This is a genomic window from Allobosea lupini (assembly GCF_900109525.1).
GTDB lineage: Bacteria > Pseudomonadota > Alphaproteobacteria > Rhizobiales > Beijerinckiaceae > Allobosea > Allobosea lupini.
This window is the reverse complement of record NZ_FOAN01000014.1, coordinates 1-55,964: the sequence shown is the minus strand read 5'-3', so window position 1 is coordinate 55,964 and position 55,964 is coordinate 1. Positions and strand designations below refer to the sequence as shown.

Below are 55,964 nucleotides of genomic sequence, written 5' to 3'. Positions count from 1 at the left end.
TGCCTGGCCCCCAGGGCGCTTGAGGTAGAGCACGAGGTCGCGGGCCAGATCGAGCGCGGTCTTGCGGCCGAGATCCTCCTCGACCATTGCGAGCGCCATGTCGATCCCGGTGGAGACGCCGGCCGAGGTCCAGATCCGGCCATTGCTGACGAAGATCGCGTCCGGCATGACCGTCGTCGCCGGATGGGCCGTGCTCAGGCGCTCGGTGTATTCCCAATGCGTCGTCGCCTCGCAGCCGTCGAGCAGGCCGGCGGCGGCGAGGATGAAGGCGCCGAGACAGATCGAGCCGAGGCGGCGGACCTTGCCGCTCTGATCGCGCAGGAAGGCGAGCAGCGCCGCCGAGCCGGCAGCGTCCAGCGCCGAGCGCCCGCCTGAGACCAGCAACGTATCGATTGGCCGGGCCGCAGCCTCGGCGAGGCGGATGCTCGGCAGCGGCACGCCGGCATCGGTCTCGACCGGGCCGCCGTCCTCGGAGGTCAGGATAATCTCATAGACTGCGCTGCCGTCGGCGCGTTTCGCGTCGTTGAAGACCTGCAGAGGGCCGGTGACGTCGAGCAGCTTGGTGCGCGGGAAGAGCATGATGACGACGCGGATCCGCGCCGTGACAGGGATGGCAGGAAACGAGGTCATCTTGTCATTTATGACATCGTCCCCTCATGGCATCCAGTCCCTGCGACGAGAGGGAAAGATGCCATGCTGGAGCTGCGGCCGAACTGCGAACTCTGCGATTGCGACCTGCCGCCAAACTCGCTGGAGGCGCGGATCTGCAGCTATGAATGCACCTACTGTGCGGAGTGCGCCGAGAAGACGCTGGAAAACGTCTGCCCGAGCTGCGGCGGCGGCTTCGTGCAGCGGCCGATCCGGCCGGTTGGCGACTGGGGCGGGCTTGGCCTTGGCCTGGCGAACCGCCCCGCTGGCACGAAGCGCCACCATTCGCAATGGACGCAAGAACAGCGGCGCGAGCGGACCGAGCTGCTTCGCTCCACGCCGCCGCAGGAGCGCTGACGCTCAGCGCCGCTCGAAATCGCGATGGACGTCGTGGGTGACGATCCCCGCGCCATCCGGCGGGATCGTCAGCCAGTCCTTGCGGGTCAGCGTCTGCTTGGTGTCCTCGTAGCCGGAGTGCCAGTGGTCGCTCATTGAGGTGCGCGAGAACTCGTGGTCCTTGGCATGGCTCTCATAGCTCTTCTGCTGGTAGATCAATTGCAGGATGGTGTGCTCGGGGATCAAGGCGAGCTCGTCGCGGAGCTTGCGATCCTCTTCGTTCAGGGCGTCCTCGGGGATGTGGCTGAGAGCCTCATGGGTCTTCTTCTTCCAGCCCTGCAGGGTCTGGAACAGGTCGGTGACCATGCGGGTGCGCGAGGAGTACATGATGTCCTTGTGGCGCCCCATCACGTCCTGCATTGTCCGCGGGATCGGGCCGCGTGAGGAGAACAGGTCGACCTGGAAGATCAGCGAGTTCAGCGTGTCCTCCTGGGCGAGCAGATGCGACAGCGGCGTGTTCGAGACGATGCCGCCATCCCAGTAATGCTCGGTGCCGATCTGGACGGTCGGAAATGCCGGCGGCAGGGCGCCCGAGGCCATGACGTGCTCGGGCGCGATCTCCTCCTGGGTGTTGTCGAAATAGACGAAATTTCCCGAGAGCGCGTTGACGGCGCCGACCGAGAAATGGACCTTCTTGCTGTTGATCAGGTCGAAATCGACCAGCTCGAGCAGGGTCTCGCGGAGCGGTGAGGTGTCATAGAAGCTGGTCGCGTCGGTGGCTCCGGCCGGCGCCAGCCAGGCATTGGTGCGCCGCGGCTCGAAGAAGCCGGGCTGGCCGAGCATGGTGGTCAGGAAGGACGAGGTCGCATTGCGCGCCTGACGGAAGATGTCGCCCTCGGGCGTGAACCACCAGACCTTGCGGTCGGTGATGCGGTCCCAGAACTCCTGCAGCCGTTCGATGCGCCGCTCGCGCGGATTGCCGGCGATGATCGCCGCGTTGATCGCGCCGATCGAGACGCCGGAGACCCAGTCCGGGGCTATATCGGCCTCGTGCAGCGCCTGATAGACCCCGGCCTGGTAGGCGCCGAGCGCGCCGCCGCCCTGGAGCACCAGCGCGACGCGGTCGCAGCGCTCCGGGCGCCAGCCGAGATAGCGGTCGGTGGAGGACGGCGCAAAAGGGGCGTTCATGGCGCGGATTCCGTTCGCTCGATCGTCAGGAAGAGCTGGAGTTGCCCATGTCTGGGGGGCGGGCGGTGACAGGCATGTGACGCGGATGGCACCAGATATCGGTGTCATTGTCCCGTCAGGCAAGCTTCATCGCCCCGTCAGCTTGCTCTTCCACCTCAGCGGCATGGACCTTGCGACGCAGCTTCGCGTCGCAGCCTCGTGGCTGGGGAGATCACGCATGCTCAAAGGCAAGACGGCCGTCGTCACCGGCTCGACCTCCGGCATCGGCCTCGCCATCGCCCGCGCCTATGCGGCGGAGGACGCCAACATCGTCATCAACGGCTTTGGCGCGCCGGAGGCGATCGAGCAGGAGCGCGTTGGCATAGAGGCCGATTTCGGCGTGAAGGCACGCTATTCGCCGGCCGACATGGCCCATGGCGGGGCGATCGCTGCGATGATCGCCGAGGCGGAAGCCGAGTTCGGCGGCGTCGACATCCTCGTCAACAATGCCGGCATCCAGTTCGTCGCAGCCATAGAGGAATTCCCGGTCGAGAAATGGGACGCGATCATCGCGATCAACCTCTCGGCTGCCTTCCATGCCATCCGTGCGGCGCTGCCGGGCATGAAGCAACGCAAATGGGGCCGGATCATCAACACGGCCTCGGCCCATGCGCTGGTCGCCTCGCCGTTCAAATCGGCCTATGTCGCGGCCAAGCATGGCATCGCCGGGCTGACCAAGACGGTCGCGCTGGAAGCGGCGACCTTCGGTATTACCGCCAACGCGATCTGTCCCGGCTATGTCTGGACGCCGCTGGTCGAGAAGCAGATCCCCGAGACCATGGCGGCGCGCAATCTCACCAAGGAGCAGGTCGTCAACGACGTGCTGCTGCACGCGCAGCCGACCAAGCAGTTCGTCACCAGCGAGGAGGTGGCGGCGCTCGCTGTCTTCCTGGCTTCCGATGCGGCAAAGTCGATCACCGGCGTCATCCTGCCGGTCGATGGCGGCTGGACCGCGCAGTGAGGGCATCGCCATGAACCGCCAGCAGATCCTCGACCTGCCCTCGATGCCGCTCGCCGGGCCGAGCTATCCGGCCGGGCCCTATCGCTTCATCGACCGCGAATACATGGTGATCAGCTACGAGACCGATCCGGAGCTGATCCGCCACCACCTGCCCGAGCCGCTGATGCCGACAGCGCAGCCGATCGTGCATTACGAGTGGATCAAAATGCCGGATTCCTCCGGCTTCGGCACCTATACCGAGACCGGCATCGTCATCCCCTGCCTGTTCGGCGAGGAGGAGGTCAGCTTCGTCTCGCAGATGTATCTCGACATCGAGCCGCCGATCTCGGCCGGCCGCGAAATCTGGGGCTTCCCGAAGAAGTACGCCCATCCCAAGCTCGAAGTGGTCAAGGACACCCTGACCGGCACGCTCGAATATGCCGGCCAGCAGGTCGCCATGGGCACGATGGGCTACAAGCACGAAAGCCTCGCCGGCAACGGCGTGAAGACCACCGCGATGCTGACCAAGACGCAGGTCAACCTGAAGATCATCCCCGGCGTCGACGGCGAGCCGGAGATCTGCCAGCTCGTCGCGCTCAACCTCACCGACATCACGGTGAAGGGTTCCTGGATCGGCCCGGGCCGGCTCCACCTGATCCCGCACGTCAACGCGCCGGTCGCCGATCTGCCGGTGCGCAAGGTGCTGGGTGCGCATCACTTCATCGCCGACCTGACGCTGCCCTTCGGCCGCAAGATCCACGACTACATGAAAGGCTGATACTGCGGGTTGCACTCGCGGCCGCGCCGACTATCTTGCCGCGCCGGGGGGCGCGAAGGATCTCAGTGCGCGCATGATTGTCTCCTGGCTGGCGGGCTTGCGCCAGGCCATCAGCTCGAAGCTCACGATCGGCATCGGCGGATTGCTGGCGCTCGCCATCACCTCCGGCCAAAGCCTGCTCGAAGCGCTGGAGCCGCCGGTGCTGCCGGCGCTCGCCGCCGGCACGCCGCTCGATGCCGGCCGGTGGCGCATCGCGCTGCATGAGGCCAGGCTGACGACGCAGTCGCGGCCGGACGGACCGCCTGCGCCCGACGGCGCGCAGTTCCTGGCGCTCGATCTTGACGTCGGCAATCGCAGCTCTGAAACCGACAATACCTTCGCGCGCATCCTCATCGTCGATCCACCGGTCGAGGGGCTGCAGCCCAGTCCGACCTTCTGGCTGATGCGCGACAAGGCCATGCTGAGCGCCTTGCAGCCGGGCTTGCCCGAGCGCGTGCAGGTGATCTGGCGGCTGGCGCCCGGCGCGAAGCCGCCGGAGCGATTGCGCCTCGTCGTCAATGGCGAGACCTTCAAGCCGCGCGACAATCTGCTCGCCGCGCCGGGCTGGTTCAACCGCAAGCCGATCGCGGCTGCCACCCTGCCGGTCGCCCGCGTCGAGGTGAAGCCGTGAGCGGTGCTTTCGCCAAGCTCGGCGCGCTGGTGCTGGCGGCCGTGCTGCTTGTCGGCATGCAGCGCTATACGCCGGGCTATGCCGAGATCACCGGGCCGATCCCGCTTACGGGTAAAATTGGCGAGACGCTGACCGGCCGGACTTTCTCGGTGCGGGCCGATAAGGTGCTGCTCGCCGAGAGACTGCGCTTCAAGGCCTATGGCCGCGAGGTCGAGCGCGATACGGGCGGGGTGTTCGCGCTGGTGATCGCCGCTCTCGAAGCCCAGCCCGCATCAGTCAATGTCGGCAGCGCGATCTGGCGCAGCGCGCAGGGTGCGCGTTTCGTCGCCAGCCCGCGGTTTCAGGGCGCGCCGCGCCTGCTCGGAACGGACCGGCTCGAGCCCGGCCTGCCGCAGCGGGGTCTCGTCATCTTCGAGATCCCGCGCGAATCGGTCGCGGGCGCGACGCTGCTGGTGGCCGCCTCGCGCTGGCCGCGGCTGGATACGCAGGCGGAGATCGCCTTGCCCGCGACGCTGGACACGCCTGCGCCGCTGATCGACCTGAGCGAGCTCGCCTATGAGTGAGGCTGTGGTCTCGCCGAGTGTCTTGCGGATGCGGCGTATCAGTCTTTGGGCGCTGCCGATGGCGCTGGCGCTCGGCATTGTCCTGCAATCCCATGAGAATGCGTGGGAGTGGTGGCGCTCGCGAGAGCTCTTCGCGCGGGAGGTCCCGGCCAGCACCGCAGCGAGCCTTGGCGGCGCCGACTGGAAGCTGATGGGTCTGCGCCGTGTCGCCGAGCGAGCGGATGGCCGGGCCGTCATGCTGCTCGACATGGAAGCGGTGGTGCGCGATCCCGAGGCTTTCGCCGTGCTGCCGTGCCGGCTGGTGCTGGAAGCGCCGGACGGACGGCGCTGGTCGCCGCAATTCCTGACGCCGAGCGAGGTCAATCGCCTGCCGGAGCGGCGTGGTCGGACCATTCCGACCTGCACGCAGGCGCTGGCGAGCAAGCCGACCGCCGGCGTGACACTCAGAGTCAGCGAGGGCTTCGTGCTGCCGGCCGGGATGGACCGGCAAGTCAGGCCGGTGCTCAGCCTGCCGGCCGGGCGGCCGCACTATCTGCGCTTCGAGATTCCGGGCTAGCGCCGCTACGGCTCTGCGCGGCGACGGCGGTCTCCATGACTGCCGCCAGCAGGCAGATGCGCAGGCTCTCGACCAGGATGCCGCCGCGGATTTCGCTGGGGCCGCCGAGCAGGAAGGCGATGGCGTTGGCGATCACCTGCCAACTGTCGAGATCGAGCGGGCCGATCAGGAGAGTAAGGCCGATCCAGAGCCAGGCTGCGGCGAAGCCGATGAAGCGATAGCCGACGACGAGCGCGATCAGCACCGAAAGGCTGGCGCCGAAGGCGAGACGGACGCTGTTGACGACCGGCAGATAGCGCGAGCGATAGCCGCCGATGAAATGCTCGGCGAAGTCGCGAATAGCCTTCGGCGCCGCTTGCCAGCGCGCCAGAGCGGCGGCGGCGCGCCGGTCGCGGGCGAGCGCGGACGGGTCCTTGGCGTCATAGCCATAGACCGTCGCGGCCATCAGCAGCCAGACCAGCGGTAGCAATGCATAGAGGAAGAGGCTCTGCAGGCTGGTGCTGAAAGGCGGTGCAGCGAGGTCGATCGCCTCCGGCGTCGCCGCCTGGGCCTTGCCGATCAGCGACAGCGTCCAGTCCTGGATGTGCCGGAGATAGGGCAGGGCGACGGTCTTGAGCCAGGTCCAGGCCGTGTCCTTCCAGCGGGACAGGGCGTAGAGGCCGACGAAGATCCAATTGGCATCGCAAGCGATCACCAGGAACTGCCAGAAGGGCGAGGGCCGACGGCTCTGGGCGGCTTTGGCGAGCTTGCGCACCAGCCAGGCAAGGCCGATGGCGAGCGCGAGCCAGAGTGAAAGCGGCACGGCGAGGACATCGAGCTTCTCGCCGAAGCCGGCTTCCGACAGCGCCCTGACCGAATAGTCGCGGACGGTGTCGCCGAGAAAGCCCCAGGCGGCGTAGTAGGCGAAGAACGGGACGAGGGCGAGAGCCACGAGCCCGATCACGGCGCGCGCACCGGCCGGCTGCGGTGTGTCGGGCTGCTGGCTCGCGCCGGCGATCTGTAGGGCCGAGACCGCCGGCAGATAGGGCCGCAAGGCGATGAACATCAGCACGGTGACGACGAGCTTGGCGAGGACCAGCAGCGCGAGCATGGCGAAGCCCGCGAGGCTGTTGAGATAGCCGAGCCTCACTGCCAGCGGCAGCAACAGCTCATTGGCAATGGAGCCGAGCGTCGCGAGCAGCAGCAGGACGGGCCAGGCCTGGCGCCAGAGCCGGAGGAAGAGGCGGGCGAGGCCGACGGTCTCTTGCATGGGCTGGGTTGTACAGGCTCATCGCTTCCGAATGAACCCGTCATTCTCGGGCGGAGCGAAGCGCAGACCCGAGAATCTCATGACGAGAAGGCGCTAGCTGGAGGTCCTCCGGCCTGAGATGCTCGGGTCGAGCCCGAGCATGACGCGCTGTGGACCCGCTACCGCCCCCGCTTGGTCTCCAGGCTCTTGCTCCAGCGCGAGAGCGCAAAGCAGATCAGCCAGTAGATGGCGCCGGAGAAGACATAGGCCTCCATGTTCATGCCGACCCAGGCGGGATCGGCGAGCGAGGCCTGGGCGATGCCGAGCAGGTCGAGGATCGAGACCACCAGCACCAGTGTGGTGTTCTTGACCAGCGCGATGAACTCGTTGGTGATCGCCGGCAGCGAGATGCGCAGCGCCTGCGGCAGGATGATGAACCAGGTCGCCTTCCAGTAGGACAGGCCGAGCGCGGTCGCCGCCTCGCGCTGGCCCCTCGGCAGCGCCTGCAGGCCGCCGCGCACGGCTTCGGCCATATAGGCGGCGATGCAGAAGCCGAGGCCGATGACGGCGCGGGCCAGCCGGTCGACGCCGATGCCGGCCGGCATGATCAGCGGCAGCAGCAGCGAGGCCAGGAAGATCACCGCGATGATCGGAACGCCGCGCCAGAACTCGATGAACAGCACCGAGATCAGCTTGACCACCTTGAGCTCGGACTGGCGGCCGAGCGCGAGCAGGATGCCGAGCGGGATCGCGATCAGGCTGGCATAGATCGAGATGAAGACGGTCAGCATCAGCCCGCCCCATTCGCGCGTCTCGATCGGCCTGAGGCCGAAGCCGCCGGCGAGCAGCCAGATTCCGAGCGGTGGCAGGATGACGAGCGCAGCGAGGCCGAGGCCCAGCTTCAGCCGCTTCGGCGCGAAGACGATCGCGGCGCCGGAGAGCGCGAAGAGGATGCCGGCAAGGTTCGGCCGCCAGCGCTCCTCGATGGGATAGAAGCCGTACATGAACTGGCCGAAGCGGGCCTTGATGAAGACCCAGCAGGCGCCGGTGCCGGCGCAGTCGGCGCGGGTCTGGCCGCTCCAGGTCGCGTCGATCAGGGCCCAGCGGATGATCGGCACGGCGATCCAGGCGATCAACGCGGCGAGCAGCAGCGTCACCACGGTGATGGTCGGCGATCCGAACAGGCGCTCGCGCCAGTTGGTCGGGAGGGATGCGGCGGCGCTCATCTGGTCACCAGCGCGATGCGAGCATTGTACCAGTTCATGAAGGCCGAGACCGCGAGGCCGATGACGAGATAGACTGCAAGCGTCATGGCGATGATCTCGATCGCCTGGCCGGTGTTGTTGAGCGCCGAGCCCATGAACAGGCTGACCACGTCGGGATAGGCGATGGCGGCGCCGAAGGACGAGTTCTTGAGAACGTTGAGGTACTGGTTGGTCATCGGCGGCGTCATCACTCGCAGTGCCTGCGGGATGGTGACGAGCCGCAGCGTCGGGCCGGGGCGCAGGCCCAGCGCGCTCGACGCCTCGATCTGGCCGTGCGGCACCGACTGGATGCCGCCGCGCACGATCTCGGCGATGAAGCCGGCGGTGTAGGTGACCAGCGCCGCGAGCAGCGCGACGAATTCGGGGATGACGACGAAGCCGCCGCGATAATTGAAGCCGCGCAGCACGGGAATGTCCCAGCGCGTCGCCAGCGTCGCCCAGGCGAGCGCGAGGGCGGGGATGAGCAGCAGCAGGACGAGACCGACGCGCAGGATCGGCGCGTCCTGTCCGGTCTCCTCCTTGCGTCGCCTGGCCCAGCGCAGGAAGAGCCAGTGCAGCAGGCAGGAGATCGCGATCGCGATGAAGGCGTATTTGAAGTTCGCGCCGGCATCGGGCAGCGGAATGGTCAGGCCGCGATTGTTGAGGAAGGCGACGCCGAAGACCGAGAGGCTCTCACGCGGGGCGGGCAGAGCGGCGATGACGCCGAAATACCAGAACAGCACGAAGAACAAGAGCGGGATATTGCGGACGAACTCGACATAGGCGCCCGCGATCGCCTGGACGAGCCAGATCGAGGAGAGCCTGGCGATGCCGATCAGGAAGCCGAGCGCGGTCGACAGCACCAGCGCGATCACCGTCACCAGCATCGTATTGGCGACGCCGGCCCAGAACAGCGCGAGGATGTTGTCGGACTGGGTGTAGTTGGTCAGGACGAAGGGCACCTCGATGCCCGAGGTGCGCCAGAGGAAGTCGAAGCCCGAGGCGATGCCGGCCTGGACCATGTTCTGCGAGGCGTTGCGGATGAAATAGACCAGCAGCGCCACGAGGCCGATCAACAGCGCCGCCTGGTAGAAGACGTCGCGGACGCGCTTGTCGTTGATGAAGGCGAAGGCTTTGCTCAAGGGGCGGCCGTCCGGCTTGGGGCGTCATTCTCGGGCGCAGCTAAGCTGCGACCCGAGAATCTCCTGACACGAAGGCTGGTTTCCGAGATGGTCGGGTCAAGCCCGACCATCTCGGGAGCATCTCACTGGAACGGCGGGGTGAAGAGCAGGCCGCCCTTGGTCCAGAGCTGGTTCTGGCCGCGCTCGAGCTTCAGCGGCGACTCCATGCCAACGGTACGCTCGAAGCTTTCGCCATAGTTGCCGACCTGCTTGATCGCCTTGTACATCCAGTCGTCAGGCAGGCCCATCATCGCGCCGAAGCCGCCCTCGGCGCCGAGCAGGCGGCGGACCTCGGTGTTCTTCGAGTTGGCCTTCATCTCGTCGACGTTCTTGGAGGTGACGCCGAGCATCTCGGCGGCAATGGTGCCGTTCAGCACCCAGCGCACGATCAGCTGCCAGCGCTCGTCGCCATAGCGGGTGACCGGGCCCTGCGGATCGTTCGAGATCGGCTTGGTCAGGATGACGTGGTCGTCCGGAACCTTGAGCTTGGCGCGCTGGCCTGCGAGGGCGCCGACGCCGGCGGTGTAGGCGTCGCAGCGGCCGCTGTCATAGGCCGTGATCGCGTCGTCGTTCTTCTGGAAGTTGGTGATGGTGACCTTGAGGTTGCGCTCGCGGAACCAGTCGGCGGCGTTCTTCTCCTCGGTCGAGCCGGCGGCGACGCAGACCGAGGCGCCGTCGAGCTCCTCGGCCGACTTCACGTTCGCCTTCTTGCGGACGATGAAGGTCTGGCCCTCGTAGAAGTTGATGCCCTGGAAGTTCAGGCCCAGCGTGGCGTTGCGCGAGAAGGTGATGGTCGAGTTGCGCGAGAGCAGGTCGACCTGGCCCGATTGCAAGATCGGCCAGCGCTGCTGCACCGAGGTCGGCGTGAACTTGACCTTGGTGGCGTCGCCGAGCACGGCGGCGGCGAGCGCCTTGCAGTAATCGACGTCGAGACCGGTCCATTCGCCCTTGTCATTGGCGAAGGAGAAGCCGGGCAGGCCGAGATGCACGCCGCATTCGAGATGGCCACGCGCCTTGATGGCGTCGAGCGTCGGGCTGGGCGCGAGCTGCTGCGCGGAAGCGGCGAGGGTGCCGCCGGCGAGCAGCGCCGCGGCGAGAGCTAAGGTCTTCATGTCCATTCCCCATCCTGTGGCGTCATGACGCCACGTCCGGGCGACTATGCAACAGCCCGATGGGGAAAGGTAAGGGGGGTGGGACGGTTTCCTGCCAATCCCTGACGTAGCCGCCGCAACGCCGGCAATCTACCAGCCGCGCTGGGCCTTGATCGCCCGCTTCTGCGCGTCCTTCTGCTGGCGCCAGTAATCCTTCTGGGCGTCGAGCTGCATGCGCTGCCAGTCGCGGATGCGGTCCTTTCGCGAGGTCGCGTCGCGATAGTCGTTCCAGTCGTAGTGATCATCGTTGACGTCGTCGTCGCCGAGCGCGTCGAAGAACTTGCGCAGGGCCGAGCGGGCAGGCTCGACCGGCAGTGCGGAGGCGACCCCGGAGAGAGGCGCGAAGGCAGGCGCGGCCGAGACACTGGAGCCGACGGCAAGAGCGGCGGCGAACGACAGGAGGGCGATACGGATCGTCATGGTGATGCTCCCCCTCGTCACTGGGCCGAGCGCGCGAAGCTATGCGGCAGCTCGGGGCTGAGCCAGCGCATCTGGCTGATCTTGCCGGCGGCGTCGGTCTCGAAGCGCAGGCGGACAAAGGGCTCGCCGCCGGACATCTCGGCCGGTGCGACGAAGGCGCCGACCGGGGCCAGCCGCGCCTGGAACAGGTAGGGATCGTCCCTGTTCGGCTCGAGCAGGAGCTGCGCCTCGGTCTTCTCCAGCGTCAGGCCGAGCTTCCCGCCAGTGAGCGCGACGGTGGCTTCGCCCAGGATCGGCGAGGCGTAGCTGCCGGAAAAGCCGGCGGCGAGTGGCGAGATCGGGCCGGGTACGAAACCGGCAGCTTCCGCCTGCGCCGCTTCGCGACGGGTCTTCGCGGCGGCGGCTGCGAGGCCGACATTGTCGACGGCGGGATTGCCGAGCACGCGGTCGTAGAACCACATCGCCAGCGCGTCCGGCAGGCCGAGATTTTCGAGATTGGTCAGGATGACGATGCCGGTCTTGCCGTCGGGCAGGAAGCCGGCATGGGCGCCGAAGCCGGCCGTGCCGCCATTGTGCCAGATGATTCGGCCGCGCGGCGTCGCGGTCGCGACCCAGCCGACGGCATAGGAGCTGCGCTCGCTCATGGCGACGCGCGGCGTCCAGGTGACGTCGAGATTGTCCTCGGACACCAGGATCTTGCCCTCGAAATGGCCGCGGCCGAGTTGCAGGCGCAGCCATTTCGCCATGTCGGGGATGTTCGAGTTGAGCGCTCCGGCCGGCCCGAGCGCATAGGGGAACGAGGGATGAAAGGGCACGGCGATGGGCGGCTCGGCGAAACGATGGCCCTGCGCATGGTTGGGCACCGCGGTGATCGCCTCGGCCGTGGCGGTCGTCTCGCCCATGCCGAGCGGGGTCAGCAGGCTGGTCTTCAGCGAGTCGAACCAGGAGGGCGTGCCGTTGACCTTGGCGACGATCTCGCCGCCGACGACATGCGGGATGTTGAGATAGCGGAAATCGGAGCGGAACAGCCCGAGTTGCGGCGCGACCCGCAGCGAGCGGATCAGCGTCTGTCTGTCGTAGCCCAGCATGGTGAGAGCGTCGTTGACGTAAGCCGTCAGGCCCGAGCGCTGGGCGGCGATATCGAGCACGCGGAAATCGCGGGTGACCCAGGGGTCGGCGAGCTGGAATTCGGGGACATGGTCGATGACCGGATCATTCCAGCCGAGCCGGCCGGCATCGACCGCCTGCGCAAGCGTGGTGGTGAAGAAGGCCTTGGTGGTCGAACCGATCTGGAAGATCGTCTCCGGCGTGACCTGCTCCGGCTTGCCCACCGCGCGGACGCCGAAGCCCTTGGCGAAGATCAGCTTGTCCTCGTGGATCACGCCGACGGCGACGCCCGGCACCGAAAAGGCCTTCATGCCCTCGGCGACCTGCTTCTCGAATTCCGGCAGTAGCGCTTCGATCGAGGCTTGCGAGGGCTGCTGCGCTTGCAGCGAGGCATCGGACATGACGGCCAGGCCGACGACGAGCGCGGCCGCGATGATGCGCTTCATGCGGATGTCCCCCGTATCCAAAAGGCCGGCAGATCGAGCCGCCGAAAGCGGGGTCGACCGCCGGCGCGCCAAACTCCCACGCCATGTCCTGCCTTAAGGTAAACTTCATCAGGACATTGTGACGGGATTGGGCCGTTCAGCCCGGCAGGAAGGCGAGCTTCCCGTCCTCGCCCCTGACGGTCTCGATCGCAACGCCATAGAGCGCGGCGAGCCGCTCCGGCGTCATGAGTTCGCGTGCCTTGCCGCTGGCGAGGGCCCGGCCGTCGCGCAGCAGCATCGCCCGGTCGGCATAGCGCAGCGCTTGGTTTGGGTCGTGGGTGGTGAAGAGCACGCCGAGGCCCTCGCCGGCGAGGCGGCGGATCTGGTTCATCACCTTGCCCTGATTGCCGAAATCGAGGCTCGCCGTCGGTTCGTCCAAGATGACGTAGCGCGGCTCCTGCGCCAGCGCGCGGGCAATCATCACAAGCTGACGCTCCCCGCCTGAGATCTCGGTATAGGGGCGCTGCGCCAGATGCGCGATGCCGAGCCGGTCCAGCATCGCCCGTACCACGTCCCGGTCATGGCCCGACGGTGCCGCGAACAGGCTGGAGCGGGCGGTCCGCCCCATCAGAACGACCTCGCTCACGGCGAAGGCGAAGGTGCCGGCATGGACCTGCGGCACATAGGCGAGGGCACGGGCGCGCTCGCCCACAGACATTGCGGCGAGCGGCCTGCCGTCAAGTGTGAGCGTGCCGCCCTTGGCCGGCAGCAGGCCGAGCAGGGTCTTCAGCAGCGTCGTCTTGCCATGGCCGTTGGGGCCGAGCAGGGCCAAGACCTCGCCGCCGGCAAGGTCGAGCGCGATGTCGCGGCCGATCTCGCGCTCGCGATAGCCATAGGCCAGGGCGGAGGCTTCGAGTCTCACGACCAGCCTCCGCGCGCCGAGGCCAGCAGCCAGATGAAGAAGGGCGTGCCGATCACGGCGGTGAGGATGCCGAGCGGCGTTTCGACCGGGGCGGCGATCCGCGCCAGCGTGTCGATGGCGAGCAGGTAGCCGCCGCCGAGCAGCGCTGCCGTCGGCATGAGACGGCCGAAATCGGGACCGACGAGGAAGCGCGCGAGATGCGGCACGACGAGGCCGACCCAGCCGATGATGCCGGCAGCCGCGACGCTCGCCGCCGTCACCAGCGTCGCGGCGGCGACGATGGCGATCCGTAGCGGGCCGGTCGCGAGGCCGAGCGCGCGCGCCTCCTCCTCCGGCAGCGACATCACGTTCATGCGCCAGCGCAGCGCCAGCAGGATGACGGCGCCGATCAGGACCGGGCCGAGCAGAGGGACGAGATCGGGCTTGGCCGTTCCCGCGAGGCTGCCGAGCAGCCAGAAGGTCATGGCCGGGAGCTGGTTGTACGGATCGGCCCAGTACTTCACCAGGCCGATGCCGGCGCCGAGCAGCGAGCCGACGACGACGCCGGTCAGCACCAGCACGAGAACCGGATCGCCGCGCCGGATCGTCGATCCCACTGCGTAGACGGCGCCGACCGCGACCAGCCCGCCTGCGAAGGCGGCTAGCTGGATGCCGAACAGGCCGAGCGAGAGATAGATGCCGATGACCGCGCCGAGCGCCGCGCCCGAGGAAGCCCCGAGAATATCAGGCGAGACCAGCGGATTGCGGAACAGGCCCTGGAAGGCGCAGCCGGCAATGGCGAGCGCCGATCCGCACAGGATCGCCGCGACGATGCGCGGGCCGCGGATGTTCCAGACCACGGTCTCGACCTGGGCCGGAAGGCCGGAGGGCTCGCCGGTGAGAACCGACCAGGCGAGGCGGCCGAGATCGCCGGGAGCGACCGGAAAGCGCCCGAGCGCGAAGGCGGCGAGCACGGCGAGCGCCAGCAGGAGAAGGGCGATCAGATTGCCGCGCAGGGAGGAGGTCATCGGATCAACGGCGTTTCGCCGGCCAAGTGACCACGACATGGTCATCCCGGACAAGCGGCGAAGCCGCGCCGATCCGGGGTCCATTCCGGAACGGTTCAGGCATGGATCCCGGGTCTCCCTCCGGCCGCCCGGGATGACTGAGATGGTGAACCATCACCCCCGCCCGGCCAGCACGCGGTCGAGCTGCGCCTCGCTCGGCGTCACCTGGTAGAACAGCGTGTGGAAGTCGCGGGCGAGCTTGCGGATGTCCTCGGGGAATTGCGCGGGATAGAGCAGCTTTGCCAGCCACCACAGGCCGATCGCCCGGTTGACCGAGGGCGGGAAGTCGACCCAGCCGAAGGGCAGCTTCGGCGAGAGATGGACGCGGCCCTCGCGCACCGCCTTCACGCCGGCCCAGTTCGGATCGCTGCGCACGCTTTCGGAGAAGGCGAGGTCGATGGTGACGATGACGTCGGGGTTCCAGGCCAGCACCTGTTCGAGCGAGACCTGGGCGAGACCGCTGCCCTGCTGTTCGGCGGCAGCGTTGCGCGCTCCGAGGAAGCTCAGGGTCTCGACATTGATCGAGCCGCCGAGCCCGGTCTCCAGCCCACGTGGGCCGCGCGCATAATAGACGCTCGGGCGCTTCTCGGCCGGGATTGCGGCTATGCGGCCGCGGATTGTCGCGAAACTGTCCTCGCACCAGCGCGCCAGCGTCTCGGCGCGTTCGCTGCGGCCGGTAAGCTGGCCGAGAATGCGATAGCTCGCCGGGGTCTCCCCGAAGCGGCCGTCAAGCAGGGCATAGGGGATGCCGGCCTGCTGCTGCACGCGCTCGGCGAGCTCGACATAGGTGCGACCGGTCGAGCCGGAGTCGACGATGAGGTCCGGCCTGGCCTGCAGCACGGCTTCGAGATTGGCGCTGTTGCCACGGCCAGTGATGCGGCCGATTTCGGGCCGGTCGCCGATGCCGGGCAGCAGGAATTCGCGCTCCTCGGGCCGGTTGGCGCGCGGCCAGCCGATCAGCAGGTCGGGCGCGAGCGTGTAGACCAGGATTGCCGCCGGCGGCCCGGCGGGGAAGATGCGCTCAACCTTGCCGGGAATCGTGATCTCGCGACCGGCGCCATCGCGAATGGTCGCGGCGCGGGCGAGGCGCGGGGCCGCGATCGTCGCGCCGAGGCCAGCGAGGACGGCGCGGCGATCAGGGTGCGGCATGGGAGGTTTCCGTCGTGCCGTGCGAATGGCTGCAGCGATGCGGCTTGATGTCGATGAGCGGCGTGCCGTCGAGGCAGTCGAGTCCGCGCACCAGCAGTGTACCTCCTTCGACGCCTTCGAGCTTCACCCGCGACAATGCGATCGGGTTCGGTCGCACCGGCGAGCGCAGCGCGAAAGTTCCGAGCGTATCGCCGCCACGCGGCGTCTGCGTCAGCAGATCGCGCCTGGCTTCGTGCATCCAGTAGAGCAGATCGAGCTCGGCGAAGGTCTCGATGCCCTTGAGCGCCGCCTGCCAATGCGGATCGATCTCGACGCGGCAGAGCGGCCCGTCCTGCCGGCCCTGCCGCGGGCAGTCGTCACGCGTCGCGAAGGGCGTGCGGATGCGGCCGATGAAGACGAGGCGGGCATCGCTCCGCTCGGGCAAGGGTGCTTCGGTTTCGCCGGGCCGGGTCGCGTGCCAGTCCATGATCTCGCTCTTCCCGCTATCCCTCGCGCGGCAGGCCCGGCGCCGTGAAGCCATGCCTTGCCAAAATCGCCTGGCCCTGCGGCGAGAGAATGAACATGGCGAGCCGGTAGCCGCTCTGCGAGGCCCTGTTCAGCACCGTCAGTCCGTAATCGGCGCCGACAGCGAGCTGGTCCGGCAGGCGCAGCATCGCGATCCCCGGCTGCTCCTTCGCAAGCGGCCGGGCATTGGTGCAATAGGCCAGGAAGATGTCGGCCTCGCCGCTCGCCAGCTTGTGACCGTAGACGTTGAGGCCTTCGGGCGCCGGTAGGCAGTCCGGTGCACCGGTGAGCTTCAGGGCCTTGGCTTCGAGCGCGGCCCTGGCGCCGGGCTTCATCGCTTCGGCCCTGGCGAATACGGCGAAGGCATAGTCGCCCGACGGATCGGCCTTTGGCGTCGACGTACCGAGCTTCACCTTCGGATCGAGCATCAGATCGAGCAGAGTGGCGCGCGTCGCCACCAGTCCCGGCCGCAGGAAGGCGCAGAGCTCGTTGCGGGCGAAGAGCACGGCCGGGCCGGCGAGGCCGGCCCGTGCCAGCGCCTGCGGATGCTCCAGATTGGCCGAGGCGAAGACCTCGCCGGCCTCGCCCCCGATGAGCCGGTCCTTGAGCAGGCCGGAGGCGCCGAATTTCCCGGAGATGGGGATCCCCGTCTCGGCCTCGAAGGCGTCGGCGATGTCGAGCAGGGCCCCGCGCAGGCTGCCGGCGGCGTACAGGCTAACCGGGGACGCCGCGACCAAGATCTCACTTCCCTTCGCGCGGCAGGCCGGGCGCGACGAAGCCGTGCCGCGCCAGGATGCGCTGCCCATCCGGCGAGAGAATGAACATCGCCAGCTTGTAGGCGTTCGGCGAAGCGCCGTTCATCACCGTCAGCCCGTAATCCGCCCCGACCAGCAGCTTCTCCGGCAGCCTGACCATGCGGATGCCGGGCTGCTCGCGCGCGATCGGATCGGCATTGGTGCAGTAGCCGAGGAAGAGATCGGCGGCGCCCGTCGCCAGCAGATGGCCGGTGCTGTTGCGATCCGGCGGGGTCGGGGCGCTGTTCGGGCCGCCGACGAGCTGCAGCGCCTTGGCTTCCAGCGTTGCCTTGGCCCCGGGCTTCAGCGCCTCGGCCCTGGCGAAGACCTGCCAGGCATAGTCGCCGGACGGATCGGCCTTTGGCGTCGAGGTGCCGAGCTTGAGCTTGGGATCGAGCATCTGCGTGAGCAGGGTGTTGCTGGTCACGTCGAGCCCGGGACGGGCGAAGGCGCAGGTCTCGTTGCGGACGAAGAGCACGACCGGGCCGGCCTTGCCGTCCTTCGCCAGCGCAAGTGGGTGTTCCATGTTGGCGGAGGCGAAAACCTCGGCCGGTTCGCCCTTGGCGAGAGCCTCGCGCAGCAGGCCGGAGGGGCGGAAGCTGGTCGTGACCGGAATCCGTGCGGAGGCTTCGAAGGCCTTGGAGACCTCGGTCAGAGCATTCTTCAGGCTGCCGGCGGCGTGGAGGAGCACCGGCTTCTGCGCCTGCTGCGCCGGTGCGAGTGCCGGCCACAGGCTGACGAGGGCGGCGAGCGCGAGCCTCCGCATCAGGTTACGCCCCCGCCTGGCCGGCATTGGGGAAGAACAGCTGCTGGCCGTCGATCTTGTAGTCGGCGATCGCTTTCTGGCCTTCCGGGCTGGTCAGCCAGTCGGCGAAGCGCTTGCCGTCGGCGACCTTCACATGCGGGTGCTTGGCCGGGTTCACCGACATCACGCCGTACTGGTTGAACAGGCGCTGGTCACCCTCGACCGAGATGACGAGATCGCCGCGGTTCTTGAACGAGATCCAGGTGGCGCGGTCGGAGAGGACATAGGCGCCCATCGCACCGGAGGTGTTGAGCGCCGCACCCATGCCCTGGCCGATCTCGCGATACCAGGAGCCCTTCTGTGCGGCGATGTCGATGCCCGCGACCTTCCAGAGATTGAGCTCGGCGGCATGGGTGCCGGACTTGTCGCCGCGCGAGACGAAGGGCGCGGCCTTCTCCTGGATCTTCTTCAGCGCGGCGACGATGTCCTTGCTGCCGGCGACGCCGGCGGGATCGCTCTTGGGGCCAATCAGGACGAAGTCGTTGTACATCACCGGGCGGCGCTCGGTCGAAAAGCCCTCCTCGACGAATTTCAGCTCCTGCGCCCTGGCATGGACGAAGACGACGTCGGCATCGCCGCGCCGGCCGGTGTCGAGCGCCTGGCCTGTGCCCTGCGAGATGACGCGGACCTCGATGCCGGTCTTGGCCTTGAAAAGCGGCAGTATGTGGTTGAACAGGCCAGAATCCTGGGTCGAGGTGGTCGAGGCGACCGTGATGAAGCGCTCGCCGGCCGGCGCCGCGGGAGCCTGAGCGAGCGCGATGCCGGTCAGGCCGAGGAAGAGGCCGGCGGCGAGGAGAGAGCGGCGGGGCAAGGCGGTCATCGGGCGTTTCTCCTGTTGTCGTCTTTGTAGGTCACCAGAGCAGTTCGCCGGCAAGGAATGCACGCGCCTCGGCCGAATGGGGGCCGGCGAAGAAATCCTTGGCCAGTGCGTCCTCGACCAGGCGGCCGCGATGCAGAAAGAGCACGCGGTCGGCCAGGCGGCGGGCCTGGCCAAGATCATGGGTCGACATCATCACGGTGATGCCCTCGGCGACGAGGCCAGAGAGCAATTCCTCGATCTGGCGCGTCGCGGCGGGGTCGAGCTGCGAGGTCGGCTCGTCCAGGAAGAGCAGTTCGGGCCGCAGCGCCCAGGCGCGGGCGATGGCGAGCCGCTGCTGCTCGCCGCCGGAGAGCAGGCGGGCCGGCTGGCCGGCGCGTTCCCCAAGGCCGAAACGCTGAAGCGCCTGCGTCACACGTGTCTTGCGCTCGGCGCCATTGCTGCCAGCAGCGGCGAGGGCATGGGTGATGTTGGCCTCGACCGAGCGGCGCAGCATGATCGGTTTCTGGAAGACCATCGCATGGCCTTTCCTCTGTCCCTTGGCGCGGGCTTCGGCTCCGGCGGCCCAGCGCACAGTGCCGCGGCTCGGCGTCAGCAGGCCGTGGCAGAGGCGCAAGGTCAGCGACTTGCCGGCGCCGTTCGGCCCGAGCAGCACGGTCAGCCCGCCGGCCGGAATGACGAAGCTGTTGGGCGCGACCAGCAGCTTGCCGTCGCCGAAGAAGGCGGCGGCCTCGACGGTGAGCGGCAGGATCGAGGATACGCTCAGCATCGCGGCTCAACCCGCATAGCGCGCTCCGATACGGCTGGCGCCGAAGGCTATGGCGTTGATCATGAGCGTCAGCGAGAGCAGGACGAGACCGAGGCCGAGGGCCAGCGGCAGGTCGCCTTTCGAGGTCTCCAGCGTGATTGCCGTCGTCATGGTGCGGGTGTAGCCGGCGATGTTGCCGCCGACGATCAGGACGGCGCCGACCTCGGCGCTGGCCCGGCCGAAACCGGCGAGCAGAGCCGTCGCCAGCGCGAAACGCCCGTCGAAGAGCAGGGTGGGGATGGCGCGCAGGCCGTCCAGGCCGACCGAGCGCAAATGGTCGCGATATTCGCTCCAGAGATCCTCGATCACCTGCCGGGTCAGCGCGATCACGATCGGCAGCACCAGGATCACCTGTGCGATGATCATCGCTGTCGGCGTGAACAGCAGGCCCAGTGGTCCGAGCGGGCCGGAGCGCGAGAGCAGGAGGAAGACGGCGAGGCCGGCGACGACTGGCGGCAGCCCCATCAGCGCATTGAGGCAGACGATGATGGCAGCGCGGCCAGGAAAGCGTGCCAGCGCCAGGGCGGCACCGAGCGGCAGGCCGATCAGCGCCGCGATCAGCACGGCGGTCAGGGTGACGCGCAGCGACAGGAAGACGATGCCGAGAAAGCCCGGATCGAGCCCGACCACCAAGGCAAAAGCCGCCTGAAAGATCGCGCCGACGTCCAAAGCCTGCTCCCCGCGCTCGCCTTGAGATTGCAAGCATTTGCAATTGGTAGAGTTCAATGCGACCAAATGCCAATGTCGTAATCAGCGCAGGCATGTGCAGGTTGATGCAGGATCAGATCTGGCTCACTACCGAGGAAGCGGCCTCATATCTGCGCCTCAAGGAGCGCAAGCTCTACGAGCTGGTCGGGCAGGGTGCTGTGCCTTGCACCAAGGTCTCCGGTAAATGGCTGTTCCCGCGTGGCGGCCTCGATCGCTGGCTCGAGGCCGGGTTGTCGCGGCCGGCCGGGTTCGACACGGTCCCGCCACCGCCGATCGTCGGTGGCAGCCAGGATTCGCTGCTGGAGCTCGCGATCCGCGAATCCGGCTGCGGGCTGGCGCTGCTGGCGGAGGGGTCGCAGGCCGGGCTCGACCGGCTGGTGCGCAGCGAGGTCGCCATCGCGGCGCTGCATCTCCACGCGACGCCGGATGACGACGCCGCCAATCTCGCCGCGATCCGCGCCGAGCCTTCCCTGCACGATGCGGTGGTGATCAATTTCGCCCGGCGTGAGCAGGGGCTGCTCCTTGCACCCGACAATCCGCTCGGGATCGACGGGCTCGGCGCCGCGATCGCCAAGGGCGCCCGCTTCGCCCAGCGCCAGCGCGGCGCCGGCGCGCAATTGCTGCTGCTGAGCTTGCTCGAACGCGCCGGGGTTCCCTCCGGTCGGATGATCGTCGCCGACGGCATCTGCGCCACCGGCCAGGATCTGGCGCTGGCGATCCGTTCCGGACGGGCCGATTGCGGCATCGCGGCGCGCGCAATCGCCATGGCCTTCGGCCTTGCCTTCCTCCCCCTGGTCTGGGAGCACGTCGATCTGGTGATGCGCCGGCGGAGCTATTTCGAGCCGGCGACGCAGAAGCTGCTCGCCTGGATGCGTAGCCCGGACATGGCGGCGCGGGCGAAGGAGTTCGGTGGCTACGACCTCTCGATCAGTGGGAGCGTGCGGCTGAACCGCTGAGCGGACGCTTGCGAAACAAGCTTGCAAATGGGGCGGGCAATTGCAGCGCCTGTTGCACTGGCGCCGGCATAGTCTTCCGGCTGAGTGAAGCAGGCGAGGACAGCCCGTGACGATCGATCTCGACAAGCTCGTGCAGGAGATGACCGGCTGGCGGCGCGATCTGCACGCCCATCCGGAGTTCGGCTTCGAGGAGACGCGCACCAGCGCCTTCGTCGCGGCCAAGCTGCGCGAGTTCGGCCTCGACGATGTCGCGGAGGGTGTCGGCGGCACCGGCGTGGTCGGCACGCTGACGCGCGGCAGCGGCAACCGGGCGATCGCGCTGCGGGCCGATATGGATGCGCTGCGCATAGCCGAGCAAAGCGAGTTTTCCCACCGCTCCGGCAATCCCGGCGTCATGCATGCCTGCGGCCACGATGGCCATACCGCCATGCTGCTGGGCGCCGCGAAGCTGCTGGCGGAGGAAGGTGGCTTCGACGGCACCGTGCGCTTCGTCTTCCAGCCGGCCGAGGAATGGGGGCGCGGCGCGCTCGCCATGCTCGCTGACGGGCTGATGGAGCGCTTTCCGTTCGAGGAGATCTACGGGCTGCACAATGCGCCGAAGCTGCAGGTCGGCAAGTTCCAGACCCGGACCGGCCCGATCATGTCGGCGGAGGACAATTTCGAGATCGTCCTCACCGGCGTCGGCGGCCATGCCGCCCGCCCGCATGTCGGCAACGAGACCTTGGTCGCCGCCTGTGCCCTGGTCACCAGCCTGCAGACGATCGTCTCGCGCCGCCTGAGCCCGGCTGAGATCGCCGTCGTCTCGGTGACGGAGCTGATCACCGACGGCACCCGCAACGCCCTGCCGGGGCAGGCGCGCATCCTCGGCGATGCCCGCAGCTTTCACCCAGAGGTCAGCGCCGATATCGAGGCGCAGATGCGCGTGATCAGCGAAGGCATCGCCCGCGCCTACAATGTCGAGCAGTCGGTGAGCTATACGCGCGAATTCGTGCCGCTGCTCAACCAGCCGGCCCAGACCGAGGCGGCACTGGAGGCGGCGCGGAACGCGCTCGGGCCTGAGAACGTCTCGGTGGTGTCCGAGCCTTTCACCGGCTCGGAAGACTTCGCTCGCTTCCTGGCGCATGTGCCGGGCTGCTTCTCCTTCGTCGGCAATGGCGATAGCGCGCCGTTGCATAACCCGCGCTACGACTTCAACGACGAAGGCCTGATCCACGGTGCGCGTTTCCACGCCGAGATCGTCAGGCGGCGGTTGACGTTGGGGTGAGGCAAACATGAAAGCTCTGGTCATCATCGACATGCAGATGGAGATGCAGCACCGGATCGATGCCGGCAGGGATTGCGTCAATTCCGACGCGCCGGACCGGATCGCCATGCTGTCTGAAGCGTTCCGCAAACGCGGGCAGCCTGTCATCCACATCCGTCATAGCGCGGATGACCCGGCTTCGCCGTTCCATGCCGACGCCGCGGGCCATCAACCCATGCCATGTGCCAAAGCGGTTGAGGGCGAGCCGATCTTCCTGAAGCGGACATCATCCGGGTTCGCCTCGACTGACCTCGAAGCCTATCTGCGTGAGAATGGCATCACGGATCTGCTGGTCACCGGCGGGGTGGCCGGGTACTGCGTCAACTCCACGGTTCGGGCTGGAGCCGATCTCGGCTTCAACATGACCGTGGTAGGCGATGCGGTGATCACCTTCGATCTACCCGGGCTGTCGGCACGCACGATTTTCGACGTGACGATGGCGCATCTCGAATCGGATTTCGCGAAGATCGTCGACTCCGCAGCTGTGCTGGCCGCATGGAATCGCGCCAGCTGATGCCGTTCGCAGCGAGCCTCAGCACGGGCAGCATCAGCCCCGCTCAAACCTCTGCCAGACGCAGACCTTGTGCACGTATTCCCGGTCGCGCTCGGCCTCGCCGAAGGGCGCGACCGGCCAGAGCCAGCTCTCGTCCTCCTTCGGCAGGCCGACGCCGTACATCAGGTCGAGCCGATCATGGATCGCTCCGCCGCGGTCGCGCTCGACCATCTCGACATCGCTGATCAGGCAGACATGGCCCTTGAAGCGGGCGAGGTCGTCGAGATGCCAGGCGATGCAGCGGGCCGGCAGGTTCGCGGGCAGGGTGGCGGCCCGGGCGGGATTGTCCTCGAGCCAGTCGGCAACCGGCCAGGCGAGCTGCGAAAGCAGGTTGGCGGATATGATAAGATCGACGCGGTCATCGGCGACGAGGTCCGCGAGCGGGTCCTGCCGGCCCTCCGCCTCGGCGGCGAGCCAGGCCATGGCGCCGGTGAGGTCCCGGCTGAGCAGGCTGACTTTCAGCTGCCGCCAGAGCCTCAGACGCAGCAGCGGCAGATGAACGATATCGACAAGCACGACCTCGTCGAAGCTGGCGCAGAGCATGCCCAGCGGGATGTCGCGGGCGGGGCCGGAGCCGAGCACCACAACCTTGCGGCGGCGTGGCAGGGAGGCTGCGACCTCGGCGATGATGGCGCGGCAGCGGGCCCGGTGCGGCTCCCAGGCCTTGCGTTGGCGCCGGCCGCGCGACCAGAGCCCGACACTCTCCCGCAGCAGGCCGAATCGGCGCGCAAGCGGCGCGGCCGGCGTCAGAGCTCGCAGCGCCAGCTCGGCGAGCACGATTAGCTGAGTGCCCCGCGCGCCGCCACCGGCCAGACCGCCTCGACATGAGCGTCCGGGCCGCCCAGGCCGCGCACGCAGACATACCAGTCGTGCAGGTTGACGGTCGGGTCGCAATGGCCGGGCACGAGCAGCACCCGGTTCCCGCGATGCGGCACGGCGACGGGATCGCCGGTCAGGATGCCGTGCTCGTCGGAGGGCTTGGTGTAGATCACGCCGTCGCGCTGCCAGGGCACCGGCATCCCTGAATCGACCGCGGCGGCCTTGTGACCGGCGTCGACGATGGCACGATCCGGCACCGGCTTGCTCATCACCCCCGCGAGCACGAACAGCGCGTGCTGGAAGGTGTTGAAGGTCGAGCCGTCAGCCATGCGGTTGCGGGCATAGTCGGCGTCCATGAAGATGTAGGAGCCGCATTGCAATTCGTTCCAGATGCCGGAGCGGCTCTCCAGCTCGTAGGTGCCGGTGCCGGCGCCGCCGACGGTCTCGCAGGCGAGACCGGCCTGGGCGAGGCGCTCGATCGCATTGCGGGTGAGAAGCCCTGCGCGCTCGATCGCCTCACTGCGCTCGTCGACCGAGCGCATGTGCTGGGCCGAGCCGTGATAGGCCTGCACGCCGCGGAAGCGCAGCGTGTTGCTGCGCGCCACCGCTTCGGCGAGCCGGACCGCCGCCTCGCCGGGGGCGACGCCGCAGCGGCGCCCGCCGATGTCGAGCTCGACCAGCACGTCGAGGACGACGTCGTTGCGCGCCGCTGCTTCGGCGGCCTCGCGCACGCCCTCGATATGATCGACGCAGAGCCCGATTCGGGCCTCGCGCGCGAGCTTTGCCAGCCGGTCGAGCTTGGCGGCGCCGGCGATCTCATTGGTGACGAGCACATCGGTGACGCCGCCGGCGACCAGGATCTCCGCCTCGCCGACCTTCTGGCAGCATTGCCCGACCGCACCATGGGCGATCTGGCGCAGGGCGATCTCCGGGCTCTTATGCGTCTTGGCATGGGGGCGCAGGCGTATGCCCGTCGCCTCGGCGAAAGCCGCCATGGTGACGAGGTTCCGCTCGAAAGCGTCGAGATCGATGATCAAAGCGGGCGTATCGATCTCGGCGAAGGACTGTCCGGGCCGGGCCGGCGGGGGAAGGGGCATGGGTTCTCGAATCTGGTGAATCAACTCAAGGCCATGGGACGTCAGGTTCTTGTCCGGAGCAAGACCGGCAGTGGCGCTCGCATGGCGGCCATGTTAGGCCGCGCGCCATGAAGATCGGCCGCGTCACCGACGACACCTTTGCACTCTTCGCCCGAGTCTGGCGCGAGCGCGGGCGGCAATACACGCCGCAACTCATCGCCATCCTCGGTCTCGTCGTGGTCATCGCGGCGACGACGAGCTTCTATCCACTGCTGATCAAGGCGGCCTTCGACGCCTTCGCCGATCCCGTAGGGGCCGAGGCGACCGGCTTCGTACGCCGCATGGAGCGGCTGGTCTCGAAGTCGATCGATTTCGAGATCGGCGTCGTCAACGCCGTCGCCGTCGTCGTGGTGATCGTCACTGCGATCAAGGGCTTCTCGCTGCTGACCCAGACGGTGATGACCAACAGCGTCGTCAGCCGGATCGAGGCCGACATGCAGAGCGCGCTCTACAACCATCTGATCGACGCCGACCTGGCGCAGCTCCAGAGGGAAAACCCGGCCTCGCTCACCCAGCGCTTCACCACCGACTTCACTTTCGTCAAGGAGGCGCTGACCCGGCTGGTCAACATCGCGGTTCGCGACGTGATGACGGCGATCGCGCTGGTCGGCGCCATGCTCTGGATCGACTGGAAGATGACGGCGGTGGTGCTGCTGATCGCGCCTGTCGTCGCCAGGCCGATCGGCCGGATCGGCAAGAAGCTGCGCCGCATGGCGGCCTCGCAGCAGGAGCAGACCGGCCTAATGGCGAGCCTGGTCACCGAGAGCCTGCAGGGTGCGCGCGTCGCCAAGACCGATTCGCTCGAGCCTTATCTGAAGGAGCGCGCGGCCGGTGCCTTCGAGACGATCCGGGCGCTGAAGATGAAGGCGGCCAACGCCCGCGGGCGGCTTGATCCGTTGCTGGAGGTCGCCGGCGGGCTTGCGGTCGCCGGCGTGCTCGCGGCGATCGGCGTGCGCATCACCTCGGGCAGTTCCACCGTCGGCGATTTCACAGGTTATGTCTCGGCGTTGCTGCTGGCGGCCCAGCCGATGCGCTCGCTCGGCAATCTCAACGCCATCGTCCAGGAGGCGGGCGCCTCGCTGAAGCGTTATTACGCGCTGATCGACGAGAAGTCGCTGATCACCGAGCGCCCCGACGCCAAGCCGCTCGCGGTAGGCGGGGGCGCGGTTGCCTTCCGAGACCTGCGCTTCCGCTATCGCGACGACCAGCGCGGGCTCGAAGGCATCGACCTCGTCGCCGAGGCCGGCAAGACCACTGCGCTTGTCGGCCGTTCCGGCTCGGGCAAGTCGACCATGCTGGCGCTGGTGCCGCGGCTCTATGATCCCACCGAGGGCCGGGTCGAAATCGACGGGCAGGACATCCGCGACGTGACCCTGCGCAGCCTGCGCGGCCAGATCGGCGTGGTCAGCCAGGATGTCGTGCTGTTCGACGACACGGTGCGCGCCAATATCGGCTTCGGCCGCCCCGGCGCGAGCGAGGGGGACATCGTCGCCGCGGCCAGGGCGGCGGCGGCGCACGACTTCATCATGGCGATGCCCGACGGCTACGACACGAAGGTCGGCGAGCGCGGTTCGCGGCTTTCCGGCGGCGAACGCCAGCGCCTCGCCATCGCCCGCGCCATCCTCAAGGATGCGCCGATCCTGCTGCTCGACGAGGCGACCAGCGCGCTCGACACCCAGTCGGAGCGATTGGTGCAGGAGGCGCTGGCGGAGCTGATGAAGGGCCGGACGACGCTGGTCATCGCGCATCGGCTGTCGACCGTGCGCGAGGCCGACCAGATTGTCGTGCTCGACGAGGGAAAGGTGGTCGAGACCGGCGACCATGACGGGCTGATCGCGCGCGATGGTGCCTATGCGCGGCTCTACCGGCTGCAGTTTGCCGAGGGCTGAGCGATGCGCCTGGAGACCGAGCGCCTTGTCCTCGACCTGCACGGCGTCGAGCATTTCGAACCGCTCAGGCTGATGTGGGGCGATGCGGCGGTGGTGCACCATATCGGCCAGCCCTCGAGCGCGCAGGAGGCCTGGATGCGGCTGCTGCGTTATCGCGGGCTCTGGCCGCTGCTCGGCTACGGCTATTGGGCGTTGACCGAGAAGGCGAGCGGCCGCTTCGTCGGGGATCTCGGCTTCGCCGATTTCCACCGGGCGATCGAGCCATCGATCCGCGGCATTCCCGAGGCGGGGTGGGTGCTGGCGGGCTGGGCGCATGGACGCGGGTTCGCGAGCGAGGCGCTCACCGCCGCGCTCGGCTGGCTCGACGTGCAAGGCGCATATGACAGCTCGGTCTGCCTGATCGCGCCGGAGAACGAGCCCTCCCTGCGGCTGGCGCGACGCTTCGGCTTCCGGGACGAGCGCCTCGTCAGCTTCTTGGGGCATGACACATTGCTGCTGCGGCGGGCGCGGCCAGCATAGTCCAAAGGGAAGGTGCCGGCTTCCCCACAATCATGCCGGGCATGCGGCTTGAGCCGCCGTTGCTGACAGGAGCCGCCACATTCTGCTGGCAGTGTCGCTGCTCAAAAAACTGACGAGATCTGATTGTGACGACCATGACGACCGCCGCCGTTCCGGCGCGCAAGGCCACCCGCCGCGAATGGCTGGGCCTGATCGCGATCGCCTTCCCCTGCATGATCTATTCGATGGACCTGACGGTGCTGAACCTGGCGGTTCCGACGCTGACGCGCGAACTCAAGCCGACAGCGGGCGAACTGCTCTGGATCATCGACATCTACGGCTTCATGGTCGCCGGCTTCCTGATGACCATGGGCACGCTCGGTGACCGCATCGGCCGACGCAAGCTCCTGCTGATCGGCGCGGCCGCCTTCGGCTTGGCTTCAACGGTCGCCGCCTTCTCGAGCAGCACCGAGATGCTGATCGTGATGCGGGCGCTGCTCGGCATCGCCGGGGCGACGCTGGCGCCCTCGACGCTGTCGCTGATCGCTGTGATGTTCGAGGACGAGACCGAGCGCACCTTCGCGATCTCGATGTGGATCGCCAGCTTCTCGGCCGGCGCCGTGATCGGCCCGCTGATCGGCGGTGCGCTGATCGAGTATTTCTGGTGGGGATCGGTCTTCCTGATCGCGGTGCCGCCGATGCTGATCCTGCTGGTGATCGGGCCGATCCTGCTGCCGGAGTACAAGGCGCCGCAGGCAGGGCGGCTCGACCTCGTCAGCGCGCTGCTCTCGCTGGCGGCGATCCTGCCGGTGATCTACGGGATCAAGCATTTGGCCGAGTTCGGGCTGTCGGGGTCTGCTGTCGCCAGCATCGTCGCAGGGCTGGTGTTCGGCGTGGTGTTCGCCCGCCGGCAGACGCGCCTCGCCGATCCGATGGTCGATCTCGCCTTGTTCGGGATCCCGGCCTTCCGCGCGGCGCTGGCGATCAACCTCGCCGGCATCATGGTGATGTTCGGCAGCTTCATCTTCATGGCGCAGTATCTGCAGTTGGTCGCCGGGCTGACGCCGCTGGAAGCCGGCATCTGGTCGCTGCCTTCGGCAGTCGCCTTCACGCTCGCTTCCTTCGCGGTGACACCGCTGTCGGTGCGCTTCAAGCCCGCGACGCTGATGGCCGGCGGCATGGTGCTCTCCGGCCTCGGTTTCGCCTGGCTCGCCCTCGCGCCTAACCTCGTCCAGATCGTCGCCTCATCGATCCTGTTCTCGATCGGCTTCACGCCGGTGATCGCGCTGACGACCGGTATCGTGGTCGGTTCGGCGCCGCAGGAGCGGGCAGGGGCGGCCTCGGCCATGTCCGAGACCAGCATCGAATTGGGCGGCGCGCTCGGCGTCGCCGTGTTCGGCAGCCTGGGGGCTGCACTTTATCGCCAGAGCATGGCGGGGGTTTCTGTCGCGGGCGTCGACAGCGCCACGCTGGCGCCGGCGCGCTCGACGCTCGGCGGGGCTCTGGCGGCGGCCGAGCAGCTGGCGCCGGACCAGTCGGCGCACCTGCTCCAGGCGGCGCGCGAGGCCTTCATGACAGGCTTCCACGCGGTCGCGCTGATCGCGATCGCCGGCATGGTCTTCTGCATCGCGGTGGCGCTGACGACCTTGCGTGACGCAAAGCCGTCGGCGGCGCATTGAGCGAGGCGACAGCTTGGGGCAATCCCGAGCCTGACGGCTGGATCAGGGCTCGCGCAGCAGCGCCTCGGCCGCGGCGGGGAAGCCGCGGAAGGAGAGCGGCAGCGTGACCTCGCGCTTGCCGGCGTCGAGATAGCGCATCTGGCCGGCCTCGCTGAGGCCGCGCCAGCGCTTGAAGGCGTCGTCGCTCAGTGTCGCCTCGGCGAAGCAGCCGCCGGGCAGGCAGCGCTGGAAGACGGCGAGCGCCTCGTCCTTCTCGGCGACGACCACGCGCAAGCTGACCTTGTCGCCGAGTGCAAGGTTCGGAGGCACCTGGATCACCAGCTTGATCGGCTCGCTCTTGACCGGCCGGCCGATGGCGACCAGAGCGATCGGGCCGCGCTGACCCTGCTGTTCCAGGGTCTGGACGATCTCGCAGACGCGGGCTGCAACACTCTGCTGGCAGCGCAGGATCCAGTCGCCATAGGTCGCGGTGGTGTTGTCGGGCTGGGAGATCGCGCCGGGTGTCGCAGTCGCCTGCGCCTGGACCGGGCGCTGCTGGGCGGGGCGTTGCGCCGGCGCCTGCTGTGCGAAAGCCGCGCCGGAGAGGAGAGCGGCGGAGAAGGCGAGGGCAGTCTGTCGTCTCGGCATGGCTGGAATGGTCCAAAGCGGGCAATCGCCGACTTCAAGACCAGGAGTGACGGCCGCGCAAGTCGCGGTTGTGAACGGCTGTCAAGGATGCCAGCCGCTCTCCTGCGCCGGAGCGTCGTCCTTAACCTCCTGGGCGCGCGCTTCCTCGACCACCGCGAAGACCGCGCGCAGCGCCGCCTCGACACCTTCGCCCGAGGCGGCCGACAGGGCGATCGGCGTGCGCCCGCTGGCGCGCTTCAGGCGGGCGAGCTGTTCCTTGCGCGCCTCCGGCGTCAGCGCGTCGACCTTGGAGAGCGCGACGATCTCCGGCTTCTCGTCGAGGTCGGCGCCATAGGCGGCAAGCTCCTTGCGCACCGTCTTGTAGGCCTTGCCTGCATGCTCGGTCGTGCCCTCGACGAGGTGCAGGAGCACGCGGCAGCGCTCGATATGGCCGAGGAAGCGGTCGCCGAGACCATGGCCCTCATGCGCGCCCTCGATCAGCCCGGGAATGTCGGCGAGCACCATCTCGCGCGCATCGACGCGGACGACGCCAAGGCCGGGGTGCAACGTCGTGAAGGGGTAGTCGGCGATCTTGGGCTTGGCCGCCGTCACCGTGGCGAGGAAGGTCGACTTGCCGGCATTGGGCAGGCCGACGAGGCCGGCATCGGCGATCAGCTTGAGCCGCAGCCAGACCCAGCGTTCCTCGCCTGGCAGGCCGGGGTTGGCGTGGCGCGGCGCCTGGTTGGTCGAGGTCTTGAAATAGGCGTTACCGAAGCCGCCATTGCCGCCCTTGCACAGCACGAAGCGCTGGCCCGGCTCGGTCAGGTCGGCGATCAGCGTCTCGCCGTCCTCGTCGAGGATCTCGGTGCCCGGCGGCACCTTGAGCACGATCGGGGGACCATTGGCGCCGTGCCGGTCCTTGCCCATGCCGTGCTCGCCGATCCTGGCTTTGAAATGCTGCTGGAAGCGGAAGTCGATCAGCGTGTTGAGGCCCTGGACGCATTCGACCACGACGTCGCCGCCGCGCCCGCCATCGCCGCCATTGGGCCCGCCGAACTCGATGAACTTCTCGCGCCGGAACGAGACGCAACCGGCGCCGCCGTCGCCGGCCTTCACATAGATCTTGGCTTGGTCGAGGAATTTCATGAGGGAGTAGGTAGTCGCATGAGCGCGCGAGAGCAATGCGTCGCCCGCCTCTCCGGGCGTCCCGAATCGCACTTCATGCAGAATTATGTTGCAGTGCAGCAACGAATGCCCATCTCGGGGGTTGTCATCCGCCAGCCCCACTCCGCGGCTGACGAAGCAAGGGCCATGACGATGCGAAAGCTCTCCGACACGATCGCCCGCCTATCGGCCTACCGCACCCAGCTTGGGACGGGGGCGGGCCCCGATATGTCCGGCCGCCTCGGCACCTTGCCGGAGTTCGGCAGCAATCCCGGCGCGCTGCTTGCCCGGACCCATCTTCCGCCCGAGCTTCCCGCCGGCGCGCCGCTCGTCGTGGTGCTGCATGGCTGCACCCAGACCGCTTCCGGCTACGATCATGGCTCCGGCTGGTCGACGCTGGCCGATCGCGACGGCTTTGCGCTGCTGTTTCCCGAGCAGCAGCGCGCCAACAATGCCAATCTCTGCTTCAACTGGTTCGAGCCGGGCGATACGCAGCGCGGCAGGGGCGAGGCGCTGTCGATCAGCCAGATGATCGAAACGATGATCACGCGCTACGGCCTCGATCGCGGCCGCGTCTTCATCACCGGCCTGTCGGCGGGCGGGGCCATGGCCGGCGTCATGCTGGCGACCTATCCCGAGCTCTTCGCCGGTGGTGCGATCATTGCAGGTCTGCCCTATGGCGTCGCGGGCACCATTCCCGAAGCCTTCGACCGCATGCGAGCCCATGGGCTCCCGGGAGAGAAAAGGCTGCAGGATCTGGTGCGCTCCGCCTCGCGGCATGATGGGCCCTGGCCGACGATCTCGATCTGGCAGGGCAGCGCCGACCGCACCGTCGCCCCTGCCAATGCCGCAGCGCTGGTCGCGCAATGGCGCGGTGTCCACGACCTGCCTGCCGAGCCGTCCGCGAGCGAATCGGCGGATGGCCAGAGGCGCCGGGTCTGGCGGGACGCCGACGGCCGCGACCTGATCGAGGAGTATAGCATTGCCGGAATGGGCCATGGCACGCCGATCGCCGGCGACGGCATCGGCCGACCGGGGCCGTATATGCTGGCCGCCGGCATTTCCTCGACACAGCGGATCGCCGGGTTCTGGGGGCTGCGGGCCGGTAAGGCAGAGAAAGCCAAGCCGTACGCGAAAACACCGGCCGCTCCGCTCCCGGCGCGCGAGCATGTCATGGCCGCCGGTCCGGCGCGGCCGGAGCCAGAACCGCCGCGCGTGACCGATCAGCCGGCTACGCCGCCTGCAGCCGCTGGCGTGCGCAAGATCATCGAGGATGCGCTGCGCTCAGCCGGCCTGATGCGGTGAAGACGGATTTCGGCCCCGCCCGGGAGGGCGGGACCGATGGGTTCAAGCGAGGCAGGGCTCCTCGCTGAAGCTGTCAGCCTGCTGCTGCTGTTCGGCCGCCGGCAGCGGCGCCCAGCCGGACGCGCTCCAGCTCTTCAGCGCCGCCCAGGTCGAGCGGTCGAGCCGGAACTGCTCGCAGGGGAACAGGCCGCCACGCGCCGGCAGCGACTTCAGGAAGGAACCCTCCTGCCGGAAGCCGCTCTTCTCCAGCACCCGGCGCGAGGCCGGGTTGATGACACGGGTGTCGGCCTCGACCGCATCGATCTCGACCAGCGAGAACATCGTGTCGATCAGCGCCTGCACCGCCTCGGTGGCATAGCCCTTGTTCCAGTGCGGGGTGCCGAGCCAGTAGCCGATGAACGGCCGCCCGGTCGCCTGCTTGTGCGCGCCGATCATGCCGATCAGGTCGTTCGGCTTCTCGCGCGGGGTGATCGCCAGCACGAGATGATCGCCGAGCGCATTGCCCTTGCGCGTCGCGAAGATGAAGGGATCGACTGCCTGGGTCGGATATGGATGGGGAATCGAGGCGGTCATCTCGGCCACGGCCTTCTCGCCGGCGAGGCGCAGGATGGCGGTGGCATCGGCGATCCGCGGCCAACGCAGCCACAGCCGCCGGGTCTCGAGCCGGAAGACGTCGTCTCTCGTCAATTCGGGGAACATCTTGGTCTCTCCGTCGGCGCAAACGAAAGGGGGAGCTGGGCTTTGGTCCCATCTCCCCCTCGCTTGACCTTCGGGAAACCCGCTTGGGGCTCTTATTCCCTTGATCCGTCCGGTTCGATGGAACCGGCGGATCGAGAACATTCCCTATCCGCCGTTTATTCTGCGGCCTCTTGGGCCGGGACTACGTTCACGAAAGCTCGGCCGAGCTTCGTCGTGAATCGGACGCGACCGTTCGACGTGGCAAAGAGCGTATGGTCTTTGCCCATGCCGACGTTCACGCCGGCGTGCCATTTGGTGCCGCGCTGACGAATGATGATGTTGCCGGCCACGACCGCCTGGTCGCCGAAGCGCTTCACGCCGAGGCGCTTGCTTTCGGAGTCGCGACCGTTGCGGGACGAGCCGCCTGCCTTTTTGTGAGCCATAACGCCCTACCTCAAAAACTCTTCAGTCCATGTAACCCGAATCGGCGGCAAAAGCCACCCCGACCGGGCGTGAAGCTGCGCGGTGCCTGTCAGCGCCGGTCAGTAGTCCTCGCCGGAAGCGAGCTCGGCCTGGTCAGCCTTGGCCCGCGGCGGCTTGCCGGCGAGCAGCTCCTTGGCCTGCTCGACCCACTCCTCGCGGGTGGCGCGGCCACGCAGCTTGAGCTCCTCGTCCCATTTGGCGATATCGGCCTCGGTCCAGGCGGCGATGTCGTTCCAGGAGGTGATGCCGGCGGCGCGCAGCTTCTTCTCGATGGTCGGGCCGACGCCCGAGATCAGCGAGAGGTTGGAGGCGTCGAGGCCCTCGGCCTTGGCTTCAGCCTTGGCCTTCGCCGGCTTGGCCGAAGCCTTGCCCTTGACGGTTTCGCTGCCGGCCTTGAGCGCGACCGGAGCGGCTTCGCCCTTCTTCATCTCCGGCTTCTTGCCGCCGGTGAGGATGTCGGTGATGCGCACCACGGTCAGCTCGGCGCGGAAGCCGCGCTTGCGCTTGGAATTCTGGCGGCGGCGCTTCTTGAAAGCGATGACCTTCTCGCCGCGGGCCTGCTCGACGATCTCGCCGGCGACGGTGATATCACCGAGGAAGGGAGCGCCGATCGTCGACTTCTCGCCATCGGTCAGCATCAGGACGGAGCCGAAAGCGACGGTGTCGCCCGGGTTGCCCTCGATCTTGGCGACGGTGATGCGGTCATTGGCGGCGACGCGGAACTGCTTGCCGCCGGTCTTGATGACTGCGAACATCTTAGTGTTCTCCATGTTGAGCCCCGCCCTGTCATGTGCCCCTGCAGGGCGCACGCGGGACGGCTTTTTGGCAGTCGGTTGCGTGGTCGGGTTGCTCTTTAAGGCCCGCTGCGCCTGCCGCACGGAAGCGGCATGGTGGGCGGCAGCCAAAAGAGATCAGGCGCGGGTTTCCCCACGCCGGACGCGGCTTCCTAGTCGCGCACGGGCGAGCCGTCAAGGAAAAGCAGCATGGCAGCGATTGATTTCAAGGCGATGACGGCGTTGTGGACGCATCGCTCCGGAAAGGCTTGTGCAGCGGGGATGCAATGTGTAGTAAGCACCCCGCCTCGACCAGAGCGACCGCGGACAGGTGGCAGAGTGGTTGAATGCACCGCACTCGAAATGCGGCATACCCGCAAGGGTATCGGGGGTTCAAATCCCTCCCTGTCCGCCATTATATCCCGCAAGATGCTGATTTTTCTGGCAAATATGTTGGACTTCAGTCGGCGAGTCACGAAATCCCCTACGAAAGCCCAATCGCTGAGAAATACCTGCGCTTAACGGCGTAGGTTCTATTGATTTTACCGTTTGAGCGGGGATTTACGCGAGCAGTCCTTGAGCGGGCTACGACGAGGGGGCGGGCGGCTCGCATTGAGAGCCCTAGGCTGAAAGAACAAAAGCTCCGAACATTCTCGAAAAGCCTCTTTATTTCAAAAGGTTGACTGACTTTCCTGGCGCCAAATCCAGCGTGGGAATCGACTGAGCGCTGGGATATGAGGATGTGTCGAAGGCGCATCGCGGCAGCGAATTTCCGATTCGGTGAGACTTTCGGAGCGCAGCCGAGGATGCGTACGAGGGTGGCATTGCAGTCGGTGCGGTGAGAACAGACTTCAACGCCGGAGCGATCGCCAAGCCGCATGCGGCCAACCCAAGTGAAAGTTCCCTGTCCGTGACAGGGGCCAACGATATCTTTTTTCTCTCCGAAGCAGACGCAAAGAAGTCCGGCAAACATGGCCTTCAGGACGCGTTTGGAGAAGTTATCAAAGAATCGCAACTTGAAGTTGTTTTGCGAGCCCTGACTAGCCATCACACTGCGATGGCCCGAAATCTATTTCTCTCTGAAGGCCCGGCGCATCTGATCGGCCATCGGCTTGACCAAATAGCTTGCCAGCGAGCGGGGATCGGTGCGGATGAAAACCTCGACGGGCATACCTGGCAGTAGTACCGTGTCACTGAGCATTCCGCTGCGATCGAAACGCAGGCGCACGACGAAATAGGGCTCGTCGACGCGTTCATCCTTCACAGCATCGGCACTGATCCGGATCACGCGCCCCTCGATCTCCGGCGTGGTGCGCTGGTTCAGAGTCGAGAAGCGTAGGCTCGCCGGCTGGTCCAGGCGGATTTGGTTGACATCGACCGGCCTCACACGGGCTTCAGCGATCAAAGCATCGTTCTCCGGCACGATCTGCATCAGCTGTTCGCCTGCCGTGATGACGCCGCCGAGGGTATGGACGGAAAGGCTGAGCACCACGCCAGCCTGAGGGGCTCGAATCTCGACTCGCTCGCTCTGGTCGAGCGCGGTGGCTCGCTTCTCGGTCAGTTCGGACGTCTTGGCTCGGATGTCGGCGAGCTGCTTGGCGACATCGGTCCGGGCGGTCTGGTCGATCTCGATGATCTGAAGCTCCGTCTCCGAGATCTTGCCCCTGGTCTGGGCAAGCATCGCCGCGAGCTTTCCCGCTTCGCCGCCGAGCCGCGCGCGCTCACGCTCAAGTGCCATCAGGCGCGTGGAGGGGATGAGCTTCTTCTCCCAAAGCTCGCGGATGCCAGTGAGTTCCTTCTCGACCAGGTCGAGCTCGAGCCGCTTGGCCTCCTGCTGACCTTGCAGGCCTGCACCCTCGTCGTGAAGCTGCCTGATCCGCTCGCGCAGCTGCGCCTTCTGGCCAGCGAGCGCCTCAGTACGGTAGCGGAAAAGCGTCTTTTCTCCAGAGACGAGACTTGCGAGCGACGGGTCCGATGCGGCAGCCAACAATGCAGGAGTAAAGCCGGGTTCGCTTGCCCCGTCCCGCTCCGCCTCAAGCCTGGCACGGCGCGCCGAAAGCTCCCACAAATCATTGGTCACGGCATTGAGCGTCGCCTTGGCAACTGTCGGATCGAGCCGCAGCAGGACCTCGTCTTTGGCGACGCGGCTGCCTTCGCTCACCAATATCTCGCTTACTACGCCGCCGCTCGGGTGCTGGATCCTCTTGAGCTCGCTCTCGACCACCAGATTGCCGCTCGCAATGACTGCTCCGGAGACATCGATGGCAGCGCTGAGCGTGGTGAATCCACCGATCAGCGCGACGAGCACTCCGGCAAGCGCAACGCTATGCAGCGCAAGCGAGCGTTCAAGCGTGCGTCCGGGCCTGGGCATCGGCTGCGCTCCTTCTCGATGCGGCTATCGCCCGCCCCTTCGAAGCGGTGCGCCTGGTCTTGCCTTGGGCAGCGCGAGCCTGGGGCGGCGCCGATGCGGCGAGGGCCTTCAGCACCTCGTCGCGAGGCCCCAGGCGCTGGACATGCCCTTCATTCAACACCATCAGCTGGTCGACGGCGGCGAGAGCGCTCCCATGATGAGCGATGACAATGGCAATGCCGCCACGTTGCCGTATGCCGACGATGGCCCGCAGCAGCGCCTGCTCGCCTGCCGAGTCGAGGCTCGCATTGGGCTCGTCGAGCACGACAAGGAAGGGGCGGCCGAACAGTGCACGCGCCAGACCAATGCGCTGGCGCTGGCCACCGGAGAGCATGGTGCCTCCTTCGCCGACCTGCGTGTCATAGCCGTCGGGAAGGCGCAGGATCATCTCATGCACGTCTGCTTCAGCTGCTGCGACCTGAACCGCCTCGGCCGACCGATCCATCGCGAAACGTGCAATATTCTCGGCGACGGTCCCCGCGAGCAGCTCCACATCCTGCGGGAGGTAGCCGATCGCCCCGCCGATGACGTCCCGATCCCATTGGTCGAAGGTGGCACCGTCGAGGCGGATGACTCCACGCGCGGTAGGCCAGACACCGACAACGGCGCGAGCCAAGGACGATTTGCCGGACCCGCTCGGGCCGACGATGCCGAGGGCGCTGCCGGCCCGCAACACGAAGCTGGCATTGGCGACCACAGCTCGTTCGGAAGCGGGAATGGCCACGCTGACAGCCACGACAGATAGTTCCCGCTTCGGCAATGCGATCGATGTCGGGCCCTGGCGGCTCGGCGTAGACGTCAGCGCCGCATCGAGCCGGGACCACGACTGACGCGCGGCAACGAACCCGCGCCAGTTCGCGATCGCCAACTCCACGGGTGACAGAGCGCGGATGGTCAGGATCGTTGCCGCCAGCATGATGCCGCCGGAAGCTTCCTGATGGATGACGAGCCAGGCGCCCAGCGCAAGGACTGCCGACTGCAGTACCGTGCGCAGCAACCGCGTCGCGGCATTCAGATAGCTCGCGAGACCCTGGGCCGCATCCTGACGATCGAGATAAGTATGCGTCCGCTCGAGCCACCGCCCCTGCATCCGGGTACGCATGCCAAGCGCATCGATCATCAGCGCATTGCGGCGCATTTCCTCGGTCCGCCGACCACGCGCTGTCGACAGGGTGGCTAGCTCCTCACTGGAGCGGGTGGTGAGGCGGTCGCCTGCCCAGGTCAATAAGCTCAGCAGGACGGCACCGGCAAGGACCGCGACCCCGAGGCCAGGGTGAAATGCGAAGCACAACGCGACATAGAGCGGGGTCCAGGGCAAATCAAAGAAGGCGGCACTGCCGCCGCCCGCGAAGCTGCGGATCGTATCGAGATCACGGATCGCCTGGAGCCCCTCGGCGCCCTGCGCTTCCGCTAGGACATGCAAGGCTTTCGGGCTGACGCGGTCCGCGAAAAGACGACCGATCCTGATCAGCATGCGGCTGCGAAGCACCTCGAACAGGCTCTGAAACAGGAACATGGCGAGGGCGAACAGGCTTAGGCCGATCAGGGTTGCCTCGCTACGGCTCGGTAGAACGCGGTCATAAACCTGGAGCATGAAGAGCGGGCCAGTCAGCATCAGCAGATTGATCACGCCACTGGCGATCGCGACACTCGCGATCGCTCCGCCCACCGGGCGTAATGCGGCCTTGAGTTCGGACGCGGCCTTCGTCTTAGCGGCAGGCGACGACATGGGCGAACTTCACCTAGCGTTTTCCGGGAAGGGCGGCGCGATGATGCGCCGCCCGAACTCAGTGTCAGATCAGGCCGAGCGCGTGGCCGAGCCCGCCGCCCGACTGACCGTGATTGTCGAGGTCCAGCAACGAAGTCACAGTGCCGATGACGCCACCGTCGGATCCATCTGCCTCGATCACGTTCGTCACCGTGGCTAGCAGCCCGCCGCCCCCGTCCGCCGTCGGCGTGAGCAAGCCGGCGAGGCCATCGGTCCCCGCGCCGTCAAGCGAGGGAATGGCGATAGCGCTGCCGAGGCCAGCTGAGGCGGCGTCGTTGGCGAGATCGGCCAGCGCGCCTTCCACGGTCTGGGTGATGCCGGCCAAAAGCCCGCCGGCGTCCGCAGTTCCGCCGCCGAGGCCGAGCGCCTGCGTCGTCGAAACAAGCCCGTCGATGGCGAGCGGAATGCCGATGGCAGTTCCACCGGTGTCACCGAAAGTGTCGAGGGCCTGGCTGACCGAGCCTGTCAGACCATTCGGGGAATTGCTGAGACCATTCTCCGTTGTGCCAAGGATGTCCGCGACGAGATCCCCGGTTGCAGTCAAGGTCACGTCGAGCTGATGACCTGCGTCGGTCAGTCTTGGCGTACCGTTCCCCGAGAGAAGCTCGCCGGGGAGCTTCAGGACGTCAGTGACGAGATTGCCGCTGCCGTCAGAGTTCGAGCCGACCAAGTCGAGGGTCGTCGTCAGATTGTCCACGAGGCCCCCCACGACACCGAGAGCCCCACCGCCACCCGGGCTGAGCAGGTCCCCGACCTGGTCGAGGTCGAGGCCGCTACCGCCGATGATGCCGTCCGATCCGAGCAGGCCGAGACCCGACGGATCCGAGCCAAGATCCTGCGGGATCGCGGTGATCAGCCCGGCCACGCCATTGGCAAGATCGCCGACATGGTCAGCGACATGCGTCACTGCGCCGAGGACATCGCCACCAGCGAACAGGGTGCCCGGCAAGTTGACGACGTCGGTAACGAGATTGTCGGTCGTGCCGATTTTGCCGAGGCCGATCGTCTCGCCGAGGTTCGTCACAGCGTGAGTGACGTAGGTCAAGCCGATCTCGTGGCTCGCACCTTCGAGGAGTTGGTGGAAATCGAGGACCAGCTCGTTCGCGGTGTCGATCAGCGGCCTTTCGCCCGCGCCCGTCACCGTCTCAGTCACGTCATCGACGAACTGGCCAGCATAAATTGTAGCAGAACCCAGATTGTTGATGGCGTCAGCAACATTGCCGGTCGTCTCGTTGAGGCCGCTCACCTCGCCCGGTAGCTTGGTGACATCTGCAACCAGCGTCTGGTTGGTGTCATGGCCAAGGTCGGTGAGGCTATGGCCGAGCGCCTCGACGAGAGCGCCGGGTGAGGCCACAGTCTGGCTGCTGCCTTCGCTAGCCGTGAGCAACGCTGCTGAGCTGACAGAATTGATCAGGTCTGCGACTTGCGAAGAGGCGCTGATGGCGGGCTGTGCCTCATCCGGGCTGCCCTGGGCGCTCAGAAGATCCAGCGGGATCAGCGAGGCGAGCTGAGCGGTGAGCGCATCAGCCGAAAGTCCACCTGGTTGTGTAAAAAGTGATTCGGAGCCGGCTATGGCTTCGATGCTACGCATTCCCAGTAGATCGTTCGAAACCATCATCATGATTACCTCCTGCGGTCGGTCCTTGATCCTCCTCCAGCCAGTTCGATCGGTACGCATAGGCACAATTTCAGTTCCGATCCGCACTATTTATGGGTAAACAATCGATTGAGAACTCATGTAGGCTGCTAGATATCGAAGATGATAAGCCAAGTGGTTCGGCAGCAAACTGATTGCCGAACTGGGTAATAGCAGCACTGCGACGCTCCCTATCAGGAGGTCACCGCATGCCTTGGCGCTCTTCGCCTACGGGTCGAAGGGTAGCCGCAGCGGTACGACGGTCGACCGCGAGCCGCATGGCAAGCCTGCCAGAGCCGGGGCGTGCAACAAGAAGACCTGCAGCATTGGTCAGGCTCCAATGTCCTGATGTGGCACACTTCGGCGGTGAGAAAGCACTACTGATGCGCAGCCTCGTCGGCCACGGAGCCGAACCGGAGCTGCCCTGTTGCTCTTCCGGTCTCATAAAGGCCTCGCAATTCGTCAGGCCTGAAGTCGAGTGGGTCTACGGCTTCCGGCACGCTCGTCGGCAGCGCGACGAGGTGGAAGCGGGCGCCGGCTCGCCTGGCTTTCGCTTCGGCGTCCTGAACGGAGGTGTACAGCAGCTGCCGGATGAGCTGGGTGATGCCGCGTCGCGCCAGACCGAGCACGTGCCGCGCTTCGCTCCGCAGCGCGGCGTCGCGACTGACATGGCCGTTGGCGATGACCCAGACATGCGTCGCGACAGCCCTGCGTGCCTTGAGCATGAAGGCCTCGAGCGGAACCGGCGTCTTGACGCCGCCGTCGCTATGAACGGCGAGCTTGCCTTCCTGGTCGCGCACATACACCGGTTCGACCAGCCCCGGAACGGCGGCCGAAGCGACGAGGACGCCGAGAAACGCGCTTTTGCGATCGCCCTGACCCGAGGCGATCGCACCCATGTCCCAAAGAACCGAGCGGCCGGCCGTCATATCGGTGGTCGTGACATAGAGGCGCCGACCCGCCGCATGCGCCGCCGCGACGGCGTCGAGTGTGGTTTCGTCGATCACCTCGTCCAACAGGCGGCGCAAGGGCGCGGGATCGTAGAGACCCGTTCCCAGCAACGTTTTGACCCCGTTGGAGCGGAAAATGTCGCGGGTCCGCGTGGAGGTGTATATGCGTTCCAGCAGTGCGTCATAATCCGGGCCCAGGAACGCTGCCGTGGCCTGCAAAGCGCCGGTCGACGTGCCGGAGACGATATCGAATTGCGGGCGCCGGCCGCTGGCCGTCCAGGCCGTTATGACCCCGGCCCCAAACGCCCCGTCCGCCCCGCCGCTCGTCAGAACGAGAATGTGGCGGGGGGAACCGGCGCGTCGCGGCAAATTTGGAGCAACCGCGGAGGAGCCGTCTACTCGGCCAGTGGTCAGCATGGCTCCGCTGGCATCGACGACGAGGCCAGCGTCGGCGCAGCCCGACAGCAGCAACGCCAAGCCCAGGGCGGCGAGCTTTGCCCGGCGGCGGGGCGTGGGTGCTGCGCTTCGCGTCACGCGAATGCCATTCCCACCATTTCTTCAGACAGCGCCCAGAGCCGCGCAGCGGCGGCGCTGTCGGTCGCCTGCTGGGGCGGCTCCTCCTCCGTCGGAAAGCCGCGCGTCCCGCCGAGCCTGTCGGGACCGTAATAGCCGCCGTCTCTCGCCGACGGCGCCGTCGCCGCGTAGAGCGTTGGCAGCGCTCCCTGCCACGCCGGCTGGAACAGGAAGGAAAGGTGGCGGCGCGCCAGTCCAGCGATGCTCCACCGGCCGGCCTGGTTGGGGATCAGATCCGTGCGCGTGATCCCCGGATGCGCCGCCAGGCTCTGGACGCCCCAAGCAGCGGCCCGGCTGCGGCGGCTGAACTCCAGGGCGAAGATGATGCAGGCGAGTTTCGACTGCGCGTAGACTGGCATCGACCGGTAGGCGCGCGCGGCCTGCAGGTCGTCGAAGTCGATGGCGCCGCGGCGCGCGGCGACACTGCCGAGCGTGACGACCCGTGGCTGTTGCCCCCGCCTGAGCAGGGGAAGCAGGTGCGCGGAGAGCGCGAAGTGCCCGAGATAATTGGTGGCGAACTGCAGCTCGAAGCCATCCGCCGAAACGCGCCGCTGCGGCGGCTGCATGATTCCGGCATTGTTGATCAGAAGGTCGAGGCCGTCGTGCTCGTCGGCCAGGCGCGCCGCAAAAGCGGCGACCGAGCCGAGACTAGCAAGATCGAGCTCCGCAAATCGGACTTTCGCATCGGGCACGGCAGCCCTGATCGCCGTGACCGCATCCGCGCCCTTGGCGGGATTGCGGCCAGCGATGATCACGTCCGCGCCGGCACCAGCAAGCGCGAGCGCGTCTTCATAACCCAGTCCACCGGTGCCGGTGACGACGGCCGTCCGGCCGCGCTGCGATGGAATGTCGGCGGTGGTCCACTGGCTCATAAGCAATACCGATCCTTGAGGTTGGGCCGAACCCGCGGGCTCTCGTCCGGTCCTGCCGGCGAGCGAGGTCGCCTTTTGCTGACGAACCCTACGCGCAGGCGAAGAGACGGATTGCGCTGGCTCTTGCGCCTATCGACGATGATCGCCCCTAGCTTTGAAGCCGGGATAATGCCTGGGAGGCGGCTCGAGCGGCTATGCCTCAACTCCCAAAAAATATGCCTGATCCTGCAATCGAAGCCCGAATTGGCAGGCTCGATCCTGTCAGGTCGATCCTGCGGTTCGGCTTCGTCCATGGGGAAGGAGGGCGATCGTCGCTGTCCCTTGCTCGCGGAGGCTCGCCTCCATCCCGCCCAACGGATGAGCATGGTGCACCATGTCGATATCGGCACGGCGACGAGGCTCGCTCTCTCCGGCGCGCTCGACGACCGCATCGTCAATATCGGTGACGACGCGCCGACATCGCTTCACGAGCTGGTGGAACTGGCCGGGGCCTCTATGGCGCCCGTCTCGGAGCCGTTGGCGTCCCCCTGGCGCCTTCATATGGACGTCTCGCTCGCCAGGCGGCTCGGTTTCCAGCCCGTCGTCAGAACTGTCCGTCAGGCCGCCGAGCTGGATGTGATGTGAAGCCGGGCGCAGCGATCCGCTAAGCCGCTGGCATCTTGCGGCTGGCATAGGTGGCATAGAGGCGGGCGTGATTCATCGCGTCCCGTTTCGGCGCGACGCCGAAGGTGCGGGAATACTCCCGGCTGAACTGGGACGGGCTCTCATAGCCGACCTGGTAGGCCGCCTGTGCGACGCTCGCGGCATCCGCCACCATCAGGCGCCGCGCCTCGAGAAGCCGCAGCTGCTTCTGGAACTGGAGCGGGGTCATCGCGGTCAGCGACTTGAAGTGCTGATGGAAGGAGGACTGGCTCATGCGCGCCGCCTCCGCGAGCGTCTCGATCCGCACCGTCTTGGCGAAATCCTCGCGCAGAATCCGGATCGCCCTCGCAATGCGCTCGCTGCTCGATTCCGGCAGAGTGAGGTTGCACAGCTCGCCGCCATGCGGCCCGCTCAGCAGCAGGTAGCAGATCTCTCGCATCACCGATGGGTAGAGGACGGGGATCGCACCGGGCTTCTGCGAGACACGGATCAGTCGCTGCACGCAGTCCGCGAGCGCCTCGTCGACCTGGCCCACGAAGACGCAAGGTCCCGAGCCGGAAGCGGGGCGGGGCAGAGGGTCGAGCTGGGCCAGCACGTCTCGCAGCATCGCCACATCGAGATCGATGGTGACGCCGACGAAAGGTCTGTCCGGTCCAGCCTCGATGATCCGGCCGGTGCCCGGCAACTCGATGCTGACCACCAGATACTCCATGGCGCGATAGTCGAGCATGGCGTCGCCGAAGAGGATCTGCTTCGCGCCCGCCAGGACGAGGCAGAGCGAGGGCCTGTAGATCCGGCGCATCGGCATCATCTGTTGAAACGAGCGGACGATGCTCACGCTTTCGATACCCGTCGGAAACAGACCCTGGCCGCCGCCCTGCGCCTCGATAAAGGCGTTGACCATGGCGAGCAGCGGCGCGGTCGCCGGCGCCTCCGGCAGAGGAGCCAGCGATTCCACGAACTCGCTGGTCACCCGCCGCCCATCTGTAGGAACAGGCAGATTTATTGCGATTTCAGACATTCTGGTCGCCCGATCCCCATTCTAGCTTGCCTCGTCTCATGCAGGCGAAAGGCGCAAAAATCATGGCGGAATCGGCGACCACGTCGAGGGACAGTTTGGAACTCTTGCCGGATGCGGCCCAGAGATACGGTGCCGGCGATGTAGAAGGCTGGCGCGCCGGAGCGTTGTTGTTGACGTTCTTCCTTGTCAGCGCACTGTCTCAGGTCGACAGGATTTTGCCCTATATCATGGCGGAGTCGATCAAGGCGGAATTGTCGCTCAACGATACTCAGATCGGGCTGCTGACCGGTGTCGCCTTCGCTGTCTGCTACACGCTTCTCTCGCTTCCGCTCGCGCGCGCCGCCGACCGCGGCTCGCCGCGCTTCGTGCTGGTTTCGTGCATTTTTTTGTGGAGCGCGATGACGGCGCTCGGTGGGCTGGCCTCGAGCTTCCTGCTCCTGGCTCTGACGCGGTTCGGGGTCGCCTTCGGCGAAGCGGGCGCGATGCCTGCCGCCCATGCGATCATCGCCCGCCGGATCCGGCCCGAGCGGCGGGGGCTGGCGATCGGCCTGTTCGCCATGGGCATTCCGCTCGGCACCATGGTGGGTTTCGCGGCGGGCGGCGCGCTCGGCGATGCGCTGGGCTGGCGCATGGTGCTCATCGGCGCGGGCACCATCGGCCTAGCGATCGGAGCGATGGCGCTAGCCGTGCCCGGGCCGACGCCGCCGCGTAAGACCGAGGCGATCTCGAAGGAGCCTTTCCTGCGGACAAGCTTCGCCCTGTTGTCTTCTCCCGGGTTTCGCTGGCTCTTCGCCGGCGCCGTCGTCGCCAGCTTCGCAGCGGCACCGTTCTATGTCTTCGTGGCGCCATTCCTGATCCGCACTCACGGCTTCACCGCCAGCGAAGCCGGGTTGGCTTTCGGCCTGCTGCAGGGCCTGATGGGCATTGCCGGGACCTTGCTCGGCGGCCGCTTCTTCGACCGCGCCGTCCGCACCGGGACCGGCCGCGTTCTCGGCCCGCCCGCGATCATCTTCCTGCTCGCGAGCATCCCGATGACGGCGGCGTTGTTCGTTCCGGTCGGATGGGTGTCGATTCTGCTGCTGGTGCCGAGCATGTTCTCCTTCGCCTTCATGCTGCCATGGGGCTTCGGAGCCGCGCATCTGGTCGCCGGAGAGGGTAGGGAGGCCATGGCGACGAGCCTGGTCATGATCGGCTCCGGCCTGCTCGGTCCGGCTATCGGTCCGCTGCTGGTCGGTGTCGTCAGCGACGCAGCAACGGCAGCCGGGCTTGCGAACGGCCTGGGCATCGGCCTGCTGCTCATTCCTGCGGCGAGCCTGCTGACCTGCCTCGCGCTGCTGACCGCGAACCGGCGCGTCGCCGCCCGGCTGCGCGGGGCTGTGACCGGCGACGCGTCCCACTTCTGATCCGGCTCCGGGAAAAAGCGAATGCGCACCTATCTCGTTTACGGCACCTTCGGCTGGCTCGTGGTCACTGGCCTGCTGCACTTCATCGTCGACGTTGTCGCGCAACATCTGCGCGGCGCGCGGGCGCCCGGCCTCGCGACATCGCTTTACTATGGTCTCAACACATCCTTCGCGTTCGGGCAGGTGGTGTTCGGGCTGCTTTGCCTGTGGCTGGCCTGGCGGCAGCCGGGTTTCATGGGAGAGCGCATGGCCGTGGTGCTGTGCCTGACGGCCGCCGCGGGATGGTTGGCGATTACCTTCGTTTTCATGGAGTACTGGGAGCCGAAGCTCAACGCCGCGGTCTTCGCGGCGCTCGTGGTCGCGTCGGTGCTGATGTCCTGAGGCTCAGGCGGAGGCTCGGCGCATTGATTGCGAAGCGTGCGCCTACTCTCTCAGTCGCTCGCGCGCCCGTGTCTGGGCGGTGCGGATCAGGCCTTGATACTGTCTCTCCTTGCCCGGATACCAAGGCATGTTGGCGATCGTCCCGAAGCCGGGAATCGTCTCCATATGCGCGACCATGCGGCGGCGCATCGTGGCGTCCGGCAGGGGGCCGCGCATCGCCATGAGATTGTCGATGATGTGGTCGGGGTTTGAGGTTCCGCAGAGCACGCTGGTGACGGCCGGATGGGCCATGGCCCATTTGAGGAAGAATTGCGCCCAGCTCGTTGCGCCGAACTCGCTCGCGAAACCGGGCAGACGATGGCCTTCCACCACCTTCAGCAGTCGTGCCTTTTCGAGCGGAAGGTTCACCAGCACGCCGACCCCGCGGTCGGCCGCTGACGGAAGCAGACGCTTCTCGGCATTGCGGTCGAAGATCGAATAATTCGTCTGGACAAAGTCCACATCGCCCTTCTCGACGATCTGGATCAATTGCTCATGGGCGGCGGTCTCGTGGTGTGTGACCCCCACATGCCGGATCTGGCCCTCCTTCTTCCACGCCTGCATCAGCGGGACGATCACCGGCGCGTTGACGATGCTGTGGCATTGCATGAGGTCGATCGGCGAGCGCCACGTGCGCAGCTTGGACTGCTCGAGGCTGGCGGTGGCTGCACCGACATCGCCGAGATATTCGCCCGTCGCCCAGATCTTGTTGGCAAGGAAAACCTCCGTTTCAGCTGGCGTTTCGGCGAGGAAGGCGCCGACGCTGGCCTCGGCCGAGCCGTAGAGGGGCGAGGTATCGACCACCCGACCGCCACCGGCGGCATAGAGCCGGAACACCTCCCGGATGCGCTCGCGCGGCGCGCCCGGCATGAGATCGAAGGTCAGGAATGTACCGAGCCCGAGCGCGGTCAGGTTCTGTCCTGTCCGCGCGATCCGACGCGTGATGGCTTGTCCGCTCATCGCTCCGGTCATGGCGCCGGAAAGCGGCGGACTGTTCGTCTGGGCTTGTGCGAGGCGCGGGCCCCCCAGCGCGGCGGTCGCGCCGCTGACGGCCCCGAGAAAGCTGCGGCGGTCGAGATCTGTCGGCCTGCGGGTCATGTCTCGTCTCCCTTCTGTTCAGAATTGCCAGCCTGCGGGCACCCAGGCGTAGCCGCTGTCCGTCCGCAGCAGATGGCCGAGGCCCGGGAACGGATAGTGGAAGCCGAGAACCGGTATCCGGTCGGCCGCAGCGCGGTCGAAGATGCGCCGGCGCGCGCCGAGCGCGGCGTCCTTGTCGCGGTCGGGGCCCGGCCGCCACGGCCTGTCGATGTTGACGATGGGGTGGTAGGCGAGATCGGCCGTCAGCAGCAGCTGGTCACGTCCCGAGTGGACGAGGAACGAGACCATGCCAGGGGTGTGTCCCGCAGCCGCGATCGTTGTCAGCCCGGGCACAATCTCAGCCCCCGGCTGGTAGAGTTCGACCCCGTTGGCGATCGGCTCGACACTACGCTTGATCGCCGCGGCGAAGCGCCGGCGGAAATCCTCCGGGACCGGCATGTAGGACAAGTCGGGCTCCCCGCGGACAAAGAAGTCCCAATCCGGCTTCGGCGCGAAGATCGTGGCGCGCGGGAATGATGGCAGCCCATCGGCGGCCCTGAGATTGCCGACATGATCGGGATGCGTGTGCGAGACGATGACGACATCGATATCGCGCGCGCTCAAACCGATCTCGGCCAGGCGGGCGAAGATGCGTCCGCCATTGGGGCCCATCGTCTGGCCCGCACCCGCCTCCAGGAGCACGCGCCGGCCGCCGACCTCGATTAGCAGCGTGTTGAGATTCAGCATCAAATGGTCTGTCGGCAGGAAGGCGCGCTTCAGCACCTCCTGCAGCTCCTGCTCGGGCGCATCGCTGGCATAGATGCGCGGTGGACCCCCGATCAGGCCGTCGCTAAGCACTGTCGCGCCGATCTCGCCGATCCGGAAGCGATAGTGTCCGGCGTTGCCGCTCGGTGGTTGCGGCGCCTGAGCACGGGCCTCTCCGGCACCTCCTCCGGGAACCAGCCCGGTAGCGCCGAGGACTGCGGACAAGACGATCTTGCGGCGGTTCAAGGTGATGCTCGTCATGGTTCCCTCGCAGTCGGATCGGTCGATCCAGCTCAAGATGACGGTGCACGATTGATCAGATAAGACGTCTTCTCCCGATCAGCTTGATAAGCAGAATGTCGCAATGAGACCGCTCCGCCTCGACAGTCTCGACGCCTTCGCATCGATCGTCAGATGCGGGGGCTTTCGCGCGGCGGCGGCGGAGCGAGGCGTCTCGTCGGCGGCGCTGAGCCAGAGCATCGGTGCGCTGGAAGGGACGCTGGGCCTGCGCCTGCTGAATCGAACCACGCGCAGCGTCGCGCCCACGGAAGCCGGAGCGCGGCTTTACGAACGGCTCGTTCCGACTTTGCGCGACATCAGGCTGGCGATCGAGGATCTCGACCGACTGCGCGAGACCCCGACGGGCACGCTGCGGATCAATGCACCCGGCCCGGCAGTCGACCACGTGCTGTGTCCGCTGGTCTTTGACTTCATGCGACGCTTTCCGGAGGTGAAGGTCGAGCTGATCAGCGACGCGGCGATCATCGATATCGTCCAGCAGGGCTTCGATGCCGGAGTGCGGTTCGGCAGGCAGCTGGAGCAGGACATGATCGCGGTGCCGCTCGGGCCTGCCTTGCGCTACACGATCGTCGCCTCGCCGAACTATCTTCGGGGTCGCGCCGCGCCAGTGACACCGCCTGATCTGATGGGATTCGACTGCATCCGTCGTCGCTTTCCCGGAGGAGCGATCGTCAGTTGGCAGTTCGAGAAGAACGGCGAGCGCTTGGAGATCGCCCCCGAGGGCCGTCTGACGCTGAGCTCGGCGCATCAGGAGCTGCAGGCGGCGCTGACGGGACAAGGCATCGCGCATGTCTTCGAGGACTACGCGAAGCGGCATCTCGATGAGGGCCGCCTGGTCGAACTGTTACCCGATTGGTCGCCCGAGCTGCCGAGCTGGTTTCTCTACTATCCAAACCGGCGCCACCAGAGCGCGGCCATGTCTGTGTTCCTACAGCATATCCGCGACTTCAAGTGGAACGCCGAGCCGTAGTCGCGTTTGCAGAACGTCCGCTTGCGCGCGAACAGTCAATGGCGGCTGCTGGCGCAGCGCGGGCAATCTCAGCAGGACGTCAGAACGGAATGCGAGATCCGTCCCAGGCGAGACGATGTCCGGATTGTTCAGGAACGGCAGCGTCGACGACAGCAAGACGATGGGCTGCCGCTTCGCGAGTCCGGGGGTCCCGGGCTTGCCTGCTTCGCCGCGATAGGGCTCCGATGGAGCTGTGTCGACAGTGCCGGGATGCAGGGCCAGCCGATGCCACCCCTCGCCCCCAGGATCACTCTCCTCGTTTCGTCAAAGCCGGAGCGTCGGACACGGCCACGTGAAGCGAGGGCGTGATGGGCCACCCGCCAGCATGTCCGGATGGCTTCACCGGCATGACCTCATATCGTGTCGGTGTCGGAATTGCTCAGCGAACTCGGCTGGCTCGCAGGCGCTTTCACGCCGAGAACCTCCAGCAAGCTGTGTTCCCCGTAAGGCTTGACGAGGATCGACGCGCGCTCGTCCTTCGCGACGGTGGACGCGTCGCCGGTCGCGAACACGACCACGACCTGCGGCCGAAGTTCGCGTGCACGAGCGGCAAGCTCGGTCCCCGATGCTCCCGGGAGATTGATGTCGGTCACCAGGATGTCGACGGGAGCCGTCTGCAGCGCGGCCATCGCCTCTTCGGCGCTTCCGGCATCCACAACGACGAAGCCCGCCTCCTCGATGATTTCGGCCGTGTTCATGCGGATCAGCGCATCATCTTCGACAAGGAGTACGGTGCGTCGCGCATTCGCGGCGGCCGGCGGCGCCGGCACGGCGGCTATCTCCGTCTCCCTGCGTTGGGCCGCTGCGGCATTCCGCTGCTGCTGGTTTGCCAGGACGTGCCTGACCTTTCGCGCCAGCGCTTCGCGCGTATAGGGCTTCGAGAGCAGCTCGACGCCCGCATCCAGCTTGCCCCCATGCACGATGGAGTTCTCGGTATACCCCGAGGTGAACAGCACGGCGATGTTCGGGAGGCGCTCACGCGCCTTGCGGGCCAGCTCCGGGCTCTTCAGCGTGCCGGGCATCACGACGTCCGTGAAGAGCATGTCGATCGGAACGCCGCTCTCGATCACGTTCAGCGCACTTGCGGCATCGACGGCCTTGAGCACGCGGTAGCCGAGATCGGCCAAGAGCTCGACGACCGTCGCGCGAACCTCCTCGTCGTCCTCGACCACGAGCACCGTCTCGGTCCCGCCCGCGACGGGGCCGGTATCGACCGCGACCTCGACATCCTCGCTCTCGAGTGCGCGGGGCAGATAAAGCTTGATCGTCGTGCCATGCCCGACCTCGGAATAGATCTTCACATGGCCCCCCGATTGCTTGACGAAGCCATAGACCATGGAGAGACCGAGCCCTGAGCCCTTGCCCTCGCCCTTCGTCGAGAAGAACGGCTCGAACACCTTGTCGATGATCTCGGGCGCCATGCCGCTGCCGGTATCGGTGACCGCAAGCATGACGTACTGCCCCGCTGTCACGTCGTCATGGGCGCGGACATAGGCATCGTCCAACATAGTGTTCGAGAGTTCGATGGTGAGCTTGCCCTGGCCCTCCATCGCATCGCGGGCATTGATCGCGAGATTGAGCAAGGCGTTCTCGATCTGGGCTGGGTCGATGAACGTGTTCCACAAGCCGCCGCCGACCACGGTCTCGATCTCGATCGCTTCGCCGAGCGCGCGGCGCAGCATGTCGTCCATGCCGCGCACGAAGCGGCTGACATTGACGACCTTGGGTTCGAGTGCCTGACGGCGTCCGAAGGCGAGAAGCTGCGAGGCGAGCTTGGCCCCGCGGGAGACGCCGGCCATCGCGTTGGTCACGCGTCGCTCGGCGCGTTCATTGCCGGCGATGTCCTTTGCCAGAAGCTGGAGGTTGCCTGCCACGACCTGAAGCAAATTGTTGAAGTCGTGCGCGACGCCTCCCGTGAGCTTGCCGACCGTCTCCATCTTCTGAGCCTGCGCAAGCTTGGCTTCGGCCTGCCGCCGCTCGTCGATCTCGGCGATCACGCGAGCCTCCAGGTTATCGTTGAGCTGTCGCAACTGCGCCTCGGCCCGCTCGCGATGCCGTACCTGCCGGGCGAGGTCCTCGGCCTGCGCACGAAGAGCGGCTTCCGCCGCTCGCTGATGGGTGATGTCGGTATGGACGCCGACCCATTCGACGATCTCCCCGACCGGGTCGAACACCGGCAAGGCCCGGATCGCGAAGGTGCGCCAGCTGCCGCTGCTGTCGCGCACGCGGTGCTCGTGGACGTACATGCTCCGCGCATCGACGGCCGCGTTCCAGCTTTCGACGGATGCGGACTGGTCATCGGGGTGCACAGCGTCAGCCCAGCCGAAACCCTGGTATTCCTCATAGGTCTGACCGGTGAGCGCAGCCCAGCCAGGCTGCTCGCCATCCATCCGGCCGTCGGGACTGTTGGTCCACAACACCCCGTGAACGGCATCCATCGCCCGACGAAACCGGCTGTTGCTGCGCGCCAGTGCCGCCTCGCGCAGAGCACGCTCCTGCACGTCGATTCCCAGAACGTATACGCCAGGGATCGAACCGTCCGGCTCAATGCGCGGCACATAGCGAACCTCGAGCCGGCGAGCCACGCCATCACGGTGGGGCATCGTCGTTTCTGCGGTGAATCGCTCACCCGCAAGCCCGCGGTCGAGATCGGCTCGGCGATCCTGATAAGGCGCATCGCCGATGACGTCCCTGACGTGTCGCCCGATCATGCTGGCGGGCGACATCCCGAACCAGCTTTCGTAGGCGATGTTGGCGAAGCGATAGACGTGCTCCCGGTCGACATAAGAGACCAGCATCGGCAGGGCGTCGGTGACCCGCAGCAATTCGGTTTCGCTGACGGCGACGCGCCGTTCCGCCTCGACCCGTGCGCTGTTGTCGACGATGGTGCACATGACGCCGCCGACGCCGCCATCGGCTTCGTAGACCGGCGTATAGAACAGGTCGAGATAGAGCGTCGTCCTGCCGTCTGGCCTGTCGAATTCGATGGGCTGGTCGCGATAGGAGATGGTTTCGCCGCGCAGGCCGGCTTCCAGAATGGGGCGGTTCCAGTCCCATACCTCGGGAAACGCCGTCGCAACCGGGCTGCCGAGAGCCGAAGGATGACGCTCCCCGGCAATCGTCCTGTAGGCATCGTTGTAGAGCATGATGTGGTCGGGCCCCCACATCAGCACCTTGGCGACCGGAGAGTTCACGATATTGGCGATCGTGGCTCGCATTTCGACCGGCCAGGTATCGACGTCGCCGAGGCTGGTCGCTGCCCAGTCCCGCTCGCGGATCAACGCACCACATTCTCCCCCGGCCACTGGCCACGCCGTGCGTTCCTTCGGCGTCGAAGGGCGAGGCTTATCCCGGAGGACTTTCAAGGCGGCGCGGACCACTTCGCTCGAATCCGCATAATGACCAGAGGCCAGTTGCTCGGATACGAAATCCTCAAGATCGGGCGTGAGGGTGATGTTCTGCATTGGACCGGTCATCATATGCGCTGGAATCGACTGCTGATTTATTCGTGTCAATACACTCTGCTGCGGCAGCCGCGCGGCTTGAACAGCATGGTGAGATGGGGAGATCCGATCAGTCCGTAAACACCTGCTCAGCAATCACCTGGAAGCGGTTCAGCAGGTAAGGGCCGAAGTATGGACTATCTGGGCGTTGGCTGCGCCGCATGCCCGCGCCACTAGGCTACGTCCGACCTACGGTACTTTATGTCAGGGGTCGCAGGTCCACCGTCCCCGGCCGGGGCTGCATATGAATCGGGCGTCGCGTTCGGCAGCTGTCATTCTGCCCTATAATCTGAGGTAAGCCGCGCATCCATAAGGAGCTTCGGTAGGTTCGACGAATCCACGATTGAACTCACCGCAGTCGAGAGAGTTGCATTCTCGCTACAGCCATATGCCGTCGCGTCGTCCAGCAAATGACACGACTATCGGGAATGTCTCGGGTTACGAAGCACACCAGGAGATCCAGAACGCATGAATGCCGAAACCGAGCACGATCGTATCGAGAGCGAGATCGACAAGGTCGGCAAGTCATCGGACCCGTTCGCATCCGCCGTCCGCGCGACGCGGATGCCGATGTTGATCACCGATCCCAACCAGCCCGACAATCCGATCGTCTTCGTCAACGACGCTTTCCTGCGCCTGACCGGCTACGAGCGCGAGGAGTGTCTCGGGCACAACTGCCGATTTCTTCAAGGACCGGATACCGATTCCGCCGATGTGGCTAAGCTGCGCGACGCGATCGAGCGCCGCTCGCAGATCGAGATGGAGATCGTCAATCACCGCAAGGACGGCAGTCGGTTCTTCAACCGCGTGCTGATCTCGCCAGTTTTCGACGAGGACGGCCACCTGACCTATTTCTTCGCGTCCCAGTTCGACGTCACGCTGGAGCGCGACCGTCTGGTGCGTCTCCAGCGCGAGCATGACAAGCTGGAGAAGGAGGTCGAGCGCCGCACCCGCGAGCTCCGGCAGTCCGAGGAGCGCCTCAAGTTCACCATCCAGGCGGCCCGCCTCGGCTCATGGACGCTCGACCTCACCGACATGCGGCTGACCTGCTCGGACATCTGCAAGCGCAATTTCGGGCGACAGCCGGCCGAACCCTTCACCTATCAGGACCTCATCGCGACAGTCGTGCCGGAAGAGCGGCAGCGAATGCAGCAATCCGTCGAGGACGCCATCGAGGAACATCACGACTACGAGCAGGAATACCGGATCGAGATACCGAGCGGCGAAACGCGCTGGATCATGGCGCGCGCGCGGCCCTACTACTCCGCGGAAGGCAAGCCGCTCAGCATGGCCGGCGTCACGCTCGATGTTACCGAAAGCCGCCGTAATGAAGAGCAGCGGCTGCTGCTCACCGCCGAGTTGAAGCATCGCGTCAAGAACTCGATGGCGACCATCCAGTCGATCGCGACGCAGACGCTGCGGAATGCGGGTTCGCTCCAGGAAGCGACCGAGGTTCTCACCGCACGCATGCAGTCGCTGGCATCGGCTCATGACCTGCTGACGCGGGAGGAATGGCAGAGTGCGACCATCGCGGAGGTGGTCGCGAGTGCCACAGAGTCTTTCGAAGCCCCGGGGGCAAGGCGCTTCCGCGTTGGCGGTCCGCCAATCAGCTTGCCGCCTCGGGCGGCCATGGCGATGGTGCTTGCTCTGCACGAGTTGTCGACCAACGCCGCGAAGTACGGCGCTTTGTCGGTGCCCGACGGCCATGTCGTGATCGATTGGCAAATTGCCGATCACGCAGGCTCGAAGATGATCGAGTTCCGCTGGCAGGAGGTCGGGGGGCCGAAGGTCACAGGCCAGCCCAGCCGCCGCGGTTTCGGCACTCGGCTCATCGAAAAGGTGCTGACGGCCGAACTCAATGGCAAGGGCTCGCTGAGTTACCTGCCATCCGGTGTCTTGTTTACAGTCGAGGCGCCGCTCCCGGACCAGGACAAAATCAGTGGCACGCCGGACGACGAAGAACTGTTCCGGCGCAATATCACCTCGTCCTTCGACTAACCCATCCGCGAAAGTGCCTGATGCATCTGGCGCGCGGAATAAGGCTTGCTCAAGAATGTCACATCGTCCGGCAATTCGCCTGATTGTAGCTTGTGGTGACCCGAGACCACGATGATCAGGATCGGCGGCCAGCGATCGCGCACCGCCTTGGCCAACTTGACCCCGTCCATGCTGCCCGGCATCTGGACATCGGTGACAACGACGCGAATATCGTCGCGGGTCTCCAGGATGGCGACGGCGGCGTCCGCATTGGCCGCCTCCAGAACATCGAACCCCGCATCCTCGACGATATCGACCGCGTGCATCATCAGCAGTGGCTCGTCTTCGACGATCAACGCGATTGGCTTGCTCACTCACATGGTCCGTTCTGTGGCGGTCGGGTTCCATCAGGGTCCATCTCCGGCTCTTCGCCGTCGTAACCGCTGAATTCCAGTTTCGCGCGATAGATCGCTGCACCATGCTCGTCGTCTATTTCGACGGCCATATGGGCTTCGCGCTTGCCAGGAATATGATCCCGGGCGATCTCGGCTATCGCGATCTGTGCGTCCCGGCGGGCTGCCGAGGCGTCGGGGAATTCCATTGGTTCTCCCCGATCGGGTCCTTCGCCGACATCCATGCGCACAACGTAGGTTGGCATCGCAGCCATCTCCGATCCCCCTAGGGCCGAACGGCAGGAGAGGTCAGCATGTTCCGCGATGCTCCGTTTTCTTTTTCGTGACGACAGCTCTGCGGCGTGATGGAAAACGGATCGATCCTTCAACTGGGCTGGAAATTGCCGGCGACTGAGTGTCGATCACGTCATCGACGTCTGCTCGGCTAGAGAGAGAATGTCTGCAGGTGGCGCATCGCGGCGATATGGCGTCGTCGCGATGTGCGTCATAGAGGCGATCAGCGCTGGTGAACCGACCCCCGGAAATCGGCCGAAGACCGAGTGGATGGAGCTGACCCTATGATCGAACGAATTGGCATGACGGAACGCTGGAGCGACGCAGTCATCGTCGGAGATCTGATCTTCCTTGCAGGCCATGTCGCGGAGCAGACGCGCGGACAATCCGTCAAGGTGCAGACCGAGGAAGTTCTGCGCAGCCTCGATGAGACGCTGGCCCAGGCCGGCGTCTCCAAGAACAACCTGGCCAGCGTTACCATCTATCTCGCCGACATGGCGGGGTTCGCCGCCATGAACGAAGCTTGGGACGCCTGGGTCGCAAAAGACCACGCGCCGGCCCGCGCGACCGTCGAGGCGCGCCTTGCCTATCCCGACCTCCTGGTCGAGATGACGGCGATCGCCTCTCGATAGTCCAGCGCCGATCCCATCGCCAAATGCGAGGACGATCCGTCGGGCTTGATCGCTCGACGATCGGCGCTTCGGAAACAATTGATTCTGCAGTGCGCCAATCACTGCAGATCCCGAGGTCTTGTGTGGATGGCTCCCGCGTTGCAAGGGGTCTGTGACAGTTTGGCGTGCTGGTCGGGTGCAGTCTTGTGTCCGGCCTGTTCGCGCGGTCATCGACCGCTGGCCCTGATGGTTTCCGCGGATAAGGTCCCATTCTGCTTTGCGGGCTTCGACGCCCTCGACATTCGGCGGGTTGTCCTCATCCCCAGTCTGACCGGTGCGCCATCATCTCACATGGTCCTCGCAACCTCCTTCGCGCGGATAGCGCGCTGATTGAACGACTGGTTCTCAGGCTGCTGCCGAGCCGGGCACCGGCATCCGGTAAATCTCGCCTCGAACCATGATGGCCCAGATC

General features: G+C 66.5%; 54 protein-coding genes and 1 tRNA gene (1 of these 55 running past the window's edge). 20 read left to right on the top strand and 35 right to left on the bottom strand.

Annotation, left to right across the window (positions count from 1 at the left end; all coding sequences use genetic code 11):
- Positions 1–630, bottom strand: partial view of a GlxA family transcriptional regulator gene (locus tag BMZ21_RS27545; RefSeq protein WP_091842421.1) — the 5' portion only. The gene continues 372 nt to the left of window position 1, outside the view; the window shows 630 of its 1,002 coding nt (coding positions 1–630); it begins with the start codon at positions 628–630; the stop codon falls past the left edge of the window.
- A gap of 63 nt (positions 631–693) precedes the next feature.
- Between BMZ21_RS27545 and BMZ21_RS27540 the strand changes: the two genes are divergently transcribed.
- Positions 694–1,005, top strand: coding sequence for a DUF1272 domain-containing protein (locus tag BMZ21_RS27540; protein WP_091842419.1), 312 nt, complete (start codon positions 694–696; stop codon positions 1,003–1,005).
- A gap of 3 nt (positions 1,006–1,008) precedes the next feature.
- On the opposite strand, the gene BMZ21_RS27535 is transcribed toward BMZ21_RS27540, so the two are convergent.
- Positions 1,009–2,172, bottom strand: coding sequence for a patatin-like phospholipase family protein (locus tag BMZ21_RS27535; protein ID WP_091842417.1), 1,164 nt, complete (start codon positions 2,170–2,172; stop codon positions 1,009–1,011).
- Between the two features lie 217 nt (positions 2,173–2,389).
- Between BMZ21_RS27535 and BMZ21_RS27530 the strand changes: the two genes are divergently transcribed.
- The 5 genes from BMZ21_RS27530 (at position 2,390) to BMZ21_RS27510 (ending at position 5,718) form a co-directional block, all read left to right on the top strand.
- Positions 2,390–3,172, top strand: coding sequence for a 3-hydroxybutyrate dehydrogenase (locus tag BMZ21_RS27530; RefSeq protein WP_091842414.1), 783 nt, complete (start codon positions 2,390–2,392; stop codon positions 3,170–3,172).
- A 10-nt stretch (positions 3,173–3,182) separates the two neighbouring features.
- Positions 3,183–3,929: an acetoacetate decarboxylase gene (locus BMZ21_RS27525; protein WP_091842536.1), complete on the top strand. Its 747-nt coding sequence runs from the start codon at positions 3,183–3,185 to the stop codon at positions 3,927–3,929.
- A gap of 73 nt (positions 3,930–4,002) precedes the next feature.
- Positions 4,003–4,599 (top strand): hypothetical protein, encoded by a 597-nt coding sequence (locus BMZ21_RS27520; RefSeq protein WP_091842412.1) that lies wholly within the window; start codon positions 4,003–4,005, stop codon positions 4,597–4,599.
- The gene (locus BMZ21_RS27515) at positions 4,596–5,162 is read left to right on the top strand and encodes a hypothetical protein (protein ID WP_091842409.1); all 567 of its coding nucleotides are present in this window, start codon (positions 4,596–4,598) and stop codon (positions 5,160–5,162) included. Before BMZ21_RS27520 ends, BMZ21_RS27515 begins: the two co-directional genes overlap by 4 nt.
- Positions 5,155–5,718: a hypothetical protein gene (locus BMZ21_RS27510; RefSeq protein ID WP_143079828.1), complete on the top strand. Its 564-nt coding sequence runs from the start codon at positions 5,155–5,157 to the stop codon at positions 5,716–5,718. Before BMZ21_RS27515 ends, BMZ21_RS27510 begins: the two co-directional genes overlap by 8 nt.
- Here BMZ21_RS27510 and BMZ21_RS27505 read toward each other — a convergent pair.
- The 15 genes from BMZ21_RS27505 to BMZ21_RS27435 all read right to left on the bottom strand — a co-directional run bounded on the left by BMZ21_RS27505 (position 5,666) and on the right by BMZ21_RS27435 (position 19,988).
- The gene (locus BMZ21_RS27505) at positions 5,666–6,967 is read right to left on the bottom strand and encodes a hypothetical protein (RefSeq protein ID WP_091842403.1); all 1,302 of its coding nucleotides are present in this window, start codon (positions 6,965–6,967) and stop codon (positions 5,666–5,668) included. The two genes, BMZ21_RS27510 and BMZ21_RS27505, sit on opposite strands and share 53 nt — an antisense overlap.
- Before the next feature lie 158 nt (positions 6,968–7,125).
- On the bottom strand, positions 7,126–8,172 hold the full coding sequence (locus BMZ21_RS27500) for an amino acid ABC transporter permease (RefSeq protein ID WP_091842400.1): 1,047 nt from the start codon (positions 8,170–8,172) through the stop codon (positions 7,126–7,128).
- Complete coding sequence (locus BMZ21_RS27495; protein ID WP_199777451.1) at positions 8,169–9,332, bottom strand: amino acid ABC transporter permease; 1,164 nt, start codon at positions 9,330–9,332, stop codon at positions 8,169–8,171. The genes BMZ21_RS27500 and BMZ21_RS27495 overlap by 4 nt, the downstream gene beginning before the upstream one ends.
- 122 nt (positions 9,333–9,454) lie before the next feature.
- The gene (locus tag BMZ21_RS27490) at positions 9,455–10,489 is read right to left on the bottom strand and encodes an amino acid ABC transporter substrate-binding protein (RefSeq protein WP_199777452.1); all 1,035 of its coding nucleotides are present in this window, start codon (positions 10,487–10,489) and stop codon (positions 9,455–9,457) included.
- Positions 10,490–10,612: 123 nt separating this feature from the next.
- Positions 10,613–10,942 (bottom strand): hypothetical protein, encoded by a 330-nt coding sequence (locus BMZ21_RS27485; protein WP_091842397.1) that lies wholly within the window; start codon positions 10,940–10,942, stop codon positions 10,613–10,615.
- Between the two features lie 17 nt (positions 10,943–10,959).
- Entirely contained in the window at positions 10,960–12,495 is a 1,536-nt protein-coding gene (locus BMZ21_RS27480) for a serine hydrolase (protein WP_091842395.1), read from the bottom strand.
- A gap of 136 nt (positions 12,496–12,631) precedes the next feature.
- Positions 12,632–13,396 (bottom strand): ABC transporter ATP-binding protein, encoded by a 765-nt coding sequence (locus BMZ21_RS27475; RefSeq protein ID WP_091842393.1) that lies wholly within the window; start codon positions 13,394–13,396, stop codon positions 12,632–12,634.
- Positions 13,393–14,403 (bottom strand): FecCD family ABC transporter permease, encoded by a 1,011-nt coding sequence (locus BMZ21_RS27470; RefSeq protein WP_244544050.1) that lies wholly within the window; start codon positions 14,401–14,403, stop codon positions 13,393–13,395. The genes BMZ21_RS27475 and BMZ21_RS27470 overlap by 4 nt, the downstream gene beginning before the upstream one ends.
- Before the next feature lie 153 nt (positions 14,404–14,556).
- Positions 14,557–15,591: an iron ABC transporter substrate-binding protein gene (locus BMZ21_RS27465; protein ID WP_091842391.1), complete on the bottom strand. Its 1,035-nt coding sequence runs from the start codon at positions 15,589–15,591 to the stop codon at positions 14,557–14,559.
- The gene (tsaA, locus tag BMZ21_RS27460; RefSeq protein ID WP_091842389.1) at positions 15,578–16,057 is read right to left on the bottom strand and encodes a tRNA (N6-threonylcarbamoyladenosine(37)-N6)-methyltransferase TrmO; all 480 of its coding nucleotides are present in this window, start codon (positions 16,055–16,057) and stop codon (positions 15,578–15,580) included. Before tsaA ends, BMZ21_RS27465 begins: the two co-directional genes overlap by 14 nt.
- Positions 16,058–16,073: 16 nt before the next feature.
- On the bottom strand, positions 16,074–16,832 hold the full coding sequence (locus BMZ21_RS27455; protein ID WP_208862385.1) for a molybdate ABC transporter substrate-binding protein: 759 nt from the start codon (positions 16,830–16,832) through the stop codon (positions 16,074–16,076).
- A 4-nt stretch (positions 16,833–16,836) separates the two neighbouring features.
- A complete protein-coding gene (locus BMZ21_RS27450; protein WP_208862384.1) occupies positions 16,837–17,655 on the bottom strand; it encodes a molybdate ABC transporter substrate-binding protein in 819 nt (272 codons plus the stop codon).
- Between the two features lie 4 nt (positions 17,656–17,659).
- Positions 17,660–18,514, bottom strand: a complete 855-nt coding sequence (locus BMZ21_RS27445) for an ABC transporter substrate-binding protein (protein ID WP_091842385.1) — start codon at positions 18,512–18,514, stop codon at positions 17,660–17,662.
- 31 nt (positions 18,515–18,545) lie between these two features.
- On the bottom strand, positions 18,546–19,280 hold the full coding sequence (locus tag BMZ21_RS27440) for an ATP-binding cassette domain-containing protein (protein ID WP_091842383.1): 735 nt from the start codon (positions 19,278–19,280) through the stop codon (positions 18,546–18,548).
- Positions 19,281–19,286: 6 nt separating this feature from the next.
- Complete coding sequence (locus BMZ21_RS27435) at positions 19,287–19,988, bottom strand: ABC transporter permease (protein ID WP_425285478.1); 702 nt, start codon at positions 19,986–19,988, stop codon at positions 19,287–19,289.
- A 104-nt stretch (positions 19,989–20,092) separates the two neighbouring features.
- Between BMZ21_RS27435 and BMZ21_RS27430 the strand changes: the two genes are divergently transcribed.
- From BMZ21_RS27430 to BMZ21_RS27420, 3 genes are all read left to right on the top strand, one after another.
- Positions 20,093–20,983, top strand: a complete 891-nt coding sequence (locus tag BMZ21_RS27430) for a helix-turn-helix transcriptional regulator (protein ID WP_091842380.1) — start codon at positions 20,093–20,095, stop codon at positions 20,981–20,983.
- Between the two features lie 106 nt (positions 20,984–21,089).
- Positions 21,090–22,247 (top strand): M20 aminoacylase family protein, encoded by a 1,158-nt coding sequence (locus BMZ21_RS27425; RefSeq protein WP_167561778.1) that lies wholly within the window; start codon positions 21,090–21,092, stop codon positions 22,245–22,247.
- Positions 22,248–22,254: 7 nt separating this feature from the next.
- A complete protein-coding gene (locus BMZ21_RS27420) occupies positions 22,255–22,800 on the top strand; it encodes an isochorismatase family protein (protein ID WP_091842378.1) in 546 nt (181 codons plus the stop codon).
- A 33-nt stretch (positions 22,801–22,833) separates the two neighbouring features.
- Here BMZ21_RS27420 and BMZ21_RS27415 read toward each other — a convergent pair whose 3' ends face one another.
- The gene (locus BMZ21_RS27415) at positions 22,834–23,616 is read right to left on the bottom strand and encodes a hypothetical protein (protein ID WP_091842376.1); all 783 of its coding nucleotides are present in this window, start codon (positions 23,614–23,616) and stop codon (positions 22,834–22,836) included.
- A gap of 2 nt (positions 23,617–23,618) precedes the next feature.
- On the bottom strand, positions 23,619–24,755 hold the full coding sequence (locus BMZ21_RS27410; RefSeq protein ID WP_091842373.1) for a DSD1 family PLP-dependent enzyme: 1,137 nt from the start codon (positions 24,753–24,755) through the stop codon (positions 23,619–23,621).
- A gap of 107 nt (positions 24,756–24,862) precedes the next feature.
- On the opposite strand from BMZ21_RS27410, the gene BMZ21_RS27405 reads away from it, so the two are divergent.
- The 3 genes from BMZ21_RS27405 to BMZ21_RS27395 all read left to right on the top strand — a co-directional run bounded on the left by BMZ21_RS27405 (position 24,863) and on the right by BMZ21_RS27395 (position 28,860).
- Entirely contained in the window at positions 24,863–26,683 is a 1,821-nt protein-coding gene (locus BMZ21_RS27405) for an ABC transporter ATP-binding protein (RefSeq protein ID WP_091842371.1), read from the top strand.
- A 3-nt stretch (positions 26,684–26,686) separates the two neighbouring features.
- Positions 26,687–27,202, top strand: coding sequence for a GNAT family N-acetyltransferase (locus BMZ21_RS27400; protein WP_091842368.1), 516 nt, complete (start codon positions 26,687–26,689; stop codon positions 27,200–27,202).
- A 122-nt stretch (positions 27,203–27,324) separates the two neighbouring features.
- A complete protein-coding gene (locus tag BMZ21_RS27395; protein ID WP_425285479.1) occupies positions 27,325–28,860 on the top strand; it encodes an MFS transporter in 1,536 nt (511 codons plus the stop codon).
- Positions 28,861–28,902: 42 nt separating this feature from the next.
- Here BMZ21_RS27395 and BMZ21_RS27390 read toward each other — a convergent pair whose 3' ends face one another.
- Together BMZ21_RS27390 and obgE are read right to left on the bottom strand one after the other, a co-directional pair.
- A complete protein-coding gene (locus BMZ21_RS27390) occupies positions 28,903–29,487 on the bottom strand; it encodes an invasion associated locus B family protein (protein ID WP_091842362.1) in 585 nt (194 codons plus the stop codon).
- Between the two features lie 81 nt (positions 29,488–29,568).
- The gene (gene obgE, locus BMZ21_RS27385; RefSeq protein ID WP_091842359.1) at positions 29,569–30,612 is read right to left on the bottom strand and encodes a GTPase ObgE; all 1,044 of its coding nucleotides are present in this window, start codon (positions 30,610–30,612) and stop codon (positions 29,569–29,571) included.
- A 171-nt stretch (positions 30,613–30,783) separates the two neighbouring features.
- Here obgE and BMZ21_RS27380 point away from each other — a divergent pair, with 171 nt between their 5' ends.
- Positions 30,784–31,935, top strand: coding sequence for an extracellular catalytic domain type 1 short-chain-length polyhydroxyalkanoate depolymerase (locus tag BMZ21_RS27380; protein WP_091842520.1), 1,152 nt, complete (start codon positions 30,784–30,786; stop codon positions 31,933–31,935).
- 42 nt (positions 31,936–31,977) lie between these two features.
- On the opposite strand, the gene BMZ21_RS27375 is transcribed toward BMZ21_RS27380, so the two are convergent.
- The 3 genes from BMZ21_RS27375 to BMZ21_RS27365 form a co-directional block, all read right to left on the bottom strand.
- Positions 31,978–32,634, bottom strand: coding sequence for a GNAT family N-acetyltransferase (locus BMZ21_RS27375; RefSeq protein ID WP_091842356.1), 657 nt, complete (start codon positions 32,632–32,634; stop codon positions 31,978–31,980).
- A 155-nt stretch (positions 32,635–32,789) separates the two neighbouring features.
- Positions 32,790–33,056, bottom strand: coding sequence for a 50S ribosomal protein L27 (rpmA, locus tag BMZ21_RS27370; RefSeq protein WP_091842353.1), 267 nt, complete (start codon positions 33,054–33,056; stop codon positions 32,790–32,792).
- 99 nt (positions 33,057–33,155) lie between these two features.
- Entirely contained in the window at positions 33,156–33,851 is a 696-nt protein-coding gene (locus tag BMZ21_RS27365) for a 50S ribosomal protein L21 (RefSeq protein WP_091842350.1), read from the bottom strand.
- 343 nt (positions 33,852–34,194) lie between these two features.
- On the opposite strand from BMZ21_RS27365, the gene BMZ21_RS27360 reads away from it, so the two are divergent.
- Positions 34,195–34,284: transfer RNA gene (locus tag BMZ21_RS27360), tRNA-Ser, on the top strand.
- A 654-nt stretch (positions 34,285–34,938) separates the two neighbouring features.
- Here BMZ21_RS27360 and BMZ21_RS27355 read toward each other — a convergent pair.
- From BMZ21_RS27355 to BMZ21_RS27335, 5 genes are all read right to left on the bottom strand, one after another.
- Entirely contained in the window at positions 34,939–36,240 is a 1,302-nt protein-coding gene (locus BMZ21_RS27355) for an HlyD family type I secretion periplasmic adaptor subunit (protein WP_091842347.1), read from the bottom strand.
- Complete coding sequence (locus tag BMZ21_RS27350) at positions 36,215–38,008, bottom strand: type I secretion system permease/ATPase (RefSeq protein ID WP_091842344.1); 1,794 nt, start codon at positions 38,006–38,008, stop codon at positions 36,215–36,217. The genes BMZ21_RS27355 and BMZ21_RS27350 overlap by 26 nt, the downstream gene beginning before the upstream one ends.
- A gap of 64 nt (positions 38,009–38,072) precedes the next feature.
- Positions 38,073–39,668, bottom strand: coding sequence for a hypothetical protein (locus BMZ21_RS27345; protein WP_091842342.1), 1,596 nt, complete (start codon positions 39,666–39,668; stop codon positions 38,073–38,075).
- A gap of 392 nt (positions 39,669–40,060) precedes the next feature.
- Complete coding sequence (locus tag BMZ21_RS27340) at positions 40,061–41,110, bottom strand: patatin-like phospholipase family protein (protein ID WP_143079827.1); 1,050 nt, start codon at positions 41,108–41,110, stop codon at positions 40,061–40,063.
- Positions 41,111–41,163: 53 nt separating this feature from the next.
- Complete coding sequence (locus BMZ21_RS27335; protein ID WP_091842338.1) at positions 41,164–42,078, bottom strand: SDR family oxidoreductase; 915 nt, start codon at positions 42,076–42,078, stop codon at positions 41,164–41,166.
- A 111-nt stretch (positions 42,079–42,189) separates the two neighbouring features.
- On the opposite strand from BMZ21_RS27335, the gene BMZ21_RS30125 reads away from it, so the two are divergent.
- The gene (locus tag BMZ21_RS30125) at positions 42,190–42,702 is read left to right on the top strand and encodes an NAD-dependent epimerase/dehydratase family protein (RefSeq protein WP_143079826.1); all 513 of its coding nucleotides are present in this window, start codon (positions 42,190–42,192) and stop codon (positions 42,700–42,702) included.
- Between the two features lie 19 nt (positions 42,703–42,721).
- Here BMZ21_RS30125 and BMZ21_RS27325 read toward each other — a convergent pair whose 3' ends face one another.
- Positions 42,722–43,624 (bottom strand): AraC family transcriptional regulator, encoded by a 903-nt coding sequence (locus BMZ21_RS27325; RefSeq protein WP_244544056.1) that lies wholly within the window; start codon positions 43,622–43,624, stop codon positions 42,722–42,724.
- A gap of 287 nt (positions 43,625–43,911) precedes the next feature.
- Here BMZ21_RS27325 and BMZ21_RS27320 point away from each other — a divergent pair, with 287 nt between their 5' ends.
- Positions 43,912–45,144: an MFS transporter gene (locus BMZ21_RS27320; RefSeq protein WP_244544049.1), complete on the top strand. Its 1,233-nt coding sequence runs from the start codon at positions 43,912–43,914 to the stop codon at positions 45,142–45,144.
- Between the two features lie 21 nt (positions 45,145–45,165).
- A complete protein-coding gene (locus BMZ21_RS27315; protein WP_091842329.1) occupies positions 45,166–45,525 on the top strand; it encodes a hypothetical protein in 360 nt (119 codons plus the stop codon).
- A gap of 42 nt (positions 45,526–45,567) precedes the next feature.
- On the opposite strand, the gene BMZ21_RS27310 is transcribed toward BMZ21_RS27315, so the two are convergent.
- A complete protein-coding gene (locus BMZ21_RS27310; RefSeq protein WP_091842326.1) occupies positions 45,568–46,662 on the bottom strand; it encodes an aldo/keto reductase in 1,095 nt (364 codons plus the stop codon).
- 18 nt (positions 46,663–46,680) lie between these two features.
- Positions 46,681–47,667, bottom strand: coding sequence for an MBL fold metallo-hydrolase (locus BMZ21_RS27305; protein ID WP_091842323.1), 987 nt, complete (start codon positions 47,665–47,667; stop codon positions 46,681–46,683).
- Positions 47,668–47,770: 103 nt separating this feature from the next.
- On the opposite strand from BMZ21_RS27305, the gene BMZ21_RS27300 reads away from it, so the two are divergent.
- Positions 47,771–48,676 (top strand): LysR family transcriptional regulator, encoded by a 906-nt coding sequence (locus BMZ21_RS27300; RefSeq protein ID WP_091842320.1) that lies wholly within the window; start codon positions 47,771–47,773, stop codon positions 48,674–48,676.
- Between the two features lie 392 nt (positions 48,677–49,068).
- Here the strand turns inward: BMZ21_RS27300 and BMZ21_RS27295 are convergent, their stop codons facing one another.
- Positions 49,069–52,179: a hybrid sensor histidine kinase/response regulator gene (locus BMZ21_RS27295; RefSeq protein WP_091842318.1), complete on the bottom strand. Its 3,111-nt coding sequence runs from the start codon at positions 52,177–52,179 to the stop codon at positions 49,069–49,071.
- 507 nt (positions 52,180–52,686) lie between these two features.
- On the opposite strand from BMZ21_RS27295, the gene BMZ21_RS27290 reads away from it, so the two are divergent.
- Positions 52,687–54,216, top strand: a complete 1,530-nt coding sequence (locus BMZ21_RS27290) for a PAS domain-containing protein (RefSeq protein ID WP_091842316.1) — start codon at positions 52,687–52,689, stop codon at positions 54,214–54,216.
- On the opposite strand, the gene BMZ21_RS27285 is transcribed toward BMZ21_RS27290, so the two are convergent.
- The gene (locus BMZ21_RS27285; protein WP_091842313.1) at positions 54,213–54,569 is read right to left on the bottom strand and encodes a response regulator; all 357 of its coding nucleotides are present in this window, start codon (positions 54,567–54,569) and stop codon (positions 54,213–54,215) included. The two genes, BMZ21_RS27290 and BMZ21_RS27285, sit on opposite strands and share 4 nt — an antisense overlap.
- Positions 54,566–54,853, bottom strand: coding sequence for a DUF6894 family protein (locus BMZ21_RS30120; protein WP_143079825.1), 288 nt, complete (start codon positions 54,851–54,853; stop codon positions 54,566–54,568). Before BMZ21_RS30120 ends, BMZ21_RS27285 begins: the two co-directional genes overlap by 4 nt.
- A 312-nt stretch (positions 54,854–55,165) precedes the next feature.
- Between BMZ21_RS30120 and BMZ21_RS27275 the strand changes: the two genes are divergently transcribed.
- Positions 55,166–55,513 carry a RidA family protein gene (locus tag BMZ21_RS27275; RefSeq protein WP_091842308.1) on the top strand — a complete coding sequence of 116 codons (348 nt, stop codon included), beginning with the start codon at positions 55,166–55,168 and terminating at the stop codon, positions 55,511–55,513.
- The last annotated feature ends 451 nt before the right edge of the window (positions 55,514–55,964 follow it).

Coding starts and splice junctions, on each gene's coding strand:
- BMZ21_RS27305 (WP_091842323.1), bottom strand. CDS start 47,667: ATGACGAGCATCACCTTGAACCGCCGCAAGATCGTCTTGTCCGCAGTC.
- BMZ21_RS27530 (WP_091842414.1), top strand. CDS start 2,390: ATGCTCAAAGGCAAGACGGCCGTCGTCACCGGCTCGACCTCCGGCATC.
- tsaA (WP_091842389.1), bottom strand. CDS start 16,057: ATGGACTGGCACGCGACCCGGCCCGGCGAAACCGAAGCACCCTTGCCC.
- BMZ21_RS27380 (WP_091842520.1), top strand. CDS start 30,784: ATGCGAAAGCTCTCCGACACGATCGCCCGCCTATCGGCCTACCGCACC.
- BMZ21_RS27325 (WP_244544056.1), bottom strand. CDS start 43,624: ATGGTCAACGCCTTTATCGAGGCGCAGGGCGGCGGCCAGGGTCTGTTT.
- BMZ21_RS27430 (WP_091842380.1), top strand. CDS start 20,093: ATGCAGGATCAGATCTGGCTCACTACCGAGGAAGCGGCCTCATATCTG.
- BMZ21_RS27290 (WP_091842316.1), top strand. CDS start 52,687: ATGAATGCCGAAACCGAGCACGATCGTATCGAGAGCGAGATCGACAAG.
- BMZ21_RS27465 (WP_091842391.1), bottom strand. CDS start 15,591: ATGCCGCACCCTGATCGCCGCGCCGTCCTCGCTGGCCTCGGCGCGACG.
- BMZ21_RS27445 (WP_091842385.1), bottom strand. CDS start 18,514: ATGACCGCCTTGCCCCGCCGCTCTCTCCTCGCCGCCGGCCTCTTCCTC.
- BMZ21_RS27400 (WP_091842368.1), top strand. CDS start 26,687: ATGCGCCTGGAGACCGAGCGCCTTGTCCTCGACCTGCACGGCGTCGAG.
- BMZ21_RS27525 (WP_091842536.1), top strand. CDS start 3,183: ATGAACCGCCAGCAGATCCTCGACCTGCCCTCGATGCCGCTCGCCGGG.
- BMZ21_RS27295 (WP_091842318.1), bottom strand. CDS start 52,179: ATGCAGAACATCACCCTCACGCCCGATCTTGAGGATTTCGTATCCGAG.
- BMZ21_RS27480 (WP_091842395.1), bottom strand. CDS start 12,495: ATGAAGCGCATCATCGCGGCCGCGCTCGTCGTCGGCCTGGCCGTCATG.
- BMZ21_RS27275 (WP_091842308.1), top strand. CDS start 55,166: ATGATCGAACGAATTGGCATGACGGAACGCTGGAGCGACGCAGTCATC.
- BMZ21_RS27300 (WP_091842320.1), top strand. CDS start 47,771: ATGAGACCGCTCCGCCTCGACAGTCTCGACGCCTTCGCATCGATCGTC.
- BMZ21_RS27375 (WP_091842356.1), bottom strand. CDS start 32,634: ATGTTCCCCGAATTGACGAGAGACGACGTCTTCCGGCTCGAGACCCGG.
- BMZ21_RS27440 (WP_091842383.1), bottom strand. CDS start 19,280: ATGCTGAGCGTATCCTCGATCCTGCCGCTCACCGTCGAGGCCGCCGCC.
- obgE (WP_091842359.1), bottom strand. CDS start 30,612: ATGAAATTCCTCGACCAAGCCAAGATCTATGTGAAGGCCGGCGACGGC.
- BMZ21_RS27485 (WP_091842397.1), bottom strand. CDS start 10,942: ATGACGATCCGTATCGCCCTCCTGTCGTTCGCCGCCGCTCTTGCCGTC.
- BMZ21_RS27405 (WP_091842371.1), top strand. CDS start 24,863: ATGAAGATCGGCCGCGTCACCGACGACACCTTTGCACTCTTCGCCCGA.
- rpmA (WP_091842353.1), bottom strand. CDS start 33,056: ATGGCTCACAAAAAGGCAGGCGGCTCGTCCCGCAACGGTCGCGACTCC.
- BMZ21_RS27535 (WP_091842417.1), bottom strand. CDS start 2,172: ATGAACGCCCCTTTTGCGCCGTCCTCCACCGACCGCTATCTCGGCTGG.
- BMZ21_RS27410 (WP_091842373.1), bottom strand. CDS start 24,755: ATGCCCCTTCCCCCGCCGGCCCGGCCCGGACAGTCCTTCGCCGAGATC.
- BMZ21_RS27345 (WP_091842342.1), bottom strand. CDS start 39,668: ATGATGATGGTTTCGAACGATCTACTGGGAATGCGTAGCATCGAAGCC.
- BMZ21_RS30120 (WP_143079825.1), bottom strand. CDS start 54,853: ATGCCAACCTACGTTGTGCGCATGGATGTCGGCGAAGGACCCGATCGG.
- BMZ21_RS27470 (WP_244544050.1), bottom strand. CDS start 14,403: ATGACCTCCTCCCTGCGCGGCAATCTGATCGCCCTTCTCCTGCTGGCG.
- BMZ21_RS27365 (WP_091842350.1), bottom strand. CDS start 33,851: ATGTTCGCAGTCATCAAGACCGGCGGCAAGCAGTTCCGCGTCGCCGCC.
- BMZ21_RS27310 (WP_091842326.1), bottom strand. CDS start 46,662: ATGACCCGCAGGCCGACAGATCTCGACCGCCGCAGCTTTCTCGGGGCC.
- BMZ21_RS27390 (WP_091842362.1), bottom strand. CDS start 29,487: ATGCCGAGACGACAGACTGCCCTCGCCTTCTCCGCCGCTCTCCTCTCC.
- BMZ21_RS27510 (WP_143079828.1), top strand. CDS start 5,155: ATGAGTGAGGCTGTGGTCTCGCCGAGTGTCTTGCGGATGCGGCGTATC.
- BMZ21_RS27505 (WP_091842403.1), bottom strand. CDS start 6,967: ATGCAAGAGACCGTCGGCCTCGCCCGCCTCTTCCTCCGGCTCTGGCGC.
- BMZ21_RS27450 (WP_208862384.1), bottom strand. CDS start 17,655: ATGCGGAGGCTCGCGCTCGCCGCCCTCGTCAGCCTGTGGCCGGCACTC.
- BMZ21_RS27500 (WP_091842400.1), bottom strand. CDS start 8,172: ATGAGCGCCGCCGCATCCCTCCCGACCAACTGGCGCGAGCGCCTGTTC.
- BMZ21_RS27355 (WP_091842347.1), bottom strand. CDS start 36,240: ATGCCCAGGCCCGGACGCACGCTTGAACGCTCGCTTGCGCTGCATAGC.
- BMZ21_RS27335 (WP_091842338.1), bottom strand. CDS start 42,078: ATGAGCCAGTGGACCACCGCCGACATTCCATCGCAGCGCGGCCGGACG.
- BMZ21_RS27420 (WP_091842378.1), top strand. CDS start 22,255: ATGAAAGCTCTGGTCATCATCGACATGCAGATGGAGATGCAGCACCGG.
- BMZ21_RS27350 (WP_091842344.1), bottom strand. CDS start 38,008: ATGTCGTCGCCTGCCGCTAAGACGAAGGCCGCGTCCGAACTCAAGGCC.
- BMZ21_RS27490 (WP_199777452.1), bottom strand. CDS start 10,489: ATGGACATGAAGACCTTAGCTCTCGCCGCGGCGCTGCTCGCCGGCGGC.
- BMZ21_RS27520 (WP_091842412.1), top strand. CDS start 4,003: ATGATTGTCTCCTGGCTGGCGGGCTTGCGCCAGGCCATCAGCTCGAAG.
- BMZ21_RS27540 (WP_091842419.1), top strand. CDS start 694: ATGCTGGAGCTGCGGCCGAACTGCGAACTCTGCGATTGCGACCTGCCG.
- BMZ21_RS27315 (WP_091842329.1), top strand. CDS start 45,166: ATGCGCACCTATCTCGTTTACGGCACCTTCGGCTGGCTCGTGGTCACT.